This window comes from Marinomonas colpomeniae, assembly GCF_014803385.1.
In the GTDB taxonomy this organism is placed as follows: domain Bacteria; phylum Pseudomonadota; class Gammaproteobacteria; order Pseudomonadales; family Marinomonadaceae; genus Marinomonas; species Marinomonas colpomeniae.
This window is the reverse complement of sequence record NZ_JACYFC010000005.1, coordinates 1-57,671: the sequence shown is the minus strand read 5'-3', so window position 1 is coordinate 57,671 and position 57,671 is coordinate 1. Positions and strand designations below refer to the sequence as shown.

The window sequence follows — 57,671 nt, the reverse complement described above, 5'->3', positions numbered from 1 at the left end:
ATGGCTTGTGATGAAATGGGAAACTTCTGTTTGTATTCCGGCAGCCACAAACGTCGTAAATTTTCTACTAGTTGTAACGTATGTGCATCTACTGTGTAAATATGAAATAAATCGTGCTGCATTTGGCCTATAATAGCGCCGAACTCAGGCAAGTATCGCCCAAGTAAACCTAAGTGCTTCATGGATCTTAATATGCTGCTGAGGTGATATCGACTGGCAATAACATCAAGAAAAAGATCTGTATTTTTTTTGTTATTTCTAAAGTCATCATCAACGAGTTCTAGGTTGTCGCGAAGCTGTCTCATTGTGTTAGCGCGAAGGCCTTTGATATTCTCTTGATCACCAAATAAAACATAAATTTCAAGCATGCAGGATGGGTTATCTTGAAAAAGCGTTGGTGATCGAGCTTCTAATTGGCCGTTAGCGATTTGAAAGTTATCGTTGATTATATCAACTGTATTAATTGCATCGAGACTCAGGAAGGACTCTTCAAAATGCTGAAGAAGTAAGTCGTTTAATTGTTGGATTGCAGCAACGCTTTGATAGTAGCCTTGCATAAAACGCTCTACATTACGTTTTAGGTCGTCATCATCGAAACCAAAGAGCTTTGTGAGTGTGCGTTGATGATCAAAAAGAAGTCTGTCTTCCTTTCTTCCCGCGACCATATGCAGTGCCCAACGGACTCGCCAAAGATGGCTGACAGCACCTTTAAGTTGTATATATTCATCTTCAGATAAAAATTGCTTATCAATCAGGGCGCTTAGTCTATTAGTGTGTAGGTGGCGTTTAGCTACCCAGTCAATAACTTGCATGTCTCGTAAGCCACCAGGGCACTCTTTGAGGTTTGGTTCTAAGTTATATGCAGTGTTTTGATATTTGGCGTGACGTTGCTTTTGCTCTGCTAGTTTTGCTTTGTAAAAAGAGTGTCCATCCCACATGTGGTCTGTGTCGACATGTAGTTTTAATGTTGCAAGCAGGTCAGGGGAGCCTATTAGTGTTCTTGATTCAATTAAGTTGGTGATGACTGTGATGTCGGTCGCCGCCATGTCAGTGCATTGATCAATGGTACGAACGCTGTGTCCGATGTCTAAACTAATGTCCCAAAGGAAGGTGATAAAAGCTTCCAGTTTGTCTTTTGGCGCAGAGGTTTCGTTTTCAATAAGAATTAAAAGGTCAATATCTGATTTAGGATGTAATTCACTACGTCCATAACCACCTACAGCGATTAAACTAACATGATTTTCAATATTTAATTCTTTGGCAATCCAAGCTGCTTGTAATACTTCATCGAAGAAAGAAGAGAGGCCTTTGACGAGTTTTTCTATCGGGTATAGAGCGTGAAATAAATCGTTGTAAGCATTGGTTTTTTCTTCAATGATAGCTTTGTAGCGTGTAATTGAGCAATTGGGTTTTGCTAGTTCTTGTTTCTCTTCCTGGGTGAGGAGTGGCGGAGCGTCTGGAAAAGCAGGAAAGTCCATACAGGAGCCTCAAAGAATGAATTAAATAGATTTAAAAGTGATCTAGTTAGCTTTATTTGTTTTCAATATTATTTGTATTAAATTTAAGAAAATACGCCTCTATGAGAAGCGTGTTTCTTCTGGTCTACGTGTTAGTACTTCAACGCCATTAGCTGTAACAAGTAAGGTGTGTTCATATTGTGCTGATAATCGGCCATCTTTGGTTTTTGCTATCCAATTATCAGGGCCTAAGTGCTTAACTTGTTTTTTACCTGCATTAATCATAGGTTCTATTGTTAGTGTCATGCCTTCTTCTAATATGACGCCTGTACCAGCTGTTCCGTAGTGTGCAACCTGAGGTTCGCCGTGGAAAGTCGTGCCAACGCCATGGCCGCAATATTCTTCAACTACTGAATAGTGATGTTTGTGAGCATGCGCTGAAATAATGGCGCCAATATCACCTAGTCGAGCGCCGGGCTTCACTAGGTCAATAGCAAGATAGAGGCATTCTTGAGTAACTTTCGCTAAACGTTCTGCATGCGGTAGGGCAGGACCTGCAAAAAACATTCGACTGGTATCACCATAATAGCCGTCTTTGATGATGGTTATGTCAATATTAACTGCATCACCTTTTTTAAGCGCTTTATCATTGGGAATGCCGTGGCAAATAACATCATTGACGGAAGTGCAGCAAGACTTTGGGAAGCCGTGGTAATTAAGAGGTGCCGGAATCGCGCCCTGCTCTTCAATAATGAAATTGTGAGCAATAATGTCTATTTGTTCTGTCGTCACGCCAGGGGCAACAAATTCCTCTAGCATGATTAATACATCGGCTGCCAATTTTCCTGCTGTTCGCATTCCTTCTATATCATTAATATCAGTGAAGCGTGTAGAGGCTGGGCGAGGTGTCCAGCTCGGCGTGTCTACGCGGCCATTTTTAGTAAGTTCTTCAACTTTTTGTAGTATTTCATTGCTCATAATGTATATGTCTTTAAATTGTTTCTAACGAGATGCAAGGTATTCTACATGACTTGAACGGTAGAATCGCCTCTCTAGGTGAAAAAAACGCGGCTTGAAGTTATGTAAAAAATACGTACAAGTCTTTTGGTTTTTTGTTAAATGTGATATAAAACGCCGGCTTGGTCGGGCATTTGCCTGAGATAAGTAAATTTACATAAATCAACGATCTTGCCGCAAATTAAATAAGAGTGTCTGGGGTGTCATAGGTTGCCTTAAACCTTGTTTGACTGATGCTTTTAGCTGGTAAGCAAAAATAACCCAAATTAAAGGATAGTAAAATGCCTACAGTTTCTATGCGCGACCTTCTTCAGGTTGGTTCACACTTTGGTCACCAAACTCGTTACTGGAACCCAAAAATGAAGCCTTTCATTTTTGGTGCTCGTAATAAGATTCATATCATTAACCTTGAGCACACTGTTCCAGCTCTTAACGAAGCTCTAGAGCTAGTTAAGAAAATGGCTGAAAACAAGAACAAGGTTTTGTTTGTTGGTACTAAGCGTGCTGCATCTAAAACGATTAAAGAGCAAGCTGCTCGCTCTGGTATGCCATACGTAAACCACCGTTGGTTAGGTGGCATGTTGACTAACTACAAAACTATCCGTGCTTCTATCAAGCGTCTTCGTGAGCTTGAAGGTCAAGTATCTGATGGTACATTCGAAAAGCTAACTAAAAAAGAAGCTTTGATGCGTACTCGTGAGCTTGAAAAACTTGAGCTTTCTATGGGTGGTATTAAAGATATGGGTGGCCTTCCTGATGTGTTGTTTGTAGTAGACGTTGATCATGAACGTATTGCTATTAAAGAAGCGAATAAATTAGGTATTCCTGTTATCGGTATCGTTGATACTAACAGTAATCCAGATGGTGTTGATTACATCATCCCAGCTAATGATGACGCTATTCGCGCTGTTCAGTTGTATGTTGGTGCTTTTGCTGATGCTGTTCTAGAAGGTCGTTCTACGACTGCTGGAAATGCTGATGAATTCGTTGAAGTAAGCGAAGCTACTACTGAAGCGTAAGCAAACTTTCTAGTTTGTTCTGGTTTCTAAAGGGAGGTTTTTGACCTCCTTTTTTAAATTTGAATTGGTATAAAGAGGATTTAACATGGCCGCAGTATCTGCAGCATTGGTAAAAGAGCTACGTGATCGTACCGGTTTAGGCATGATGGAGTGTAAAAAAGCACTCGTCGCTGCTAACGCTGACGTTGAAGTCGCTATTGAAGAGCTACGTAAATCAAGTGGCATGAAAGCAGCTAAAAAAGCAGGTCGTACTGCTGCTGAAGGAACTATCGTTATGCGCGTTGCAGACGATGCTTCTTATGGTATTTTGGTTGAAGTTAACTCAGAAACTGACTTTGCTACTCGCGATGAAGGCTTTATTTCTTTTGCAAATAAAGTAGCTGACGTTGTTTTTGCAACGAAAGAAACTGATATCGCTGTTTTGCTTGCTGGTGAAATTGGCCAAGCCCGTGAAGCATTAGTGCAAAAAATCGGTGAAAATATTTCTCCTCGTCGTGCTGTTATCGTCGAAGGTGGTTTAGTTGGTGGTTACCTCCACGGTAACGGTCAAATAGCTGTATTGACTCAATTGGAAGGTGGTTCTGCTGAACTGGCTAAAGATGTGTCTATGCATGTTGCTGCTGTTGCTCCTCGAGTGGTTCGCGGTGATGACATGCCTGCAGAAGTTTTAGCGAAAGAAGAAGAAATTGTTCGTGCTCAGCCAGACATGGCCGGTAAGCCTGCAGAAATCGTTGATAAAATGATTGTTGGTCGTATGAAGAAATTCTTGGCTGAAAACAGCTTGACTGAGCAGCCTTTCGTTAAGAATCCTGAAGTTAAAGTCGGTCAGCTTGTAAAAGATGCTGGCGCTTCTGTTACTTCTTTCACTCGCCTTGAAGTAGGTGAGGGTATTGAAGTTGCTGAGGTTGATTTTGCAGCAGAAGTGGCAGCACAGCTTAAAGGTTAATCTTTGAGTTCAGTGTCATACAAAAAAAGGGGCAGTTTGACTGCCCCTTTTTATGAGAAGCTGGTATTACTTATGTACTTCTAGTAAGTTTTTTTTATTTTTTTACAGATGACTCTGCTACTTATTTTTGTGGTATTGAGATAGATCTAGATATTATATCGAGAGTGGATGATGTTTAATTTACTTATCCATTGAAAGATTCTGATGCCTTAAAATATGATACATTGGGCTATGATGAATTTTTTGAAAAAGAATTGGGTGTCATGGACTTAGTAGTTGTTTACCAACCATGATGCATGGTTATAGCGCATCTACAGATATGCTGGACACCGATAAGCCTGGAGCCTCGATAGATATGATGGCTGGTGGCGCTGAAAATATATTTATTAAGTGAGGAAGTTATGATTAACGAAATTCTTAAAGATGCAGAAGACCGTATGAATAAAGCGGTTTCTTCTGTTGAGTCTGCATTTAAAAAAATTCGTACAGGCCGAGCGCATCCTAGTATTTTAGATTCAGTAAAAGTTAACTACTACGGATCTGAGACGCCTCTTAGTCAAGTGGCTAACGTAACGGTTGAGGATGCACGTACATTGGGTATTTCTCCTTGGGAAAATAATCTAGTGCCTGAAATTGAAAAGGCGATTATGAAATCTGATTTGGGCTTGAATCCTTCTACAACAGGTAATTTAATTCGAATCCCTATGCCTGCTTTAACTGAAGAAACGCGTAAAAATTATTTTAAACAAGCTAAAAGTGAAGCAGAAAACGGACGAATTTCTATTCGTAATATTCGCCGAGATGCAAACGGTAGTCTCAAAGACTTGGTTAAAGAAAAAGAGATATCTGAGGATGATGATCGTCGTGGTCAGGATCAAGTTCAAAAAATCACAGATAAGTATGTTTCTTTAGTTGAAGATCGTCTTGCTGCAAAAGAAAAAGACCTGATGGCAATTTAATGGGAAAGGCGAGCCTCGGCTCGCTTTTTTTATTGGCTAGGAAAAAGTTATGTCAGAATTGGTTGGCACTGATGATGAGTCAGTGATCGTGCCTGCTCATGTTGCTATTATTATGGATGGTAATAATCGCTGGGCAAAGAATAAACACCTTCCGAGTATTGCAGGTCATACTGCGGGTGCTTCTGCTGTTCGTCGTGCGGTAGAAATGGCTGCGAAATCTGGTGTTAAAGTATTAACTCTATTTGCATTTTCCAGTGAAAATTGGAAGCGTCCAAAATTGGAGGTTGATGGTTTAATGGTATTGTTTATGCGTTCTCTTAAAAAGGAGTTAAAGCGTCTAAATAAATACAGGATTCGGCTTGAAGTGATAGGTGATTTGACAGCTTTTAGTGATGGGCTTCAAAAGCAAATAGTAAGTGTTGAAAGTGCAACAAAGAATAACGACCAAATGACGTTGGTCATTGCTGCTAATTACGGTGGTCGTTGGGATATTGCTGAAGCCGCAAAAAAAATAGCTGAGCGCGTTAAGTTAGGTGAGTTGCCTCTAGAAGAAATAGATGAAATTACATTAGGTGAGCATATGCAGCTAGCAAATTCACCTGCACCTGACCTGTTGATTCGAACGTCTGGAGAACAACGAATTAGTAATTTCTTACTTTGGCAAACTGCTTACTCCGAATTTGTCTTTCTGCCGGTATTGTGGCCGGATTTTGATCAACAACATTTTGATGAGGCTATTCAAACTTATCAAAATCGTCAACGTCGTTATGGTGGTCGATAACCAATGTTACTTCCTCGTGTCTTAAGTGCCATTGTTATGGCTGTATTGTTTGTCTGTGCTGTTTTTGTATTAGATGCCTCTAGTTTTATTTTATCTATGGCAGGGGTGGTTTTATTAGCTGGTTGGGAGTGGGCTCGTCTATCTGGTGTACGTAATCAAGTTAAACGTATCCTGTTTGCTGTTTCTATAGGGATACTGTGCTTTGTTGTTTTTCATTTCAATATGCAAAAAATATCCTTGTATGCTAGTCCTTTGTTGTGGATTCTGGCGCTTTATTGGGTGATGCGTTACCCCTCAGTCTTGGTTTGGCAGCACGTATTGAGTCGCTTATTGTTTGGGGCTTTGGTGCTTGTGACAACCTGGTCTTCCTTAGTCGTACTAAAGCAATCGAATGATTTTGTTGTTTGGGTGTTACTGCTCATGGGGCTTATCTGGGGAGCTGATTCTGGCGCTTATTTTGCGGGCAGAGCATTTGGCAAAAAGAAGCTGGCTAGGTTTGTTAGTCCTGGAAAATCTTGGGAAGGTGTTGTTGGTGGTTTGTTATTGACACAAATAGGCGTGGTTGCGTTTGCTGCGCTAAGTGACTTTGTTTTTTCTCAGTGGGTCATTCTATCTCTTGTTGCATTATTAACATCTTCCGTTTCGGTTCTAGGGGATTTAACAGAAAGCTTGTTCAAGCGACATGAGAGCCTGAAGGATTCGAGTCATCTTATCCCTGGTCATGGTGGGGTTATGGATCGAGTGGATAGTTTGACTGCAGCGGCCCCTATTTATGTTTTATTACTGAGTTTGGCTGGGTGGCTTTAATGCAAGGTATTTGTCTATTAGGTGCAACAGGCTCTATTGGTCAGAGTACGTTAAATATAATTGCTCAGCATCCAGATAAATTTACATTGATAAATGCGTCGGCAAACGAAAGTGTCGAGAAAATGGCTGATATTTGCCGCCGTTTTCGTCCTCAACGTGTTGTGATGGGGTCTGAAAAAGCGCGTAATGATTTGGCTTTACAGTGCTGTAATTTGTCTACTTCCTTTGAGTGGGGTAATGACGCTTTAGAGAGTATTGCTTCTGATGCTTCAGTTGATCAGGTTATGGCTGCGATCATGGGTTTTGCTGGTCTTAAGCCAACATTGGCTGGGATTCGAGCCGGTAAACGTACTTTGCTGGCAAATAAAGAGTCATTAGTCACCGCTGGAAAGCTGTTTATGGATGAAGTGGCTCGTCATAATGTTGTGCTGTTGCCAATAGACAGTGAACATAATGCTATATATCAGAGTTTGCCTCAAACTACTTCTGGAGCCCATACGCAGGATGTATCTAAAATTCTTTTGACGGCATCTGGAGGGCCATTTAGAACTTGGTCCTTGGATGATATGGCGTCAGTGACACCTGAACAAGCATGTAAGCATCCTAATTGGTCTATGGGGCAAAAGATATCAATAGACTCGGCGTCTTTGATGAATAAGGGCTTAGAGCTTATTGAGGCTTGTTGGTTGTTTGATGTCACTCCAAATGAAATTGAAGTAGTTGTACATCCGGAGAGCATTGTTCATTCCATGGTTTCTTATCGTGATGGTTCCGTTGTTGCTCAAATGGGTAATCCGGATATGAGAATACCTATTGCTTACGGTATGACTTGGCCAAAGAGGGTTGAGACTCAAGTCCCTCCTTTAAGTCTTATTGATGTGGGCCGTTTAAATTTTGAAGCGCCAGACACCTCGCGTTTTCCTAACTTAAAACTCGCGGCAGATGCATGGTTTATGGGGGGAACTGCAATGGCTGTGCTGAATGCAGCGAATGAAGTTGCTGTTGCTGCTTTTTTGAATCGGAAAATTGGTTTTCTTGATATTGCAAAAGTGAATGAAGGGGTCTTGTCTGCAGCAAATATAGTGACAGTGAACACACTCGATAATGTATTTGAGGCGGATTTTTCTTCCCGTCAGCTGGCTCAGGATATGGTTAATCGCGGTGGTTTTTTATGATACAAAATATCCTTTCTATTGTTATTTCCTTGGGTGTTCTCATTACGTTTCATGAATTTGGACATTTTTTCGTGGCTCGACGCTGTGGTGTCAAGGTATTGCGTTTTTCTGTTGGCTTCGGCAAACCAATTTACCGCTATGTGGGCAAAACAGGAACAGAGTTTACCTTGGCGATGATTCCACTTGGTGGCTATGTTCGTATGTTGGATGAGCGTGAAGGTGACGTTCCTGACTCAATGAAAAGCCAAGCTTTTAATAATAAAAGTGTTGGGCAGCGTATTGCTATCGTTGCGGCTGGGCCGATTGCCAATTTTATACTAGCTGTTTTTATTTATGCGCTAGTGGCTTTATTAGGCGTGCAGTCAATTGCTCCGAAAGTAGGCCAAATCGAAAAAAATTCACCAATGGCTCAGACGGAAGTCCAGTCTGGTGATGAGATTGTTTCTATTGCGGGTGAGCAAGTTGCTTCTTGGGAAGATGTAAATTTAGTGTTAGCAAGCTTGATTGGTGAAACAAGAACAATTATCGTTCGTTACCAAGTTGAAGGGTTGAGCTCTCAGCAAGAAAATGCAGTGCGTTTAAGTGGCTGGCCAATGGATGCTCAGTCTAATAACCTGATTAAATCTTTTGGAGTGACTCCTTGGCGGCCTAAAGTAGTGCCTATTATCGACCGAGTAGTTGATGGTGGAGCTGCCTTTGTAGCAGGTTTTCAGGTTGGTGATGAAATTATAGAAATGCTTGGCCAACCGACAGAGGATTGGCAGCAAGTTGTTGCTTTGGTTCAGGCCAATCCAAATAAAGATTTGACTGTTAAAGTAAAACGAAATCAAGACGTTAAGGTGTTGTTGTTGCGCCCGAACTCTACTGAGCAAAACGGTAGAGTGTTAGGTTATGCGGGATTGGCTGTTGTTCCTCCTGAATGGGATGATAGTTTGGTTAGAGAGCGTAGTTATGGTTTGTTAGAATCTTTTTCTTATGGTGTTGCTCAAACATCTAAGATGGTATCTTTAACGGTTTCTTCTATTGGTAAAATGTTACAAGGATTGATTTCGGTTGATAATTTATCTGGACCGATAACAATTGCAAAAGTTGCGAGTGCGTCAGCAGAATCTGGGGTGCAATCCTTCTTGAAGTTCATGGCTTACCTTAGTGTTAGTTTAGGGGTGCTTAATTTGTTGCCTATACCAATGTTAGATGGTGGGCATTTGTTGTTTTTTGGCATTGAAGCTATTCGTCGTAAGCCCGTCTCTGAAAAAATTCAGAGTATGGCATATCGTGTTGGTGCTTCACTTTTATTTGCTTTAATGGCTATTGCCATTTTTAATGATATTGCCCGCTTGTAGAGAGGTAGATGTGAAAATCGTTCCAGCGGTATTTTTAGTTTTAATTAGTATGCAGAGTATTGCAAAAACAGTAGAAGATGTCCGTGTTGATGGTTTGGTTCAAATGCCATCCGCACGTGCATTTGATGTGATTGGATTTGACGAAGGCAAATCTTATGACTCAGATAAAGTATACCAAGCCATTAATTCTCTTTTTAATACGGGCTATTTTAGTGATATTGACGTCTATGAAGAAAACAGCATATTGGTTTTTGATGTTGTAGAGCGACCTTCAATTGGCAATTTACTTATTGAGGGCAACGATTTAATTAATACGGAAGATTTAGAGCGTGGACTAAAACTGTCAGGTTTGGAAGTAGGTGAAATTTACAAGCCAGAGACACTTAACCAAATTGCTCAAGAATTACAGCGTCAATATTATGCCCTTGGCCGCTACAGTGCCAAAATTGATATTGTTGTTGAAGATATGCCTCGAAATCGTACTGGTATTACCATTAATATTGATGAGGGCGAAACGGCTAAGATAGTACATATCAATATTGTAGGTAATAAGGATTTTGATGATGAAGTCCTTACTGAAGATTTTGAATCAAGAGAAACTGGATATTGGAACCCTTTTAGTTCAGCGGATGAATACGCTAAAGGAAAAATAGAAGGGGATATTAATACCTTAAAAAGTTTCTATTTAGATAAAGGCTATTTAGACTTTAGTGTTGTTTCGAGCCAGGTAAGTCTTTCTGCAGATAAACGCGACGTTTATATCGTTATTAATGTCGAGGAAGGCGCTCCTTATTATGTGAATGACCTTTCCTTGAGTGGTAGTCTACCTATTCCAGAAGACAATGTTTGGAAACAAATTACTCATAAAAAAGGCGATGTTTTTTCTCGTAGCGAAGTGACTCGTATTATTGAAGGTATTTCTACAGAGCTTGGTAATAATGGCTACTTGTTTACCAATGTTAATGTGATTCCTGAAAAACTAGAAAACCACACTGTTAACCTTAGTTATCAAATTACACCTGGACCTAAAGTGTATGTTCGTCGTATTACTTTTAGTGGTAATAGCGAGACTAAAGATGAGGTGTTACGTCGTGAAATGACTCAGTTTGAAGGGGCTTTAGCTGTACATTCGAAAATACAATCTTCAAAGCGTCGTATAGAACGATTAGGCTTTTTTGGAAGTGTTAATCTACAAACTCGTCCAGTTCCAGGTACGACAGACCAGGTAGATATTGATGTTGTCGTACAGGAACAGCCCTCAGGTAGTATTCAAGCCAGTATTGGTTTTTCTGATGATGATGGGCTCATTTATGGCTTTGGTATTTCTAAGTCAAACTTTATGGGTACTGGTAATCGACTGGCTTTTAATGCGTCGCAATCTGATGATTATACATCCTACTCAATTAGCTACAATAACCCTTATTTTACGGTTGATGGGGTGAGCAGAGGTGTAAGGTTTTACTATCAAGTAAGTGATTATGACGATGACGATATCGAGGATTATCAAATTGATAAAAAAGGCGTTGAGCTTAGTTATGGTTATCCGCTTTCTGACACACAAAACCTGACTTTTGCTTTAGCCGTTCAGGAAACACAAATTGATATTAGTGATGACCCATCCAATGAGACTGAATTTTTTACTAATACCTATGGTGATAATTTTGATGATCTGATTGCTTCTGTCACATGGAGTGATAATGATTTAATTGGTGGCATTTTGCCTACCAATGGTTATTCGACGAGTGTTAACTTACGAGCGTCAACACCAGGTAGTGATCAACAATATTATAAAATAGGTCTTACGTCTGAAAAATATTGGAATATTAACAATTCAAGTCTTTGGTTATTCCATGCAAAAGCTCGGTTCGGTTATGGTAATGGTTATAGTGATTCAGAATATTTGCCTTTCTATGAAAACTATTACGCAGGTGGCGTTGGTTCTGTGCGTGGTTATGGTTCGTCTTCATTAGGCCCTCAAAATTCTTATGATAGCTCTTCGGATGAGGAAAGTAGTGCTATGGGTGGTAATATACTTATGGTAGGAACCGCCGAAATAATCTTTCCTTTACCTATGGTTGATGATCATAAGTCTGTTCGTACGGCACTTTTCTTGGATGGCGGTAATGTATTTACGGACACATGTTATTCAGTTAGTACAAATTGTACTGAAGGTGTTGAGACATCGGAGTTTCGTTATAGTATAGGTTTGAGTTGGACTTGGATAACGCCAATAGCACCGCTGTCATTTAATATAGCTAAAGCGCTTAATCCAGATGACGATGACGATACTGATTTTTTCCAATTTCGTCTTGGAACGTCTTTTTAATTCAAAATACAATACAGGGTATATAGCATGAAAAACTTACTAACCGCTTTTTTTGGACTATTGTTAATAAGCAGTGTGCATGCAACAGAAGTTGCCGTTGTAGATTTTAGAGGCGCTCTATTACAAAGTAATATTGGTCAGGAAGCTGCAAAAGGTCCAAAGCAAAAAGTAGCGGAAATGGATGTTCGTTTAAAAAAAGAGCAGGCAGACCTTGAGACTGCGGCAAATAACTTAAAACGTGATGAACTTACTCTTTCTGCTGACGAATTTAAGAAGCGTCGTCAGGGATTAGCGGAGACTCAGAACAAGATACGCGCTTTAGCGGCTAGCATGCAGCGTCAAGCCAAAGAGTTGGAAAAGCAATTGATTGAATCCTTGACTCCACAGGGTGAGGCAGCTTTGAAATCTTTAATTGAAGAGCGAAAGTTAGATTTAGTATTAAATAGACAATTAAGTCTTTATGCAGATGCTGATGCAGATATTACGAATGAGCTAGTGAAACGTATTAATAAGGATAACTAATCTATGAGTTATACGTTGGAGCAATTGGCTGCTAAGGTTCAGGGTGTTGTTAAAGGCGATAGCAGTATTGTTATTCATAAATTAGGCACACTAGAAAATGCGTCAAACAACGAATTGAGCTTCTTGGCCAATCCAAAGTACCAAAATCAGCTTGCATCTACTTCTTCTGGTGCTGTGCTTGTGAAGAGTGAAGAGCTTGCCCAGTTGGTAGATAATGCCATCGTTGTATCCAATCCTTATTTAGCGTTTGCTCAGTTATCTCATTTATTTGTTCCTATTACTCAAGGTTGGAAAGGTATACATCAAAGTGTTGTTGTTTCATTGAGTGCTATTATTGCTGATAGTGTAATTATTGGTCCTAATGTTGTCATTGATGATGATGTGACAATCGCAGAAGGCTGCATGGTTGGCGCTGGTTGTGTCATCGGTCGTGGCGTGACCGTAGGAAAAGGTACTCGTTTATATCCGAACACTACTATTTATCATGATGTGATCATTGGTGAAAATTGTATTTTTCATAGTGGTTCGGTAATTGGTGCTGATGGTTTTGGTTTTGCACCAAACAATGGTAGTTGGGAGAAAATTGATCAGTTAGGGTCTGTTGTCATCGGTGATCGTGTTGAAGTTGGTGCGAGTACAACCATTGACCGCGGAGCAATAGAGAATACGCGAATAGGTCATGGCGTTAAGATAGATAATCAAGTTCAAATTGCTCATAACGTAGTAATTGGCGATAATACAGCGATTGCGGCTAGCACCGCTATTGCTGGTAGTACAAAAATTGGTGATTTTTGTACTATTTCAGGTGGTGTTTGTATAGCTGGACATCTATTGATTACAGATAGAGTACATATCACAGGTATGAGCATGATAAGTAATTCCATTGATCAGGAGGGATCTTACTCTTCTGGTATGGGCATGGAGCCAACAACCAAATGGCGACGAACGGTTGCTAGAGTCAGACGAATTGACGAAATGGCGAAGCAGTTTTCACAATTAAAAAAACAAGTTAATAAGTTTTTAGAGAAGGTTGATAATAAATGATGGACGTAAAAGAAATTCGCCGATACCTACCGCATAGGTATCCTTTTTTATTGGTGGATCGTGTAGTTGAAATAAATTTAAATGAGTCCATTGTTGCCTATAAAAATGTTACGGTGAACGAGCCTTTTTTTAACGGTCATTTTCCTGATGATCCAGTAATGCCTGGTGTGTTAATTATTGAGGCAATGGCTCAAGCCGCTGGTGTCCTAGGTTTTAAAACCATGGATAAAACACCAGAAGATGGTTCGATGTATTACTTTGTCGGCTCCGATAAGACACGTTTTAAACGTCCTGTTGTGCCGGGTGACCGTTTACAGTTAGAAGCCAAAATCATTGCGGTAAAACGTGGGATTTGGAAATTTGAATGCAAAGCATCCGTTGATGGTGAGTTAGTGTGTTCATCTACAATTATGTGTGCAGACAGGTAAGGTTATAGTGGCTATACATCCAACGACATTAATTGATTCAAATGCAGAAATTGACTCCAGCGTGGAGATCGGTCCTTTTTGTGTGATCGGTCCACATGTGAAAATTGGTTCTGGTAGTGTTATTAAGTCGCATGTCGTGATTAATGGTCATACGACAATTGGATGTCATAATGAAATTTATCAGTTTGCGTCTGTCGGAGAAGCAAACCAAGACAAAAAATATAAAGGTGAGCCTACTCAGTTAATTATTGGTGACAGTAACATTATTCGTGAAAGTGCGACGATTCATCGTGGTACAGTGCAAGATAATGGTATTACTGAAATTGGTAATCATAATTTGTTTATGGCAAGTACCCATGTTGGCCATGACTGCGAAATTGGCGATTATAATATAATGGCCAATTTCGCAGCATTGGCCGGACATGTGAAGGTTGGTGACCATGCTATTTTGGGTGGCTACACTGGTGTTCATCAATTTTGTCAGGTGAGCTCGTACAGTATGTGCGGAATGGGCTCTATGGTTGTGAAAGATGTGCCTAGGTACGTTATGGTTTCTGGTGATCCTGCAAAAGCACATGGTATGAACTTCGAAGGGATGCGAAGAAGAGGTATGCCAACTGAGGTTATAAGGTCTTTACGTACTGCTTATAAAACCATTTATCTTAAAGGTTTTACCTTAGACGTTGCGTTAAAAGAACTTGAGCAAGGGGATCTTTTCCATGTTCCTGAGGTGGCCGAGTTTATTTTATCGATTCGACAGTCAAAGCGTGGAATAGTCAGATAAGCAGCATGTTTTAAAAAAACCCCGACTGTTTCGGGGTTTTTTATTATTAGGGGTTATGTAAATGGAAATGACGTCTATAACGCGCTACGTGTTAGTAGCTGGTGAAGCGTCGGGTGATATTTTGGGTGCTAATCTGATTGCTCATTTAAAACTCTTGCAGCCAGATGCTGTATTTGAGGGAATTGGTGGTCCTCTAATGCAAGCACAAGGCTTCAAAAGTGTTGTTCCAATGGATAGGCTGTCTGTAATGGGGCTTATTGAAGTACTTGGCCGTTTAAGAGAGTTATTAGGCATCCGTAAACGTTTATATCAGTCATGCTTGAATAATCCGCCGACTGCCTTTATTGGTATTGATTCCCCTGATTTTAATATGCCACTTGCTAAGAAATTAAAGCATGCTGGCATTCCTACTGTCCATTATGTCAGTCCTTCTGTTTGGGCGTGGCGTCAAAAACGTATTTTCAATATTAAAAAATCAGTTGATTTGATGTTGGCGCTTTTTCCATTCGAGCTGCCTATTTACCGTGAACATAATATTCCTGTAGTTTGTGTTGGTCATACTTTGGCGGATGAAATCCCACTTAAAAATGATGTATATGAAGCAAGAGCTCTTCTTAATTTAGGCCCAGTTAGTGGTCCGGTGTTTGGTATTTTGCCTGGATCACGAGAAGGCGAAGTATCTCGCCTTACTCCTCTTTTTGTTGAAACCATTAAGTTAATTAAACAGCAAGAGCCGAATGCAGTCTTTCTAATGCCAGCGGCCAACGAGCAAAGGCGTGTCCAAATAGCTAATATATTACAAGAGGCAAATGTTGATGCAGTTCTAATTGATGGACAGTCACGTACTGTTATGGCCGCGTCTGATGCCATCTTGCTGGCGTCTGGGACAGCTGCGCTTGAGGCTATGTTAGTAAAGCGCCCTATGGTGGTCTCTTATCGAGTCAATAAATTTACCTACGCCATCATGTCTAGAATGCTGAAGGTACCGTATGTGTCTTTACCGAATTTATTAGCTAATGAGCCGCTTGTGCCTGAATTATTACAAGACGCTGCAACGCCGGAGAATTTGGCTAAAAATCTATTACAAACGTGGCATTCTTTTAATGCAGACAAATCAATCCAAGAGAAATATTTTAATTTACATAAAATGCTCAGTAAAAATGCAGGTGCTCAAGCCGCTCAAGCAATCTTGTCAATGCTAGAATCAAAGGGGAAATAATGGAGCCTTTTGTTAGTGAGGTTTACTTTGGCGATTTGATTGCAGGAACTGACGAAGCTGGTCGCGGACCTTTAGCGGGTGAGGTCGTTGCTGCTGCGGTGATCTTAGATCCTAAAAAGCCAATAGAAGGGCTTGCAGACTCCAAAAAACTGAGTGAAAAAAAACGTGAAGCTCTTTTTGTTGAAATAAAAGAGAAATCACTGGCATATGCTATCGCCAGTGCGACGATAGAAGAGATTGACGAGATAAACATTCTTCATGCCAGTATGCTGGCGATGTCTCGTGCCGTTGCGTTATTGCCTGTAGTGCCTGAACATGTTTTAGTGGATGGTAATCGACTTCCGCTTGATTTGCCTTGTTCTGCTGAAGCTGTAATCAAGGGTGATGATAGGCAGGCTGCCATCTCGGCTGCGTCTATTTTAGCGAAAGTGACGCGAGACAGAGATATAGTTAAAGCTGCAAAAATTTACCCAGAATACGGTTTTGAAAAACACAAAGGTTACCCTACTGCTTTACACCTTGAGGCGATACGTCTACATGGTATAACGCCAATTCATCGGCGCAGTTTTGGTCCAGTTAAAAGAATTTTAGAGGGATAGTATTTTGTCCGCATCGTTCATACATCTAAAAGTGCACACCGAATTTTCCTTGGTGGATGGTTTGGTTAAAGTTAAAGGTTTGCTTGGTACGACAGAGTTAATGTCTATGCCAGCCGTGGCAATGACAGATGAAAATAACCTCTGTGGTTTTGTTCGCTTTTATAAAGGCGCTATGGATAAGGGCATCAAGCCTATCTGTGGTACAGATGTCGTTATTGCAGAAGATGATGAAGTTGGTGCTCGTTACCGACTTACCTTGTTGGCGACATCTAACAAGGGTTATAAGAATATTATAGAGATCATTTCTAAAGGTTATCAGTTAGGTCAAGTTGAGGGCCGTCCGATTATCCAAAGAGAATGGATCGAGTCATCTAGTGAAGATGTTATTGCTCTGTCTGGTGCGGGCTTTGGCGATATAGGTATTTTACTAAATAAAGGTCGAGATGAAGAAGCAAAAAATCGTTTAGCCTATTGGATGTCGATATTCCCTGATCGTTTTTATATTGAATTGCAGCGTACGAGTCGAGCAGGCGAAGAAAGTTATATTCATGCTGTTGTGCCGTTAGCGACACAGTTAGATTGTCCTGTTGTTGCAACAAATGACGTGCGTTTTTTGAAACGAGAGAACTTTGAAGCCCATGAAGCGCGAGTGTGTATTCATGATGGAGTCACTATTGATGACCCTAGACGAAAGCGTCGTTATACCGAAGAGCAATACTTTAAAACGCCAGAAGAAATGGCTGCTCTTTTTGAGGATATTCCTGAAGCGCTTGAAAATACAGTGGAAATCGCTAAACGTTGTAGTGTAGATGTGTTGTTAGGAGAATACTTCCTACCTGATTACCCTGTGCCAGAAGGTATGACAATGGAGGAGTTCTTTAACAAACTCTCTCTAGATGGTTTGATAGAGCGGTTTGATTTCCTTACGAAAAAATATGGTGAGCGCGTTGAGAAGCGCAGACAAGAATACTGGGATCGCCTTGAGTTTGAGCTAAATATTATTAATCAAATGGGATTTCCTGGTTATTTTTTAATCGTAATGGACTTTATTAAATGGTCGAAAGATAACGGCATTCCTGTTGGGCCTGGGCGTGGTTCTGGTGCGGGTTCATTGGTTGCCTATGCACTTAAAATCACAGATCTTGATCCTCTAGAATACGATCTTCTGTTCGAACGCTTCTTGAACCCTGAGCGGGTATCTATGCCGGATTTCGATATCGATTTTTGTATGGAAAACCGTGACCGAGTTATTGATTATGTATCGCGTACTTATGGCCGAGATGCGGTATCTCAGATCATTACATTTGGTGCAATGGCCGCAAAAGCGGTGGTGCGGGATGTCGCCCGAGTTCAAGGTAAGCCTTATAGTTTAGGCGACAAATTATCTAAATTGATTCCTTTCGAAATTGGCATGACGCTGAAAAAAGCGCTGGAAGAAGAACCTGCATTGCCTGAATTTTTAGCCGGTGATGAAGATGCCGCAGAAGTCATGGAAATGGCTATATCTTTAGAAGGTGTAGTGCGTAACTTTGGTAAGCATGCTGGCGGTGTTGTAATAGCACCAACGAAGCTTATTGATTTTGCCCCTTTGTATTGTGAGGAAGACGGCTCAGGTCTCGTTACTCAATATGATAAAAATGATGTAGAAGAAGCTGGTCTGGTTAAGTTTGACTTTCTGGGTTTGAAAACATTAACCGTGGTTGACTGGGCGGTTAAAAATATCGATGCGATCAATGCATTAGAAGGTAAGCCGCCATTAGACATTGCGCTTATCGACCTTGAGGATAGATCAACCTATGACTTATTGAAACGAGCAGAAACTACTGCGGTATTCCAGCTGGAATCACGTGGTATGAAAGAGTTGATTAAAAAGCTACTGCCATCTCGATTTGAAGATATTATCGCCTTGGTGGCCTTATATCGTCCTGGTCCATTAGGTTCAGGGATGGTAGACGACTTTATAAACCGTAAGCATGGTCGTGCTGAATTGGCTTTTCCTCATTCAGATTACCAGCATGATGACCTTATCCCTGTATTAGAACCAACATACGGCATTATCTTGTATCAAGAGCAAGTAATGCAGATAGCTCAGGTGTTGGCTAAGTTTTCTCTTGGTGGCGCCGATTTACTACGCCGAGCCATGGGTAAAAAGAAAGCAGAAGTAATGGCAGAACAACGCCTTATTTTTATGGAAGGTGCACTTAAAAATAATGTTGATAAAGACTTATCCGGTAACATTTTCGATTTGATGGAGAAGTTTGCGGGTTATGGTTTCAATAAATCCCATTCCGCTGCTTATGCCCTTGTTTCATACCAAACTGCTTGGCTAAAAAATCATTATCCAGCCCCTTTCATGGCCGCCGTACTGTCTGCGGATATGCAGAATACCGATAAAATAGTTATTTTTATTGAAGAATGTCGCTCCATGAAGTTAGGTTTGGAACTACCAAATGTTAACGAGTCCGTCTTTAAATTTACGGTAAACACAAAAGGCGCCATTGTTTATGGCTTGGGTGCAATTAAAGGCGTTGGTGAAGGCCCTATCGAGGCGATTGTTGAAGCAAGAAAAGATGGCCCGTTTGAACATATTTTCGATTTTTGCCAGCGTGTTGGGCGTAAAGTAAATAAGCGAGTGATGGAAGCCTTAGTTCGTTCGGGAGCTTTTGATACAATTGGGCCAAACCGAGCAACGCTCTTCGCTAGCATTGATAATGCATTAAAAAGAGCTGCTCAGGATGCTAAAAGTCAAGATGAAGGTATGATGGATATGTTCGGCATCGCGGTAGAGGAGAGTGCCGAGGATGCTTATAAAGAAATTGGTGTGCAACATGAGTGGCCTCCGCGTCAGCGCCTCGATGGTGAAAAAGATACATTGGGATTGTATGTTACTGGACACCCAATTGATGAATATGAAAAAGAAATACGCCGCTTCGTCCGTTCAAAAATTGTCGACCTTCAGCCTAAACGTGGTGACACGCAGATTATGGCAGGGCTGATCGTAGACTTGCGGATTACCAAGAGTAAAAAAGGTGGTAATATTGCCTTTGTAACTTTAGATGATCGTTCTGCGCGTATTGAAGTCACTGTGTTCCCTGATAACTATGACAACTTCAAAGATGTTATTGTAAAAGATGAAGTTGTCGTAGTTGAAGGTGAAATAACGGTTGATGAGTTTCGTGGTGGGCAAAAAGTTATTGCTCGAAATATGCTTGATATAGCTCAAGCTAGAATACGTTATGTGGAAGCATTACGAATTACTTGGACTTCAGAAACAGTGACACCAATAGACATACAAACACTAGCGAACTACATGACCTCATTTCGAGGTGATGGCTGTGATGTCGTTATAGGGTTTGATACTCCGGAAGCATGTGGCGACATTCGTTTAGGAAATGATTGGAAAGTTCGGCCAGACGACGAATTAATTCATAAACTTCAGAAACAATACGGTAAACAAAACGTTCAGTTAGTGTATACTTAGCACCAATTTAAGAATTGGTACAATGGATTTGTGGCGTAGTAGCGACGCATTTATAGAACTATAGAGTAAATAGTGATTCGCCTTTTACTTTGAATTTTATGACAACCAAACAGCAGTGTAATTAAACATGAATTTAGATTATCTCCCTTTCGAGCAGCCGATTGCTGAGCTTGAACAAAAAATTGAAGAGTTGCGTTTAGTCGGTAACGATAATGAGCTAAATATCAGTGATGAAATTAGCCGACTAGAAAGTAAAAAAATAGCGCTTACTAAAAGCCTATTTAGTAATTTAGGCGCTTGGGAAGTTTCTCAATTAGCACGTCATCCAAAGCGCCCTTATACACTTGATTACATCAATCACGCATTTACTGACTTTGAAGAAATGCATGGCGACCGTCATTATGCTGATGATCGTGCAATTGTTGGTGGCATAGCCCGTTTGGATGGTCGTTCTGTGATGGTTATAGGTCATCAAAAAGGGCGTGATGTTAAAGAAAAAGTATTGCGTAACTTTGGTATGCCAGCTCCAGAAGGTTATCGTAAGGCGTTGCGTCTTATGGAAACGGCGGAGCGTTTTGGCTTACCAATTGTTACTTTAATCGACACACCTGGAGCTTATCCTGGTATCGGTGCTGAAGAGCGCGGACAAAGTGAAGCAATTGCTTATAACTTAGCAGTAATGTCTCGTCTTAAAACACCTATTATCTCTACCGTAATTGGTGAGGGCGGTTCTGGTGGTGCTTTGGCTATCGGCGTTTGTGATGAGCTAATGATGTTGCAATACGGTACTTACTCTGTAATTTCACCTGAAGGTTGCGCTTCTATTTTGTGGAAGAGCGCGGATCGTGCATCTGACGCAGCGAAAGCGATGGGTATTACTGCTCAACGTCTTCAGGAACTAGGGTTGGTTGACACTATTGTTCCTGAGCCATTAGGTGGCGCTCATATTGCCCACGAGCAAATTGCACAAAGCCTAAAAGAAAATATTCTGGCTTCATTGGATAGAATGGAAACCCTAACGACAGAAGAGCTATTGGCTCGTCGTTATAATCGTTTGATGTCATACGGTTTATAATTTCTTGAAATTCTAAAAAAGCCTCCTATTAAGGGGGCTTTTTTGTTTTTATTTTATTGAGTGTTGAATGAATGGTCGCTTATTTAGATATTATGATGAAGCATACGCAATTAAAGCCAATACATTGCTTATCACCACTTTCTTTTAATCAAGAGTGGGTGAATTGTTTATTCTCTGAGGTCGAAACTGTGTGGGTTGGTTTTAGTGGAGGCGTGGATTCTCATGTTCTGCTTAATGCTATCGTAAGTCAGCTTTCTTTTCAGCAGAAGAAAAATATCGCAGTGATTCATGTTCATCATGGGCTTAGTGATCATGCCGATAGCTGGCTAAACCACTGCAAACAAGTTTGTCAAAAGCTAGGTGTACGTTTTGAGGCTCAGTACGTTCAATTGGAAATACAAGCCTCCGTCGAGGATGCTGCGCGTAATGCTCGATATCAAGCTTTTGAGAGCGTTATGTCGACGAAAGACGTCTTGCTATTGGCACATCATGGTGACGATCAAGTTGAAACTGTGTTATTCCGCCTGTTGCGTGGAACCGGCGGGAAAGGGCTTTCGGGTATGCCTCGTACACGGACAATTGGTAAAAAAGGGGCTTGTCTAGTTCGTCCTTTGCTTGGTGTGTCGAAAGCTAGCATTGAGAACTATGCCTATCAAGAGAAGTTGGAGTGGATCCAGGACGAATCTAATCTTGATGAACGGTTTACACGAAACTTTTTACGTCATCGAGTTGTTCCTATTCTGAAAGAACGCTTTCCGACAATGGAGCAAAATATTGTTGTTAGCGCGCAACGAATCGAAACTGATTATCGTATACTTTCCCAGTTCGCTTATCGTCAGTTGGAGGAATGGTGCAACGAATTTGGCGGTTTGAATCTATCCTTCATTACGAAGAAAGCAGTCGGTGAAAGGCTGTTCTGGCTTCGACACTTTTTACAATCTAAAGGGTTGTCTTTGCCGCATGCTCAACTAGAAAGTATCGAAAAAATGTTGTCTGGTGGCCAAGATAGACATCCAGAATTTCAACTTAGCAATGGTCGTATCATGCGTCATAAAAATACGATTTACCTTCTTCCGTTAGACAAGCCAGCTAAGTTTTCTCCCTTAAATGCGGGTGCTGTGTTGGTACGCCCGTTTGATCAAGTTCGAGTTGATGGATGTGAAAGCTGTGTTTTACGTGAGCGTCCACATGGGGCCGTATTGACCCTTAAAAATGGAAAAAGCCGTAAGCTGAAAAAGTGGCTAAATGATCTTCAGGTACCTAGTTGGTGGCGGGATCATCTCCCCTACCTTTTTGTCGGCGATGAGTTAATTGCAGTGGGTTCGTTATGGCTTCATCCAGATTATCAGCATGTACAAATTGAATGGCGCTTATCTGGTGAACTCCCTTTACTTATGATTACTGAAAAACATTAGTCTTTCAACAGCCAATCTGCTTGATCTTTTGTCGATAAAACCAGTTCCGCATTAAATCCATCACTTTGGTTTATTCTCTCCATGGCTTGTTCATGGCTAAACCCCCAAGCCTTCATGTGGCGTTGTGCTAATCGCTCAAAGGATGTATTAATCGGAGTATCTAGGAACCAATGTTCATCAAATAATGCAGCTGCATCTTGCCAACCATCCTGTTGATGTAACAAATATAAGCCTTCAATTAAAACGACTTTTGTTTCTTTTTTTATACAAATATCGTTTTCAATTGAGTCGCCTAGGCTATGGTCAAAACTAGGCCATAAAATATCTTGTTGTTGGTAGTTTTGATGAATGTCCTTAACTCTCTCAATAAACGAGGCGCTGTCAAATGTCCAAGGTGCTCCTCTTCTTGCAAAAGCTTCTTCTGAATTTTGTAAAGTGCTGAGTTGGGCTTTAGAAAGATGAAAGCCATCCATCGAAAGACATATTACTTGTTCTGGGTATTTCTCAGTAAATTGGTTGGCCAAATAGTTAGCCAAAGTGCTTTTACCTGATCCGGGACCACCTGTTAAACCAATCAATGTACGGCGTGGTTTATTGATTTCATCTTGCATTTTTTTGAGGGCAAGGTCGGCGTCAGCCGAATTTTTGTAGAAATCATAAAACTGAGAAGATTCCATTTATTTTCCTAAACCTTATTTTTATCAATAAGTTAACATTTATTATGGGTTGATATTCAGACTGATGTATATCTATAAGATAACTCAATTGATGGTTAAGACGAAGTTCGTCCTATGTGGCTTTTAAGTTAATAGTTAAATATCAAAGACTTAGACAGTCTGACAGCGTTGCTTTGAAATAGATGTGGATACACTTTGATGGTAATAGGAGGCGTTTTTATTCTATACAAAACAACTGTGTTTTACGTTGAGTGGAAAGGCTTCCGATGTTACTATTTCCCCCCGTCTGAAGGCGTGTTTTTATACCTCTTCAAATCTCATTATTTCTACTTTAAGGCGGGTTAAACACTCATGGCGACACGATATATTTTCGTTACAGGCGGTGTAGTTTCATCTCTTGGTAAAGGCTTGGCAGCGGCATCTTTGGCGGCTATCCTTGAATCTCGTGGACTAAAAGTCACCATGTTGAAATTGGATCCGTACATTAACGTTGATCCAGGTACCATGAGTCCCTTCCAGCACGGTGAAGTGTACGTTACAGAAGATGGTGCTGAAACCGATCTAGATCTTGGCCATTATGAGCGTTTCATTTCTACTAAAATGGGCAAGCGTAACAACTTTACCAGCGGTCGTGTTTACCAGCATGTTCTGAGAAAAGAACGTCGTGGTGAATATCTCGGTGGTACTGTTCAGGTTATTCCTCATATTACTGATGAAATCAAACGACGTATTATTTCTGGTGCCGAAGGTTCTGATGTTGCTTTGGTTGAAATTGGCGGTACAGTTGGTGACATCGAGTCACAACCTTTCTTAGAAGCTATTCGTCAGCTAAAAGTCGAGTTGGGTGCACGTCGTGCTTTATTCATGCATTTGACCTTGGTTCCTTACATTCGTACCGCCGGTGAAACCAAAACCAAACCCACTCAGCACTCTGTAAAAGAGCTTCGTTCAATTGGTATCCAGCCAGATATTCTTATTTGTCGTTCTGAGGTGTCTATTGAAGCACCAGAACGTAAGAAAATCGCCTTGTTTACTAGTGTTGAAGAGCGCGCTGTAATTTCTCTCCCAGATGCAGATACTATTTATCGTATTCCTCAAATGCTGAATGACCAAGGCTTAGATAGCTTGATCGTCGAATACTTTAATTTAGATTGTGATATGCCAAATCTGGATATTTGGAATAAAGTGACACAAGCGAAACTGAATCCAGAGAAGCAAGTTAATATCGCCATGGTTGGTAAATACATGGAGTTGTTGGATGCTTATAAATCTTTGATCGAAGCAATGGATCATGCTGGAATTCATGCTCGTACTAAAGTGAAGCTTCATTACATTGATTCAGAAAGTATTGAAGAAAATGGAACTGAGTGTCTGAAAGGCATGGACGCTATTTTGGTTCCTGGCGGTTTCGGTGAGCGAGGTGTTGAAGGTAAAATCTTAACGGCTCAATATGCTCGTGAGAACAAAGTGCCTTACTTAGGTATCTGTTTGGGTATGCAAGTAGCTGTGATTGAATTTGCACGAAATGTAGCAAACTTATCTGGTGCTCACAGTACAGAGTTTAATTTCAAAGCAGAAAACCCAGTTGTTGGATTGATTACCGAATGGACGAACACCGAAGGTTCTAAGGAAATTCGTTCAGAGCAATCTGACCTAGGTGGCACAATGCGCCTTGGCGCGCAGAACTGTAATCTTACGGAGGGAACTAAAGCCTTTGAAGCTTACGGTGAAACCGTCATTAAAGAGCGTCATCGTCATCGTTATGAAGTAAATAATTTCTATGTTGCTGGATTGGAAGAGGCAGGTTTGACGATTTCTGGTCGTTCAGAAGATAATACCTTGGTTGAAATGGTAGAAATTGCAGATCATCCTTGGTTTGTTGCTTGTCAGTTCCATCCAGAGTTCACTTCAACTCCTAGGCATGGACATGGCTTATTTAGTGCTTTCGTTCATGCAGCATTGCAATATGCAGGAAAAGAAAAATAGGTTAAACAAACAAACTGTTTGTGAATCTTCATATATTTAAAGAGGTTTAGTATGAGTAAGATTGTTCAAGTTAAAGGCCGTGAAATCATGGATTCACGTGGTAACCCAACGGTAGAAGCTGAAGTTCATCTTGCTGATGGTTCTATCGGTATGGCTGCAGCACCTTCTGGTGCATCTACTGGTTCTCGTGAAGCTCTTGAATTACGTGATGGAGACAAAGCGCGTTATTTAGGTAAAGGTGTTCTTAAAGCGGTTGCTGCTGTAAATGGCCCAATTGCTGAAGCCCTAACTGGTAAAGATGCATTGGCGCAAGCTGAGCTTGATCAGATCATGATCGACCTAGACGGTACTGAAAACAAAGCTAAATTTGGTGCAAATGCTATTTTGGCGGTTTCTTTAGCTGCAGCTAAAGCGGCTGCAATTTCTAAGAAAGTGCCTCTTTACGTTCATATTGCTGACTTAAACGGTACACCTGGTGTTTACTCTATGCCTCTTCCAATGATGAACATCATCAATGGCGGCGAGCATGCTGATAACTCTGTAGATATCCAAGAATTCATGATCCAACCTGTTGGCGCTGCTAACTTCCGTGAAGGTCTACGCATGGGGGCTGAAGTATTCCATAGCCTAGCTAAAGTACTTAAAGCTGACGGTCACTCAACGGCTGTTGGTGATGAAGGTGGTTTTGCTCCTAATCTTGAGTCTAACGAAGCTGCACTTGCTGCAATCGAAAAAGCAGTTGCAAATGCGGGTTACGTATTAGGTAAAGACATCACTTTAGCGATGGATTGTGCTGCATCTGAGTTCTACGACAAAGAAGCAAATATCTACGATCTTAAAGGTGAAGGTAAAAAATTCACTTCAGAAGAATTCAACTTCTTCTTACAAGATCTTACTAACAAATACCCAATCGTTTCTATCGAAGATGGTCTTGACGAGTCTGACTGGGATGGTTTCGCACACCAAACTAAACTAATGGGTGATAAAATCCAATTAGTGGGTGACGATCTATTCGTAACAAACACTAAGATTCTTAAACGTGGTATCGACAACGGTATTGCTAACTCAATCTTAATCAAGTTTAACCAAATCGGTTCTTTAACTGAAACGTTAGCTGCAATCAAAATGGCTAAAGACGCTGGTTTCACGGTTGTTATTTCTCATCGTTCTGGTGAAACTGAAGATTCAACAATTGCTGACTTAGCTGTTGGTACCGCTGCTGGCCAAATCAAAACTGGTTCATTAAGTCGTTCTGATCGTGTTGCTAAGTACAACCAACTTCTACGTATCGAAGAAGCGTTAGGTTCAAAAGCACCTTATAACGGTCTTAAAGAAGTGAAAGGTCAAGCGTAATATTAGCTTGATTTGAAAAAGGGAGAACTTGGTTCTCCCTTTTTTTATATTTTTTTAACCTGATTTCTTTAATAATAGATAATCTTTTTTTAGGTCATTGAGGATCTTATGGCGCGTTTGTTATTAGCCTTTTTTGTTTGTGTTATTGGTTATCAGGCCTATCACTTGTACTTCGGTGATCAGGGGATAAAACGACAAGAAGAATTAGCGAAGCAAATTGCCTATCAAGAACGAATTAATCAGCGTTTGAGACATCGCAATGATGCTCTTAGAGCCCAGGTTGAAGACCTTAGACTTGGAAAAGAAGCTGTGGAAGAGCATGTTCGCACCGAACTTCAATATGTAAAAGAAGGCGAAGTCTTTTATCGTATGGTGAATAAGCAATGACTCGGCCTTTGTGGGTAATTATTCCTGCGGCGGGAGTTGGTCAGCGTATGCAAGCTGATTGTCCTAAACAATATTTATCGCTTGCTGGGCAAAGTATTTTAGATCGAACCATTGCTATTTTTATAACTCACCCATTAATTGCTGGCGTGGCAATTGGTATTAGTAAAGAAGATTCTTATTGGCCAGAGTCAAAATGGCACCAGCATGATTCTATTCACACTTTTTCTGGTGGCAAAGAGCGCAGTGATACCGTTCAAAAAGGGCTACAGTGGTTGCTTGAGAAGACAGGTGTTAAAGAGCAAGATGTACTGGTGCATGATGCTGCTAGACCTTTACTTACTCAGGGTGCATTAGATCAAATTATTCTCCATAACTCTCCCCAAGGTGCGCTTTTAGCTATGCCGGCGAGAGATACTGTTAAACTTCAACGGTCAGGGTATCAGACTGTCGAAAAAACGTTAGACAGAAATTTAATATGGTTAGCTCAAACGCCACAAAAGTTTTCTTTAGGTAAGCTTTTAGCCGCTTTAGAACAGACTAAAATAGATAATGTCACTATTACGGATGAGTGTTCAGCCATGGAGTATATTGGCTGTCATCCTGATTTTTTAATGGGTGAAAGTAGTAATATTAAAGTGACTTTGCCAGAAGACCTGCTTATTGCTGAAGCTCTTTTTTCTTATCTGTTTCATTCTGATCTGAATATAGGCATAAATTCAGATAAATAAGCGCAATTGATCGCACAGGAGTAGTTATGATGATGCCATTTCGAATCGGCCATGGTTTTGATGTTCACAAGTTTGGTGAGGGCGATCATATAGTCTTAGGTGGTGTTTCTATCCCTTATACACAAGGTTTGATTGCTCACTCTGATGGTGATGTCGTATTACATGCGTTAACTGATGCTTTGCTAGGTGCTGCTGCTTTAGGTGATATTGGAAAACACTTTCCGGATACTGATGCTTCGTTTTCAGGGGCAGATAGTCGAATTTTATTGAAACTTGCTTATACAGAAGTGGCTTCGTTAGGTTTTATTGTTGGCAACGTAGATGTCACTATTATCGCCGAAGCACCTAAGATGCGTCTGTATATTGACTCTATGCGAGCTAACATAGCCGAAGACTTGAAGGTCGATATTAGTGCAATTAATGTCAAAGCAACGACAACAGAGAAGCTTGGTTTTATAGGTCGTAAGGAAGGTATTGCTGTTGAGGCTGTCGCGCTGATTTTTAAACCGGATAACTTTAATGAAGCTCCCTTGAATCAGGGGCTCTTTAGCCAAGGTGAAGTATGAATACTGAATGGCGATACGCTTGGTCTAAGCCTGCTATCACAGGGGACCTGAAAACCTACGTACAAGACTTTTATGTAGAAGAGCAATTAGGTTTTGAGCCTGATGGAAAAGGTGAGTTTTGCTTTGTATTTGTTGAAAAAGCGGGTGTGAATACAGACTTTCTAGCAAAGCGATTAGCGCAAGTAGCAGGTATACCTCCTGAAAAGGTAACCTATAGTGGTGTTAAAGATCGCCACGCCTGCACTCGTCAATGGTTCTGTTTACATGTTTTGAATAAAGAACCTGATTTTTCAAATCTTGAAGAAGCGTTTAGAGAGCCTGAAAGTGTTCGAATTGTTATGCAAGTACGACATTCTAAAAAACTTCGTATGGGTACGCACTTTGCCAATCGTTTTTTAATTCGGTTACGAGAAATTGAAGGGGATATAAATGAGCTTGAAGCTCGTTTGCATCTTATTAAAGAGGGTGGGGTGCCAAATTATTATGGTCCACAGCGCTTTGGCATTAATGGAAATAACTTACACCACGGTGAAGCTTTTGTACTGAAGGGTCGCCAGAGCCGACGTAAATTATCTAAAACAGAATCATTCTGGTTGTCAGCCATACGTTCTTGGTGTTTTAACCAATCTTTAAGTGACCAAGTTGAAAACGGTATGTGGGCACGTTTATGTGATGGTGATATTGCACAATTTCAGCGCAAAGATGAGCAGTTTCGCGCCAAAAATATAGAGGCTTTAATTCATCTTAGTGTAATACGTGGAGAGATTAGCCCTGTGCTGCCATTAATGAGTGCAGGCTGGGAAGCGGGAACGGGTCCGCAGCGTGAAGCGGCAATTAAAAATACGTTATTGGAGAGCGCAGGGTTACTAGAAGGGTTAAATAGTTTCGATCTTTCCAGAGATAGCCGATTGGCTCGCCTAGTACCAATGAATATGGCGTGGGAATTGCTAAACGATACAGAAGAGAAAGCTCAGTTAGTTGTTGAGTTTTCTTTAACAAAAGGCTGTTTTGCGACCAGTATACTACGCGAAATGATCAACTTTACGGACAAAGCAGCAGAGAAACATCATGAGAGTTTTGATCGCCAATGATGACGGTTTAGATGCCCTTGGTATCCAAACATTAGCGAAGCACTTACAAGGAATATACGATGTATTGGTTGTAGCTCCAGACCGTAATCGTAGTGGAGCTAGTAACTCTTTAACACTCACTCGTCCTCTGCAACCTATTGAAGTTGCTGAGCATCATTATCGTGTTGATGGAACGCCAACGGATTGTGTGAATTTGGCCTTGTCTGGAATGATTGACGGGCACGTAGATTTGGTCGTGTCTGGCATTAATCATGGAGCAAACCTAGGTGACGATGTTATTTATTCTGGTACTGTCGCGGCAGCAATGGAGGCTCGACATTTAGGTCGTCCTGCTTTAGCTGTTTCTTTAGTCGGCAATCAACATTTTGATACGGCTGCCAAAGTTGTTATACAGTTGCTAAAAGACTCAAATACACTGGCTTTGCCTACTGGTATTTTATTGAATGTGAATGTGCCTGATGTACCTTACGATGAGTTAAAGGGAATACAGGTAACTCGTCTAGGTTATCGCCATAAAGCGCAAGCGCCTATTTCTGCTCAGCATCCTAAAGGCTTGGCAAGTTTTTGGATTGGAGCCTTGTCAGAACCACATGATGTCTCTGATGGTACGGATTTTTGTGCAATTGAAAATGGTTATGTATCTATTACACCTATACATACGGATATGACGTGTTATGACGCACAATTACCTCTTGAGCAATGGGCCGAAACTGTAAAATTATGAGCCAATACGATCTTAATGGATTAGTCACAAATACCGAACCTAAAGCGTCTAGAATGATTGATCAGCTCAAGGCGCAGGGAGTGACTCATCCTGAACTGCTGGAATTAATGGCAAACCTTCCTCGTCATGAATTTGTTGAATCGGCATTTTCACATTTGGCTTATTCTGCAACGCCACTCCCTATCGGCCGTAATCAAACTATTAGTCAACCGCTTACTGTTGCAAGAATGACTGAGTGGCTCTTAACCTATGCTCGGCTTGGCCGAGTCTTAGAGGTGGGAACTGGCTCTGGTTATCAAACTCGAATTTTAGCGCATTTTTTTAATAAAGTTCATACGGTTGAACGACAAGAGTGGCTTCATGAATTAGCTAAAAAGCGTCTGTTATCAATGGGCGTTAATAATGTTGAGTATTTATTTGGTGATGGGCAAGCCGGATGGCCTCATAAAGTTGAGATGGATGCCGTTATCATTACAGCAATGGCAAGTAAAATTCCATTAGCTTTGACTAGCTGCCTTAAAGAACAGGGCATTTTGATTATGCCTATTGATCACCCTAGTCCGCAGATTGGTTGTTGGCGTAAAGAGGGGGATCGTTGGAAATGTTTGGGAACTGAGTCTGCACACTTTGTTCCTTTGTTGGAAGGAATAGAAAATGTCTAAATGGCTTAAAATATATTTGAGTGGCTTATTAATGGGGGCTGCGGATGTTGTTCCCGGTGTATCTGGTGGAACCATTGCTTTCATTTTAGGTGTCTATGATCGATTAATTTCTGCTTTAAGTGGCGTGAACAAAAACAGTTTGAAAATGTTATTTAAAGGTGATGTAAAAGGATTATGGCACCATTTCGATGGTACTTTTTTACTGTTTTTAGGTGGTGGGATTTTAACTAGTATATTCCTGTTCGCAGGTCTGATAAGCCATTTATTAGTAACTTACCCTATTTATTTATGGAGCTTTTTCTTTGGACTTATTTTGGCTTCGGCGTATTTTTTAATTAATCAAATAGAAGGCTTTACTTGGCGTCACCTTTGTATTCTCAGTATTGGTGTGTTGATTGGTGCGGCCCTTTCCTTGTTGATACCTGTTCATCTGAATACGTCACTCACAATGGTTTTTTTCTCTGGTATGGTCGCTATCTGTGCAATGATTTTACCTGGTGTTTCGGGTAGTTTTTTGCTGCTTATGATGGGGATGTATGGAGTCATAATATCAGCGATTAAGAATTTAGATTTCTTGGTAATGATTGTTTTTGCAATTGGGGCTTTAATTGGATTATTGAGTTTCTCTAAAATACTTAACTATTTATTACGTCATGTAAGGTCAATGACATTATCTTTTCTTACAGGTGTTATGTTGGGTGCTTTAGTAAAGGTCTGGCCATGGAAAATAACGGATGTTTGGGGAGTGGTAGGAGATAAAAAAATACCATTACAGGAGCATTTAGTACTTCCTTGGGATATGCCTAACTTCTATTTTCTGACAGATTTCATTTATCCCATCGTATGTATTTTTATTGGGCTATTAAGCGTTTTACTTGTTTCTTACATATTTTTACGAAATGAAGACAAATAAAAATAATTTACAGTTAACTGATTATTAGGGTAGAAAACTATCTTGTACAGATTCTTTAAATATCATGATTTAACAAGGCTAACTTGGCCAATAAGTCGGTTTGTTTTTTTATGCTTTTTATTAACTGGATGTTCTTATGATGTACTCCATTATTCAACCAAAAGTAACCGAACTTATGACTCCAGTAGTGCCAAAGTTTCTTCGGTTCCTGCTTCTGGATACCATAGAGTTCAGAGTGGTGAGACCTTGTTTTCTATCGCTTTTCGTTATGGTCTAGATTATAGAGAGTTAGCTCAGTCGAATCGTATTCCTGCGCCTTATGTTATTTATCCTAAGCAAAAAATTCGTTTATTAGGTACGAAAAAATCTATTTCTAATGCGTCAAATAACTCAACAAAAACAACTAGATCAACCTCACCTGTAGTCACTAGTACACCTACTACGACTAAGTTGCCAAGCAGAACTAAACAGCCAATAAAAGTAGCTGAAAAAGATACAAAAGATGACAAACCTGTGGGGAATTGGTCTTGGCCTGTTGACGGTGGTGTCACTAGGGGGTTTTCAAATGCTGGTGTTAGTAGTAAAGGTATAGATATCAGAGCCGCTGAAGGCGCTTTGGTGAAGGCAGCAGCAGACGGAACTGTCGTATATGCAGGTAATGGTCTTATTGGATACGGTAACCTTGTTATTGTGAAGCACAACGATGTTTATCTAAGTGCTTATGCATATAACGAACGAATATTAGTCAAAGAAAAACAAAATGTGAAAGCAGGTGATTCTCTTGCTGTGATTGGCGGTAAAGGTGAGGATAGACCTTTACTTCATTTTGAGGTTCGTCGAGACGGACAACCAATAGACCCATTAAATGTGTTGCCCAAAAAATAATTAAGCGATATGAGCGTTTTAAGGAGGGGACATGAAATTAGCCAACATGGAAAAAGAAATAACTAAAGTACCCACTGCAGGAGATTTTAATCTCGACACACGGATTGGCGCTTATGATGAAGAAGGCGTTGATGAAGAGTTTGAATCGGCGGTTAGCGCAAGATATGCAGAAGAAGATGTAGGAAGAAACCTTGATGTGACTCAACTTTATTTGAGTGAAATCGGTTTTTCGCCATTATTGACTGCTGAAGAAGAAGTGTATTTTTCTCGCCTTTCTCTTAAGGGTGACGAGAAAGCTCGTAAACGTATGATAGAAAGCAATTTACGTTTGGTTGTCAAAATATCACGTCGTTATTTGAATCGAGGCTTGTCTTTATTGGACCTTATTGAAGAGGGCAATTTAGGACTTATTCGTGGCGTAGAGAAGTTTGACCCAGAGCGCGGATTCCGCTTTTCAACCTATGCTACTTGGTGGATTCGACAAACCATTGAGCGCGCCATCATGAATCAAACTAGAACGATTCGTTTGCCTATCCATGTAGTGAAAGAGCTCAATGTATATTTAAGGGCCGCACGAGAATTAACTCAAAAATTGGATCACGAGCCAAGCCCTGAAGAAATTGCAGATATGCTTGACTGCCCAGTTGAAGACGTTCAAAAGATGCTTCGACTGAATGAGCGTGTCAGCTCTATAGATGCTACGTTCGGTGGGGAAAACAACGATAAGAGCCTTGTAGAGGTCTTAGCAGACGATATTCATCAAGGCCCAGAAGCAGATCGACAAGACGGTGATGTACTTCAAGGTATAGAACATTGGCTTGATGAGTTGAGTGATAAGCAACGTGATGTTATTACTCGTCGATTTGGCTTACGAGGACACGAAGCTAGTACTCTCGAACATGTCGGTGCAGAGATTGGATTAACGAGAGAGCGTGTACGTCAAATTCAAGTGGAAGCACTGCGCAAGCTGCGTTTGATAATGGACAAAGAAGGCCTTTCACTAGATGATGTCATTAGTTTAGATAGCTAATGAATTGTTATTGATTAGTTATAAAAAAACCCGTCCGACGGGTTTTTTTATAACTAGTCTTTATTCTTCAGAACCTACAATTTGACTGATATGTTGTTGAATTTGTTTCTTATATTTGTCCGACATACCTTTGACTTCATAAGCCAAAATCTCTTTATCTTCCACTTCTATTATTTCAGGAAGACCAGAAAAAACGCGATTTTGTATATGTGGTAATGTAAAAATGTCATTACTAATAACTAGTTTGTTGATACTTTCTGACTGGCTCATTTGAACTATATTCTGTATTAGCGTTTCTATTTTTTCAGGTTCAAAAGTATCTTCTTTTACCATATGAGTAACATTGGTATTGCCTTGGTGAAGTCCTAAATGGAAGTTTAGTTTTGGCGTATCCGCGTAAAGCTCATTCTCTAATAACTTGTCTATTAATCCTAAAAATAATTGAGCAGTGCTGACGGCATCTATATAAAGGTTATCTTCACTATTGATGGCGCTGAATAAGATGATGGCGGAATCATTTTTATATTGATGTACTTGTCCTAGGTAGGCTTCACTCGCTTGGAATATAGCTCTATATATAGGCGTTAATAAGTTAGAGACTTGCAGAGGTGTCATACCCTCATGCCATTTTTCTAGATTAAGGATATCAAAATAAAGAATACAGCTGCGTTGTTTTGACTCTTCAAAAATAGCATCAAAGTTAATTTCAAATTGCGCTTCTGTTGGAGTTTTTGTCTCTGTTAGATCGTTTGTACCTAATTGCTCTGTACTTAATAAATCGGTTTTAAGTGATGCTTCAACAGGCTTAGTTAATGCCTTTTTCGGTCGTTTTATATGTTGGATCTTAGACACAGCATCACATACCTCTCTGCCTTCTTTATACATAGGTGCTGTAATAGAAGAAATTTCATGACCTAAAGTATAAGAGACTAAAGCGTTCGCTGCTTGGCTGATTGGGTTAAATAGCCATTTTGTGACTAAGGTGATAACCAGCAAGGCAATCGCACAGATGAAAATGGCGACACCAATAAGTAAATGGTTTAGATGCTGTAAGGTTGCTTGAGCAGGTGTTTTATCTAGCGTGATAAGTACATGCCCGACAATCTCATCTCTGAATTTTATGCTAGAGCTGTATACTCGACGTTTATCGTTTAAACGAAAGTCTTGTTCTGATTGAGTTCCTGCGGAACCACTGTCTGCTTCAGCGAGTAGCTCATCCTTCTTGTTGTAGACCCGAGCGCTTAAGATGTTGTCGTCCACAACTAAACGATTGAGCAGTACATTTAGGCTTAATAAGTCATTAGTTAGGATTGATTGTGTCGCGTTAAACGCAGCCTGAGTAGCTAGGCTACTGCCTAAAACCTCAGTTTGTTGAGATAAGTAATTGCCTAATGCATTGGTCATTGTGTACCAAAAAATGCATACGGTAAGAATCATCAATGAGACAAAAGTAGTAATCATGATTACTGAAGCGCTTAACCTTTTGCGTATAAAAGGACTAAGGGTCTTCGTTTTTGGTTGGGTGTCCATTCACTTCCTTTGGGATAAGACGTCGAACAATTACTGAAGTATACACATCATAACGGCTGTTTTCTGAATTCTTTAAAGTAGAACAGGTGCTTAGCGAAAAGAAAACGATTTGCTATAGTAGGCGTCTTATTGAATTAGGAGTGTTTATGTCTGCCAGTATTACCCTTATTGGTTCTTTGAACCCTGAATACTTAGAGCAATTTAATGTGTGGCTAGACAAACGCGGATTAAGAGGATCGACTTGTTTGTTAACAGACAATAAAGATCCTATTACCGTTTCACAAGTAACACTAGACAATGTTGCTGATGACAGCTTAATAAAAACAGAATTACTAGCTTTGGCTGATGAAACTGGGATTGATCATATTTATCAATCCAGCATGTTAGATATTCGTACAGCTGGTGTTGCTGTGTTTGATATGGACTCAACTCTTATTAAAGCAGAAGTAATGGATGAGCTTGCTGTGGAAGCTGGCATTGGTGAGCAAATTTCTGCGGTGACGGCCAATGCTATGCGTGGAGAAATTGATTTTGTTGAAAGCTTTGTTCAACGCCTCGCGCTACTTGAAGGTCTGAGTAGTGAAGTGATGGATGGTGTTTATAATAGAATCCAGCATATGGATGGCATTTCTACTCTAATGGCTGTCTTACATCATTATGGATGGCATACGGCTGTTCTATCTGGTGGTTTTACGTATTTTGCAGATCGTGTACAGGCAGAATATGGCATGTCGGAAGTTCATGCGAATGTACTGGAAATTAACAATGGCGCATTAACCGGCAAGCATCTAGGTCCAATTGTCGATGGTGAGCGTAAGAAAGTGCTATTGACGAAAATTGTAGAGCAGCAACAAGTCGACTGGAAACAGACGATTGCTTGTGGTGATGGAGCCAATGACCTTCTAATGTTGAATCATGCCGCTTTAGGTGTGGCTTTGCATGCTAAACCTTTAGTCAGAAAGCAAGCGCCATGCCCGATGAATAATTTAGGGCTAGAAGGTATTTTGTATTTGTTAGGAATGACGTCTGCCGAGATTCGAGAGTTAGTCGCTTAAGTGTTTTGTCTGCTTCATATCTCTTCGTTTTCTCACCTTTTTCGACGTCTGATGAGACTATAAATAGCGTACATTTTATTTAGTGCACTATTTATAGTCCAAAAGAGTAATGGGAAAAGAATGAAATTAAAATCCAGAGAAAGGATAGAAAGAATAAGAACAACCGTATTCAATTGGCGTGTTTGCTTTGATGTGTAGGTAGCCTTGGCTCTCACAGGCTGCAAGCAAGGCACCTGAGCTTTGTTGCGGGTGAGCGTATGCCAATCCATCCTCTCCAATAGAAACACGTAAAAACTCATCACGCTGAATGGTTTTACTACGGTTAAAACCGACGTCTACAAGATAAGATTGAGGCAGCTCGGCTTTTTGGCCCGAACAAATAGACAATAAAAGTCTAGCGAACCAATGGTAAGTAACGAGTGTCGAGCTTGGATTTCCCGGTAAGCCAAGGAAAGGCACGCCTTCTAATGTTGCATGAACAAGTGGCTTGCCTGGCTTAATCGCAATTTTCCATAAATGCACAGTGCCAAGCTTCTCTAACACACCTTTCACATGATCTTCTTCACCGACTGAAACACCACCTGATGAAAGGACTACATCACAAGATAGCATTAATGTTCTTAAAGCTGTTTCTGTCTCCTCAAGTGTGTCCTTTGCGTGTAAACACCGAGTGACTTCATGGCCAGCTTGAGTCACTAGTGCACTCAACATTGGGCCGTTAGAATTAAAAATTTGACCTGCTTGTAGTTGTTCTCCAGCTGGAATCAGTTCGTCACCTGTGGTCAATATGCCAACACGTAATGGTGCATAAACACTGATGTCAGTAATGCCAAGACTAGACAATAAGCCAATGTGCATAGAGGTGATTTTGTCCCCAGCTTTTATCACCGTTTGGCCAGCTTTTATATCTTGGCCTTTAGGGCGAATGTTATTGCCTTGTTTGGGTTGTTCATCAAATATTGCTTTACCGTTAATAAGCTGAACATTCTCTTGCATGACAACGGTATTGGCACCAGCGGGAATACTTGCACCAGTGAAAATACGCGCGCATGTTCCAGATGTTAGTGGTTGAGTTACCTGACCTGCTGCAATGCGTTGACTAACAGTGAATTGCTTCCCCGCTTGCCAATCTTCAATGGTTAAAGCATAACCATCCATCGCACTGTTATCGTGAGGAGGTACAAAAATCTCTGCAACAATATCTTGTGACAGAACTCTTCCAATCGAATTTGATAATCCAATTGAATGATCGGCAACACGAACGCTGGCCTTCTGCTTTATTTCCTCTAAAGCATCGTCAAAAGAAAGTAATGTAGACATTCGGTTTAAGCCTCGTGTTGATTTGATTCATAAGGACCTATGAGCATGCTGACAAAGTTACAAGGACGATGTGATGCGTTGAGTTGCTCCTCTAAGATGCCGTTCCATGCGGTTTTACATGCACCTGTTGAACCCGGTAAGCAAAAAACAAGCGTTTGATTGGCTAATCCCGCTACGGCACGAGATTGAATGGTTGAAGTACCAATTTCTAGGTATGAAATATGTCTAAACAATTCACCAAAGCCTTCGATGGTTTTATCGAATAAAGGCATCATGGCTTCTGGTGTACTGTCTCTTGAATAGAAACCTGTGCCACCGGTAATTAAAACAACATGAGTGTCCTTGTCTGCAATCCATTGTGAAACAACGGCACGCATTTGATACACATCGTCTTTAACTAAGGTTCTTTCTTGTAGTGTATGTCCAGCGGCCTCTAGCAGCTCAATTAATGCATTACCAGACGTGTCTTCAGCAATGGTTCGAGTGTCAGAAACCGTTAAAACGCTGATGTTTAATGGACGAAATGGAGTAGGTGTTTTAGCCATGGGGTTCCTTATTTAGCCTCCTGTTGCGCTCATAAAGCGTAAAATTTGAGGGGCTTCATCTAGATTAAAGTGATGTTGTTGAGGTTTAAGTGCAAGCGCTTCAATTATGGCGCTTTCTAATGCGCCTGAGTTTGGTGATGTATTGCGAATAACACTTTTTAAATCTTTAGAGTGTTCGTTGCCTAAGCAGAGTAATAATCGGCCTTCAACAGTGAGCCGAATTCTATTACAAGTATCACAAAAATTATGACTATGAGGTGAAATGACGCCAATTTTGTGACTTGACCCATCAACATGGTAATAGCGTGTTGGGCCACCAGTCTTAATATCGCTTGGGGTTAGTGAGTAATGCTGACTAAGTTGATCAATGACATCATCACTGGATAAATAGGTTTCTGCTCGATTATGGTCACTAATGGCGCCTAAGGGCATTTCTTCAATAAAGCTGATGTCCATGTTTCGGTCGAGTGAAAATTTGGCTAGATCATATAGCTCATCGTCATTATGATTTTTTAACATAACAGCGTTAATTTTTACCCGTTTAAATGGAAGCTGGCTAGCGACTTCAATGCCATCAATCACTTGTTGAAATTTGTCTTTTCGTGTCAACGCTAAGAAACGATCTCGTTTTAAAGTATCGAGGCTGATATTGATTCGTGATACGCCAGCATTGAGCAAGTCTTTTGCCATTTTAGAAAGTTGAGAGCCATTAGTGGTTATGGTTAGCTCTTCTAAACCTTCTGTATTGGCTATTTGTTCCAGAGCCCATAATACATTTTTACGGACTAATGGCTCTCCGCCTGTGATACGAATATGCTTGGTGCCCATAGCGATAAAGGTTTTTGCTACATGGACTATTTCTTCTAAAGATAAGATGTGTTCTCTTGATAAAAAAGAAGCATCTTCGTCCATGCAATAGGTACAGCGGAAATCACACCTATCGGTAACCGAAATGCGTAAATAGTCTATTTTTCGACCAAATGGGTCGATTAGAGCGTCCGTTATCAAAAAATCACCTCGCAAGATAGGTGACTATCAAAGCAAAAAACGCTCTATTTAGCAAAGTAGTAAAAAGATTTAAATAATATTTATTAATGCTATTTTCAATCTAGGTGAATTTCTTATTAAAGCACTCGTAAAAAAGGCGCCATAATACAGATGTTTTTATTTAACATAGGAGAAACATGTTGAATCAAGTTGTAGGTAATCTGATAGATTTGTTGAAATTGGAACGTGTCTCAGAAAACCAATTTATTGGTCGGAGTCAGGACATTGGTTATCCAAAATTATTTGGCGGTCAAGTTGTGGGACAAGGCCTTAGTGCAGCGGCTCAAACTGTAGAAGGGCGGTTTCCCCATTCCCTACATTGCTATTTTCTTAGACCTGGAGACACGATTCACCCTATTGAATATGATGTGGAAATAGTTCGTGATGGTGGAAGCTTTAGCGTAAGACGTGTAACAGCATCACAAGCAGGCAAAAGCATTCTTGTGATGACGGTATCCTTTCACATAGTAGAAGTTGGGTTAGATCATCATGAAACTATGCCTAATGTGCCTGGACCTGAATCATTTCAATCTGAATTATCGCTTTATAGAAAACATGCCGATGAAATTCCAGACAAGGTTAGGGCGCTGTTTACAGCAGAAAGGCCAATCGAATATCGAATCGTTGAAAATCATAACCCTTTTCGACCACGGCCAGGTATTGCGAAACGTCATATGTGGATTCGCAGCGTAGCGGCACTACCAGATGACGAATTAGTGCATCAATCTATGTTGGCTTATACAACCGATTATGGGTTTATTGAAACGGCACTAACACCTCACGGAATTTCAATTGGCAATCCTCATCTTAATATTGCGAGCTTAGATCATTCTATTTGGTTTCATCGACCTTTTCGTTTAGATGATTGGCTGCTCTATGTGGCAGAATCTCCTTCGACGAGCGCATCTCGTGGTTTTGTACGTGGGCAAATATTTAATAGAAAAGGGGAGCTGGTCGCGTCTACCGCTCAAGAAGGGTTACTAAGGTATCTTCCTGAATAGGATTGGTTAATCTTAGTTGTTAGTTCTCTTGCTAAGAATGATGCTGTGCAAGCGCCCAGACTATATGTTCCTTTACCAAATCGGATGCATGGGGGAGGGCGTTTTCTAGTGTCTTAATGGTTGCGTTATTGGTTGGTGCATTACCTAAGGCAACCGCGATATTCCTTTGCCAGTTCTCGTAACCCGTTCGTCTAATCGGAGAACCTTCGGTGTTTTTTAGAAAAGTTGCTTCGTCCCATTCAAATAATTCAATCAAATCAGCAGAATCTAAATTATGTCTTGGTTGAAAATCGTCTTCTTCCGTGTGTTTCGCAAATTTAGTCCATGGGCAAACTAACTGACAATCGTCACAGCCAAAAATACGATTTCCCATTTTGCTACGCAAAGGTTCTGGGATAGCGCCTTTGTGTTCAATGGTTAAGTAAGAAATACATTTACCAGCATCCAGCACCCAAGGTTCAACAAATGCATCTGTTGGGCATTGTGTGAGACAAGCTGTGCAACTTCCGCAATGTCGAGTTTCAGTTGGTTTATCAACAGGAAGAGGGAGGTTAGTGAATATTTCTCCCAGTAAAAACCAGCTACCCGCTTTCGGAGTAAGTAATAACGTATTTTTCCCAATCCAGCCCATGCCAGCTTGCTCGGCAATTTGGCGTTCTAATATTGGTGCACTGTCTACAAACGCACGATAACCGTGATCACCCACTTCTTGCTCGATTTTCTTAGCTAATTGAGTAAGGCGCTTACGAATAAGTTTGTGATAGTCTCGGCCTAAGGCATAACGAGCAATGTAAGCTTTTTCTTTGGTTTTTAAGCGCTCAACTGTTTCTACTGACTGAGGTAAATAATGCATACGTAGGGAAATAACGCGACGGGTGCCAGGGTGAAGTTGTTCTGGGTAAAACCGCATATCACCATGATTAGCTAGGTAATCCATTCCTGCGTGATATTGTTTATCAATCCAGTTATTAAACTCATCCTTATATTGGGCTAAATCAGGCTCAACAATACGCGCTTCGGCAAAGCCAAATTCGACAGCCCATGATTTTATGTCATCGGTGAGTGTTTGAAGATCATTTGGATTAGATAAGTGCGTAGGAAGCAAGTGAATACCGAAATAGTCCTCACTAGGTTGGTGTTATCAACCAAGTGAGGAGGATCGTGAATTAGTAAAGCTGAGAGTCGCCTTTTACCACATCCATCAACAGTTTGATGAACATGCGATCAGCGTCTGTATGATCTTCTTGAATTTTCAATGTCGTTTGGCTCGACACTTCTTCAGCGATGCGTTCGTAAGCATTAGGTTCATTGATATTTTCTTTCGCAATGCGAGTCAATTCACCAGCAAGTTCAGGGTCCATAAGCATTTTACGGAAGCAGCGTAAAAATTCGTCAATAACGCGTTGTTTGTTGAGCTCATTAGCCATGTTAAAACTCCTTATCAAATTATTTGGCTATGACACCATGAAGTGTGGGTTAGAGCAAGTATTTATCGTTGTTCTAGGTGCTTTGTGTTGACAAAGACAAGGTGCAAAGCGAGAATGTAAGCCTATATAAATCGACGCCACCCTGTCGATGCATCCTTTTTATGAGCCACTAGCTCATCTCAATCAGATTCATTCTGATTAAGCACAAGTATCAGATGACGCAATACTGTTGTCTCATGCTTATCCTCGCGAAAAGACGCGGGCAGTGTAAAAACTGCGATTTATTGCGTTTGAGTGCTCCTATTTTAGTATCTTATTTAGTAGTTTCCTCAGTTAGTTTTGCAAACATCGTTCTATCAACTTTAATCTGCTTGTCTTATGCGGTTACAATAGCCACATTAAAAATAAAAGACAGACGAATACTATAGAGGGTAAACAAGGTGGAGTTATTATCTGGTGGTGAAATGATCGCCCGCTTTCTCAAAGATGAGGGAGTTGAATACATTTACGGTTACCCAGGTGGTGCCGCACTTCATATTTACGATGCATTGCATCGACAGACTGCGGTAAAACATATTCTGGTTAGGCACGAACAAGCGGCAACGCACATGGCAGATGGTTATGCGCGTGCGACGGGTAAAACCGGTACGGTACTTGTAACGTCTGGACCAGGTGCAACTAATACGGTAACAGGTATCGCAACTGCCTACATGGATTCCATTCCAATGGTGATTATTTGCGGTCAGGTTATGAGTTACCTGATTGGTGAGGATGCTTTCCAAGAAACTGACATGATTGGTGTTTCTCGTCCTATAGTCAAACACAGCTTCACCGTTAAGCACCCTTCAGAAATTCCGATGATCATGAAAAAGGCTTACTACATTGCCAATTCAGGTCGACCGGGTCCTGTCGTTATCGATATTCCAAAAGATATGGCTGTACCGAGTGAAAAATTCGAGTACGTCTATCCTGAAACGGTCTCTTTGCGTTCTTACACGCCACCAACAAAAGGCCACAGCGGACAAATTAAAAAAGCGGTTGATTTATTGCTAGCAGCCAAACGCCCGATTATTTATGCTGGCGGTGGTGTGATTATGGGTGGCGCATCTGAGCTACTTATAAACCTTGCAAAATCTCTTAATGTTCCAGTAACAAATACTCTAATGGGTTTAGGTGGCTATCCTGGAACCGATAAGCAATTTGTTGGTATGTTGGGAATGCACGGTAGTTACGAAGCAAACATGACCATGCATCACAGTGATGTGATTCTAGCCGTTGGTGCTCGTTTCGATGACCGTGTAACGAACGATCCAGACAAATTCTGCCCTAGCGCTAAAATCATCCATATAGACATTGATCCAGCGGCTATTTCTAAAACGATTCGAGCAGACGTTCCAATTGTTGGCCCTATTACTCAAGTATTAGAAGAAATGTTGTCGTTAACGAAGGGCGAAAGTTCTAATACGGAAGCATTGGTTAGCTGGTGGAAGCAAATTGAAGAATGGCGTGCTGTTCATGGTGGCCGCTACGATACGAGCAGTGACAAGATTAAACCACAAGCGGCAGTTGAAGCTTGCTGGCGAGCAACTAAAGGCGATGCTTTTGTTGCGTCTGATGTAGGTCAGCATCAAATGTTTGCTGCTCAGTATTACAAGTTCGATAAACCTAATCGTTGGATTAACTCTGGCGGTTTAGGAACAATGGGCTTTGGTCTTCCTGCTGCAATGGGCGTGAAGTTAAACTTTCCAAAAGAAACCGTTGTATGTGTAACAGGCGAAGGCAGTATTCAAATGAATATTCAAGAGCTTTCAACCTGCTTACAATACGGTTTGCCTGTTAAAATATTATGTTTGAATAATGGTTATTTAGGCATGGTTCGCCAATGGCAAGACATGAATTATGAAGGTCGTTACTCGAACTCATTCATGGACTCTTTGCCAGATTTCAAAATTCTTATGGATGCGTATCGTCATAAGTATGTTGAGATCCGAACAAAAGACGAGCTTGATAGCAAAATGGAAGAAGCGTTTGCAATGACAGACAACCTAGTCTTCATTAACTGTTACGTAGATCCAGATGAACATGTGTATCCAATGCAAGTGCCTCGTGGTGCAATGCGCGATATGTTCTTGAGCAAAACGGAGCGTACTTAATATGAGACACATTATATCTGTATTAATGGAAAACGAGCCGGGTGCTTTGTCGCGTGTTGTAGGTTTGTTTTCTCAGCGTAACTTTAACATCGAATCATTGAACGTAGCCGCGACGGATGATCCAACCTTGTCACGCTTAACGCTAACCACTTATGGTTCCGACCAAGTGGTTGAGCAAATCACCAAGCAGCTTAATAAGCTTATTGATGTGATTAAGTTGGTCGATCTAACAGAAGGCGCGCACATTGAACGTGAGCTAATGTTGGTGAAAGTGCGTGCAACGGGCGCACAGCGTGCCGAAGTGAAACGTACTGTCGATATCTTCCGTGGTAGCATTGTGGATATGACACCGTCTATCTACACCGTTCAACTTGCGGGCGAGTCAGATAAATTAGATGGTTTCCTTCAAGCATTGGGTGGCGCTCATTTGCTAGAAGTGGTTCGTACTGGTGTATCTGGTGTGGCACGTGGTGAGAAAATTTTAACGATTTAATTCCTTTTTAAATCAATAAATTAAAAAACCGCTAGGATGTGAATCGTAGCGGTTTTTTTGTGCCTGTACTTTGGGTTCCATCCAAACGCTTTGTATTCATAAGCATCTTTCCGTCCTACTAGCGAGGACCTAGTTGCTTCCTCTTTTACTTCAAGGGGAAGACTAAGGATGGGGTTCTTAGGGTACTAGCCCATGGGGTAATTGAACAAAGCAAATTTCACTGTGTTATATTGCCGTTTGACCTCACTCGTTCAATTCACTTTATCTTATCTGTAGGCGATATAGTGGGGCAAACTGTGTTTGATTCCGGTTGATTATCATAATAGTTTAATTGTATTAACCAGCTGACTATTTTTTAATTAACCTATTCATTGCTCGTTTTTCCATATTTAATAATTCGATTATGCGCGTTTACACTGGTAGGAAATAAAAAAGTCTACTAATATCAATGATTAAGAATTCTACGCGTAGAGATAACGCGCTGTGGATAAAAGTGATAACGCGCACGCTCGTTTATCCATTTTTGAATTTTGTGAATAATTTTATAAAATACTGAAAATTCAGTTAGTTATAGGGATATTTAGAGGGTTTTGAAAATGTGTAAACGCGCATGCGCACTATTAAAATGTTAGGCGTTTCAAGCGTAAAGCAAGAATTTAGAGTGAGAATAGATGGATAGATTTAAACCTGATGAGCTAGAGCGTAGAGTTGATGAAGTTCTGTATTATAAATGGGACCCAATTGGTATAAATCATTACGTCTCTGCGCGAGCAGAATATCGACCTTATGTATCTTCTATACTGCAAATCCTGAAACTTGGCGATTCGGTCAAGCTCATCGAAAAAATGCAAGATATCGAAAGAAATAGTATGGGTCTAGAGGGTGAAGAAAGTAATGCTAGAGAAATTTCAGAGTTACTTCTAAGCCATAAAGAGGCAATAGAAAATGGCCATGCCTAACAATACGTGTCAGTCGGACAGTTTGTTCCGTGGCTCCTTTTGCGCGGGACGCTACGCTTGCACAAAAAGCCACTCCACAAACTGCCGCTGCACTCGGCGTTAGACGGCAAGGAGCATCGATGTATCCCAAAGATAAATATGAGTGGAAAGTTTTTCTTGCTGGTCTTGCGTGTATTTTATTTGGCTTTGCCTTGTCATTTATTAAATCAGATTGGCAATGGTTGGAAAGATCAGGCTCTCTCATAGTTATTGTTGCTTTATGCTTTTTCTGGCGCGACAGGGTTGATAGAGATGAAGAGTTCATCCAAAAGATGGCAGATTATGAGAGAAAGTGTAAAGAAACCTTGGAGCCAATAACCTCTGAAACAGATTTCTCAAAAGTAAAGTTAGTACTTTATTACAACGTGGACGAAGAGAAAGCTAAAAATCGTATACAAGCACAGCGGAAAAGGTATACACATATTGAAGTAGGGCTTGCCGTGATTGGTACGTTCATTTGGGGTTATGGTAACCCTTTAGCAAGTATATTTTACAGCTTTTGCAATGGCGTCTAACAAAGCCATCAATTTGACCGCTTTACGCTGCGCTTCAAGCGGCAAATTATGGCGGCGTTATATTTTAAGTGGCTCAAGGAATATATCTTATGGCTACGAGCTATAAATTTGAAAGATTAAATATTGGTAGGGATTATATTGCTAATAATTATCAAGCACCGCTCAGCTTATCAGGCATAGCAAAGTGTTCTTATATGTCACCTTATCATTTTTTGCGTGTTTTTAAGGATACTTATGGAGAAACGCCTAACGAATTTTTGATTCGGCTTAGAGTCGAACAAGCTAAAAAAATGCTTATTACGGGGAATTTTAGTGTCTCAGAAATTTGCGAGGAAGTGGGTTACACAAGTCTTGGTAGCTTTTCTTCATTATTTTTAAAACAAGTTGGTGTTGCACCTACTTTATATCGTCGTAAGCTTTGGGCTTTGTCTTCTGAAGCGTACCGTTTTCCCTCGCAAGCTATACCGGCATGTTATGCATATAATTTTTTAGGTAAATTGTCTAATTGAGCAATATTGGAGAAATACCATTTTGATTATTTCTATATGATAAAGATTAATTAACAACAGGGAATATATAGATGATCACATCCATAGCACATACAACAATATACGTACTTGATCAGGAAGAAGCGCTCGATTTTTATAAAAATAAGCTCGGTTTCGAGGTCGGTGATGATATGAAAATTGAAGGAGATTTTCGGTGGCTAACGGTATACCCAAAATCTAAACCACAAACTCAGCTAGTATTGGCAGAGCCAAAAGAAGGGCCGATGTTCACCAAAGACGCGGCCGAAAAAATACGAAGTTTAATCGAAGAAGGTGCATTTGGAGCTGGTGTTTTCGAGACTGGAAATTGCCAAAAAACGTACGAAGAGCTTGTGGCTAAAGGTGTGGAGTTTATCCAGCCTCCTACAGAGCAGCTATATGGCGTTGAAGCTATGGGCATAGACAACTCTGGAAACTGGTTTAGTTTGGTTCAACGATAAAAATAAAATATAAAAAATCGTTAAAGCAGGGCAAATAATAGTTGGCTTTTGTTCCCGCGTCGCTTATTTTAGCCAACATATTGTTTGCCTTTTAACGAGGCATTGAGGCTGTAGAATTTCTTCTAAAAGAACATTTCCATGTTCTTTTGTGGTGGTGATTGGGTCAAAGTAAAATTGAGTTAATTATCTAGAGGATGGTTAGTGCCAATTACCGTTTCAAGGATATGTTTAATGTTTAAGTCGCCAGAGACTGTCTTTAAAAATGCATTTGGCAGTTTGAGGTGAAATTTATAGTCGATGTGTTTTTGAAGACATTGGTTTCAATGCATATTACTTGAGCGATCAAGTAAGTTTTTTATCATACATTAAGCTGTCTGCTTGGTTTAATAGTTTTTCAAGGTTCAAATCCTTTTCATAATCAATCGCCACAATGCCTTCACTGAATGAAATCTCGTATTCAGAATGAGAGTTTTGATTATGTGTTTGTAGAGAGTTTCTCAATCTTGAAATGGTTTGTTCCGCTGTTTCCTGTGATGTATCCGTTAAGAACATAGCAAATTCATCGCCACCTAAGCGACCTACCACATCTGATTTACGCACATTTTCTTGTAAAATTTTAGAAAAAGCATTCAATGCTTTATCGCCTTCAGCGTGTCCAAAAATATCGTTAATGGCTTTGAACTTGTTTAAGTCTAGAAAAACCAATGCAGAAGATATGTCATGACGTACACAAATATCTAAACTATTTTGTGCGAGTTTAATGAAGCCTCTTCGGTTTGACAGTTTGGTAAGTTCGTCTTGAGTCGCTAATTGAACAGCCATGAGTTCATGCTCTGTTAATTCTGCTAAGTCCTTTAAGACAGCCAAGTCATCAGTATTAAACGTTCTTGGTTTTGTGTCCATAATGCATAACGTACCGAGCATTGTGCCATCAGCATAACGTAATGGGCACCCAGCATAGAAGCGGCAATAAGGTGAATTTAGTACGAAAGGGTTGTCTGAAAAGCGTTCGTCTTGCAATGTGTCAGTAATGATAAATATTTCATCACCAAGAATAGCATGGCCGCAAAATGACATGTCTCTTGATGCTTCACTTATATCTATACCGACACACGATTTAAACCATTGGCGGTCTTCATCGACGAGGCTAACAAGAGCCATAGGAACATCAAACATTCGCTTTGCTAACCGTGTAAGTCTATCAAAACGTTCTTCTGGTAGTGTATCCAATACATTTAAAGAACGTAGTGCATTAAGGCGCTTTTCTTCATTGTTAGGAGTAGTAGGTTTCTTCATGCGTTATCTCTTGATATATATTATTTTTTTAAGATAAATCTATATAAATACCACTATGCTTATGTCGTAACATTGCAGTAAATAGTGGGCAGTAAAGATAATGATAGTCCAAATATCTGAGAGAATGAATGATTGGTATTTAGAGTGCAGTTAATTAGTTTATTGGAATTTTAAATTGTATAAAAAATAAGCTGACAAGCCTTTTTTTTATCTGTAAAGTTGCGCTCCTTTTGTGGCTTTCTGGCCACTTTAATTTTTTTGTTTTCGAGATTTAACTGTTATGACTTTCAGTGTTTGGTTAACCATTGCGCCGCTTTTAATGTTGCTGTCTTTAGGGCCGGGTCCTAATAATTTTACGGCGATGCATAATGGTATTCAGGTCGGTGCAAGAAAGGCGTTAATTGCTGTGATTGGTCGGAACTTTGCCTTTAGCTTGTTGATGTTGGTGTCTGCATTAGGGTTAGGGGCGATTATCGTTTCTTCTGCGTTTTGGTTTAGTGTGGTGAAATGGTGTGGTGTGGCGTATTTGTTTTACGTTGGCATCAAAACATGGCGCAGTGCAGCGGTGGTTCTGGAAGAGCATGAAAGTGAAGAAGGAACGAAAGCAAAGCGAGGCAATTTTGCTCGTATGCGTCAGGAATTTTTAGTGGCTATTGGCAACCCCAAAGCAGTGTTGTTGTTTACGGCGATTTTCCCTCAGATGTTGGATCTTAGTCAGCCAGTTTCTATGCAGTTTTTCTGGATGGGGTTAACCTTTTGTATTACTGAGTTTATCGCGGCTTATGTTTATGCTATGAGCGGTAAGCAAATTCGCCGTTTGATTCGTAGCCCGAAAGGCATGCGTAATTTGAATCGTAGTATGGGCAGTGTATTTGTTATGGCGAGTGGCTTCTTGGCGACGGCAACTCGGGCTTAGCCGAATGTATTATTTATTCTAATTTGTACAAACAAAAAAAAGGGTGGCTAAAAAGCCACCCTTTTTTATACACAATAAAAGCTTAGCTATGTTCCTTAAGGAATTCTTCGCTTAGGTAAAGCTCTTCATTGCTGTTTACTTTTACGTCACGGTCTAGAATCATTTGTGCGATTTTCTTCGCTTCTTCTAGGGAGTGCATTTCGTATGTACCGCACTGGTATTCGTTAAGCTCTGGAATGTCTTCTTTCGCTTTTACAGCAAGCACATCAGTCATGGCTGCTTTCCATGACGCTGCCACTGTGTCTTCTGTTGGTGTTCCAACTAAACTCATGTAGAAACCTGTACGACAGCCCATTGGAGAGATATCGATAATTTCTACACTGTCGCTGTTTAGGTGGTTGCGCATGAAACCAGCGAATAAATGTTCTAGCGTATGAATACCGCGCTCTGAAAGAATTTCTTCATTTGGTACGCAAAAACGTAAATCAAATACGGTGATGTCGTCACCTTTTGGTGTCGCCATGGATTTTGCTACGCGAACGGCGGGTGCATCCATACGTGTATGGTCTACACGAAAACTGTCTAATAATGGCATAAAAAACTCTCCTACTTGTACATTCTAGATAACATGAATTTTGATAACGACTCATAACAATTGTGGCTATTGTACATGAAGTTTTGAATCTTTGATGGGAGTTTTTGGTGCTCTGGTGAATTCGTAACAAAGCGCCAAGCAAAACATGATAACGGCAAATAACATGCTCTGGCCTATGAAAAACACCATAAAACCACAGCTGATCAAGGCAACCACGGCCAAAACTTGAGCAATGCGATTTACTAATTTGATGGCGGCGATGCAGGTTAATGTGTAAATCAGTAAAAAGCTTCCGTTGGTCATCTCAATAAACCACGCCATTTTCCAGCCTGACAGTTCAGAAAATACAATTGAGAAAAGCGTAATACACCCGACTAGTAAGACGGCTTTTTCTGGTGCACCATTTTTATTAAGGCTTGCAAACGTGGTTGGTAAAGCACCTTGCTTAGCCATGGATTGAATCATTCGGGAAAACCCTAAGATGTAAATTCCCACGTTAGCAAAGGCGATAATGTAAGCGCCAACGGCGAAAATTCGGCTGCTGGTTTCTCCCATGAGTTTGCTGACGAGCAGAGCCAATGATTGGCTGTTAGTAACTTCGTCGCCATAGGTATGATGCCAAGCGATGAGCAGCACCAAACTCAGATACGCTAAAATAACGAGGGTCATTCCTCCGAGTAAGGCGATAGGGAAGTCACGGGCTGGATTTTTAAATTCTGCGCCCATGTGCGCCATCACTTCTATGCCGAGAAAACACCAGAATATAACGCCTGTTGCATAAAACGCTTGTTGCCAATGATCTGGTGTTGTTGGTGTCTTAATCACTTGCAGGCTGGATTGAATGTCGCCGATAAAACACAGCCATAAAATAGTGATGATCATGCTGATCACAACGCCTGTTTGAAAGCGTGCAGAGGTTTGCATTCCGACAATGGAAAACGCCAACATACCTATCAATGTTATTAGGCTAAAAACCAGAATCCATTGATCCGATGTTTTAAACACAATGGTGAGGTAGGCCGCTGCGACTTTAATAGCAACGGCTGGACCGACTAATAAGATGCTGAGAAATAACCAGCCAACGGCTTTTTCATAACGAGCTCCAAAGGCACGGCCAATATAATGGGAGGCGCCGCCAGCAGAGGGGTACTTTGAACCGAGTAGTGCAAAGATGAAAGCAATCGGAATGACCATGGCAGCGGTGATTAGCCAAGCGTAAAATGCAAATGAACCGGCTTCTGCGACGGACATGGCGGGTAAAATCATTAGGCCAGTACCAATGAAAGTGGTGACTGTCATGGCGATACCTTGTATCGGGCCGAGGGTTCTTTGATATTGAGACATGGGGTTGCCTTTGTGTCATTGTGCTAATAGTGGAATAAAGCGGTGGCGTTCAATAATTGAATTCAACAGCTGTTTTTTATTGTGGCTAAGGATAAAATAGCGGCTTATATAAAGCGCTATACAAGCTGTCTCTATTCGCACGCAAATTGTCGGAATTTCCGTCAATTTGAATGACACATATGATAAATACAATAAAGAGAGGAATCGGGTGGCAGATCATTACGATCAAAAAATATTAGCCTTACTTGTGGATGATGCGCGACTTTCTGTTTCAGATATTAGCCGCCAAGTGAATTTATCTCGCTCGGCGGTGACTGAGCGTATTAAGCGTATGGAAGATAATCGCACTATCACTGGCTATCACGCACACACTTCGGTTTCAAAGGAAGAAGGTGTGACAGCGTATTTGGCGCTCACTTTTAGACCTTTGTCTTGTGATCTTGTGCAGCCGCTTATTGATGCGATTCCTGAAGTGAAGTTGGCGCATTCTATTAGTGGTGATTTGGATTTATTGCTTCTGATTCAAGCAAACTCGATGACTCGTTTGAATGTGATTCGAAGTGAAATGGACAGCTGGCCAAATCTAGATAAGGTCGTGACGCATATGTGTTTGGCGAATCGATTGGACAGATGGTAATGAATTGAACGTAAAGTGGTTAATGATTGAATGAACATAAAAAAAATGGGCCTCTTAAATTGACATTAAGAGGCCCGTTTTTTATGTGAGAATCTTGTGCTGTTAAATTAAGCGTTAAGGCATCATACCTAAAGCCGTTAATCCCATGTTTTCAGGAAGATCTAAAACAATGTTCATGTTTTGGATGGCTTGTCCTGCCGCACCTTTTACTAGGTTATCGATCACAGAAAGGATAACGACTTTGTCACCACCTTGTGGGCGGTAAACAGCGATACGACAGAAGTTCGCACCTTTCGTGCTGCGAGTTTCTGGCAGACTACCGGCTGGCATCACATCAACAAAAAACTCATCTTTGTAGCGCTCTTCAAATAACGCCTGAAGATCAACCGACGTATCCGTCAATGTCGCGTACATAGTGGAATGTATACCACGGATCATAGGGACTAAATGAGGTACAAACGTTAAGCCAACGGGAGAATCGCTTACTGCTTGTAAACCTTGTTTGATTTCTGGCAAATGGCGATGTCCATTTACGCCGTAAGCTTTAAAACTTTCACTTGCTTCGCATAATAATGAACCAACGTTGGCACCTCGTCCTGCGCCACTTACACCTGATTTCGCATCAACTATAAGGTGTGCAGTGTCAATGATTCCAGCTTCTAGTAAAGGGATTAAGCCTAGTTGTGTTGCTGTAGGGTAGCAGCCTGGATTAGCAACAAGTTGAGCGTCTTTGATGGCTGCGCGATTTATTTCAGGTAAACCATAAACGGCTTTTGCTACGTAATCTGGTGTGCGATGTTCCATTCCGTACCATTTAGACCATTCAACCGTATCTTTAATACGGAAGTCTGCGCCTAGGTCAACGACTTTTACACCACGGTCAATGAGCTCAGGAACTTGATCCATTGCAACGCCATGAGGTGTGGCAAAAAACACTAAATCGCATTTTGCTAATTCGTCTACACTAGGATTTGTAAAACGCAGGTCATAATGACCGCGTAGGCTTGGATAGATATCGGAGATCAATTTACCTTCTTCACTTCGAGAAGTGATGGTTGTTACTTCTGCTTGTGGGTGGTTTGCGAGAAGTCTTAATAGCTCAGCTCCGGTGTAACCCGTGCCGCCAACGATACCTATTTTATACACTGTCTTTTCCTATTATTTATGCCTAAAGAAAGGCAATTGCGAATTTGTCTTATAACTGATTGAATAGTGCACGAAATTTGCTCGCGTTGAAAGTGAGGTAAGGGTCTGAAAGGGTTAAATTTAAAGGAAAAATGGTCTCGTAAAGCAAGGTCTTATAATGATTTGTCCCTGTTAGCGGTTTTGGGTGCGTTATGTGGGCTGTTTTGCGGTCTTATCATGGTGTTGTTTTATGCCGTTATTTATTTGCCTGCACGATATTTTATTGGTGTAGATGTAGATGCCTTTGAAACATTGCCTGTTGAATGGCGTGTGGGTTTATCGTTTTCCGCTTGTCTTTTTTTAGCGTTGATTTTTACTGGTTTACCAGAGCGTCTTCATAAAGTCGGTGTGCCTTATGTGGTTGAAAGGCTGAATTACTATAATGGTAACTTGCCTATTTGGAATGCAGTTGTGCAATTTTTTACGGCGGCGATTGGTTTAATTGGCGGACTTTCGATTGGTAAAGAGGGACCGGCGGTTCATTTGGGCGCAACGCTTGGTGGTTATTTGGCGAGAAAAGCCAAACTACCTCAATACGGTGTTGAGGTATTGTTGGCTTGCGGTGTTGCTGGTTCTATCTCTGCTATTTTCCAAACTCCGTTGGCAGGCGTTTTGTTTGCCTTTGAGGTGATTTTTCTTGAATATCGCCAACGTTATGTCTTGCCTGTTCTGTTATCTTCGGTGATTGCGACTCTCGTTAGTCATTATCTTATAGGTCCTTTGCATATTTTTAGTATCGACAGCATTTCGTCTGTGGTGCTTTCATTAGATCTGTTTCTTGCCTGCTTTGCCCTAGTTGTTTTTATTGTACTTTTGTCTGCGCTTTTTTTGCATACACAAAAACTATTGTGGCGTTTCAGTGATGTGTCCGTTTGGATTCGGTTTTCCGTTATTGCTGTAGTAACGGCTTTGGCCGCAATTTATTTGCCCCAAACACTTGGTAGTGGTTATGGCCCTCTGACGGATGTGCTGTCTGGCGAGTTTGTTGTTTATTCTTTATTTTTATTGGTGATTGTAAAAACACTATTAACCTCTTTGACTGTTGGCTTAGGCGTTCCGGGTGGGATGATCGGCCCTACTTTTATCATTGGAGGTTTGGCTGGTGCTCAAGTAGCGCAAATATTTGAAAGTGAATTTATCAATGTGGCTTTATTTGCTTTGCTTGGTATGGCTGCAATGATGGCTGCCAGTTTTCAAGCACCTTTAACGGCATTGGTGGCGATTGTCGAAATGACTCATTCTTCTGAGGCGATAGTTCCTGCTTTGTTTGTTATTGTTTTGGCCTGTTTACTCACAAGAGTCTTTTTCCATCAAGAATCTGTGTTTGCTGAAAGGCTCAGTTATATCGGAATGGTGTCTTCGATAAACCCTTTTCAGCGTTATCTTCGACAACATACAGTGAAGCCTGTTGCAGAAGATGTGTTGTTGCTTTCTGCTCAATTACCTCTTGAGCAAGTAAAGGGTTTAGCCTTAAGTGTGGTAGACTACGCAGTATTTAAACACGTAGAAAAATGGTATTTAGTTCGTCGTAGTGCACTGCTAGATACCTTGCAGACGCTAGAGTTTGGGCCTCAACCTTGGCTTGTTATTGAGGGCGAAAGAGTATTGATGGATTTAACGACAGCGCTCGAATCCACTCCTATTCAATTAATAGATGAACCTGATTCATTAGAAGCTGTTTTGAGTTGGTTCCAGACTACTGGATTGCCGGAGGTTTTGGTGTCGTTGCCGGATGATTGTTTTTGCCTTGTTTCTCGACAGCGTTTAGATCAGTTTTTATTAGAAGATAGTTGAGCTGCTTTGTTCACTAATTTGAAGTTGTTGTTTTAAGTACACTACATTTATTTGTTATAGGATTTTAGAAAAATGAGTCGATCAGAAGATTTATATGCACGAGCACAACACCGTATTCCTGGTGGAGTAAACTCCCCAGTACGAGCTTTTAATGGTGTAGGTGGCACGCCTGTTTTTTTCCAAAAAGGAGAGGGTGCTTATATTTATGATGAAGATAAAAATCGTTATATCGATTATGTCGGATCGTGGGGGCCAATGATTCTAGGTCATTCTCATCCTGATGTTTTGGATGCAGTGAGGCAGCAACTTGATTTCGGCTTGAGCTTTGGTGCGCCAACGGAAGTTGAAATTACCATGGCTGAAAAAGTCTGTGAACTTGTGCCTTCTATGGACATGGTTCGCATGGTGAACTCGGGTACCGAAGCGACTATGAGCGCGATTCGCCTTGCTCGTGGTTATACCGGACGCGATAAAATCGTCAAGTTTGAGGGGTGTTATCATGGTCACTCTGACTCTTTATTGGTTAAAGCGGGATCTGGTGCTCTAACCTTGGGTGTACCGAACTCTCCTGGTGTCCCTGCTGATTTGGCGAAGCACACAATTACATTGCAATATAATGATATTGAAGAGGTGAAACGTTGTTTCGCTGAGATTGGTGATCAAGTGGCTTGTATTATTGTTGAGCCGGTTGCTGGCAATATGAATTGTATTCTGCCTGTGGATGGATTTCTTCAAGCACTTCGTGATGTGTGTGATGAGTCTGGTGCGGTTTTGATTTTTGACGAAGTAATGACAGGATTCCGTGTTGCACTTGGTGGTGCTCAGGAGCATTTTGGTATTGTTCCGGATCTGACAACACTTGGTAAAGTTATTGGTGCCGGAATGCCAGTTGGCGCATTTGGTGGCAAGCGCGAAATTATGGAATGTATTTCACCGCTTGGGCCTGTTTATCAAGCTGGCACTCTATCGGGTAATCCTGTTGCTATGGTGGCCGGTTTAGCTGTGCTGAATAAGATTAGCGAGCCAGACTTCCATAAAGTATTGGGTGCGAAATCAGCTCGTCTTGTTGCTGGTTTGAAGCAGGCAGCAGAAGACTGTGGTGTGCCGCTTTGCGTTGTTAGTGTTGGTGGTATGTTCGGCTTCTTTTTTTCTGATGCTGAGGTTGTAAGCAGTTTTGCAGAAGTGCAGTTGTGTAATTTAGAGCGATTTAAAGCATTTTTTCATCACATGCTAGAAGAGGGTGTTTATCTTGCGCCTGCCGCTTTTGAGGCTGGATTTATTTCACAAGCCCATACCGATGAAGACATTGATTATACAATAGAAGCTGCCAAGCGTTCTTTCACCAAAATGGTGTAGGTGATTGAATCAACAAAGTGATGGGTGTGAGTGTCTGCTTTTTGAATTTAAGAGCTGAATGACAGTGCCGAATGCAGGCGCTAAAATAGAATAGGAAAATTGCCTGGCAATTTTCCTATTTTTTTGTGTAAAGATAAGATGCTTTTATATTGAACTAGCGAGGCAAACCTTTGTCTATTTCATTAACTAGAAGAGGGTAGTGCTATGCTTATTCGTACTAAGAAAGTATCAGATTGTTTAGAATCGGAAGTGACTGATGAGTCTGTTTATCTAAATCGTCGCCAATTTATGAAAGCAACTGGCGGTATCGCATTAGGGGTTGGTGGTATTGGTAATGTTGCGGCGGCGTTGCAAGAAGGTAATTCTCTTACTCCACCTCCATCACTTGCCTCTTCCTTTCAAAATATCATAGAAACACCTTATGGATTAGATGAAAAAGTAGCGCCTTTTGATGTTGCTACATCTTACAATAATTTCTATGAATTTGGTTATGGGAAGAATGATCCTAAAGATAAGTCTTCAGAGTTTAAAACCACCCCTTGGGCTATTACTGTAGAAGGTGAAGCTGATAATACAGGTATATTTGATCTTGATGACATTATCAAAGCATCAATGTTAGAGGAACGTATTTATCGTCTGCGTTGTGTTGAAGCGTGGTCAATGGTTATTCCTTGGGTTGGTGTGTCTTTGGGTGATGTTCTTAAAAGATTTAAACCAACATCAAAAGCAAAGTATGTTTACTTTGAAACCTTGTATGATCCTCAGCAAATGCCTGGTCAAAAAGGTGGTGGTTTAGATTGGCCTTATCGAGAAGGTTTGCGTATCGATGAGGCGATGAATCCATTGGCATTACTTGCTGTCGGCATGTATGGAAGTGTTCTTCCTAATCAAAATGGCGCACCTGTCAGGTTGGTTTTACCGTGGAAATACGGTTTTAAAAGTATAAAGTCGATTGTAAAAATACGCTTTGTTGAAACCATGCCCGAAACCACTTGGGGTACGTTGGCACCTAGTGAATATGGTTTTTACGCAAATGTTAATCCTAATGTAGACCATCCTCGCTGGACTCAAAAACAAGAGCGACGCTTACCAGGTGGGGTTCTATTTCCAAACGTAGTTGAAACGAAAATGTTTAACGGCTATGAAGATGAAGTTGGTTCTTTATATTCAGGTATGGATTTGAAAAGGTTTTATTAAGATGTCCTCATCCACATATTGGGATAGAAAAGAGAAACCTTATGTCATGCTTTTGTTTATGGGGCCTTTTCTTTGGATGATTGCATCGCTCTTCATGGGGCGATACTTTCCAGATCCTGGAAAGGCATTAATGAATATCAGTGGTGTTTGGGCGAGTGTTTTTATTATCGCCGTATTATCTATAAGTCCTTTCGTTAAATATACTTCTTTTAAAGTACTGTCTCGTTATCGACGTTTTATTGGTTTGGCAGCTTTCTTTTATGCATTGTTTCATCTCTTAGTGTATTTGGTGTTGTTTGCAGGCCTGAGTTTGTCTTGGATTGTTTCTGATTTAATTGATAAGCCTTATATATATGCAGGAGCTTTAGCGGTTGTTCTTTTGACTATGCTTGCAGTGACCAGTACGAAAAAAATGATGCGCCGAATGGGAAGGAATTGGAAGAAGATGCATAAGGCTGTCTATATTGTAGGTGTTTGTGTCGTTGCCCATCTTTGGTGGCAAGTGAAAAGTGATATTACCTATGCCGCCTGGATAACGGCATTTATTGTGCCTTTGCTCTGGCTTCGTATTCGTCAAAATCCTATCTATCAAAAATATTTAAATAAAACTTCATAAAACACTTGCACTAAATCTATAGATCTTTAATATACGCACCTCGCTGACACGGACAGTGCTTCACTCTTTAATGAGTTAAGCAGCTTAAGTGAATAGGTAACGCTCTTTAAAATAGATAATCAGATAATTTGTGTGGACGTTCGCTGGAGACTTCAGAAGATCTACATTTACAGACTTTTGTTTGTGGGTGAGAGATCAAAAAAATTGAAGTCTTACGAAACGTCTACATATTAATTCGCTTTATGTTGGTTTGTTTTCTCCCAA

Annotated in this window: 55 protein-coding genes (1 of these 55 running past the window's edge); 42 read left to right on the top strand and 13 right to left on the bottom strand. The window is 40.7% G+C overall.

The genetic code is table 11. The features are described from left to right. Window positions 1-1,478, bottom strand: the 5' portion of a protein-coding gene (gene glnD / locus IF202_RS14570; RefSeq protein WP_191595644.1) for a [protein-PII] uridylyltransferase. It extends 1,216 nt beyond the left edge of the window; 1,478 of the gene's 2,694 nt are visible here — the first part of the coding sequence; the start codon lies at window positions 1,476-1,478; the stop codon falls past the left edge of the window. Between the two features lie 99 nt (window positions 1,479-1,577). Further along, window positions 1,578-2,435: a type I methionyl aminopeptidase gene (gene map, locus IF202_RS14565; RefSeq protein ID WP_191595643.1), complete on the bottom strand. Its 858-nt coding sequence runs from the start codon at window positions 2,433-2,435 to the stop codon at window positions 1,578-1,580. Window positions 2,436-2,755: 320 nt separating this feature from the next. On the opposite strand from map, the gene rpsB reads away from it, so the two are divergent. The 17 genes from rpsB to tilS all read left to right on the top strand — a co-directional run bounded on the left by rpsB (window position 2,756) and on the right by tilS (window position 22,397). After that, window positions 2,756-3,493, top strand: coding sequence for a 30S ribosomal protein S2 (rpsB, locus tag IF202_RS14560; protein WP_191595642.1), 738 nt, complete (start codon window positions 2,756-2,758; stop codon window positions 3,491-3,493). Window positions 3,494-3,578: 85 nt separating this feature from the next. Beyond that, a complete protein-coding gene (gene tsf, locus IF202_RS14555) occupies window positions 3,579-4,439 on the top strand; it encodes a translation elongation factor Ts (RefSeq protein WP_191595641.1) in 861 nt (286 codons plus the stop codon). A gap of 401 nt (window positions 4,440-4,840) precedes the next feature. Then, the gene (gene frr, locus IF202_RS14550; RefSeq protein WP_191595640.1) at window positions 4,841-5,398 is read left to right on the top strand and encodes a ribosome recycling factor; all 558 of its coding nucleotides are present in this window, start codon (window positions 4,841-4,843) and stop codon (window positions 5,396-5,398) included. A 49-nt stretch (window positions 5,399-5,447) separates the two neighbouring features. Then, window positions 5,448-6,179 carry a polyprenyl diphosphate synthase gene (gene uppS, locus IF202_RS14545; RefSeq protein WP_191595639.1) on the top strand — a complete coding sequence of 244 codons (732 nt, stop codon included), beginning with the start codon at window positions 5,448-5,450 and terminating at the stop codon, window positions 6,177-6,179. Window positions 6,180-6,182: 3 nt separating this feature from the next. Beyond that, window positions 6,183-6,986: a phosphatidate cytidylyltransferase gene (locus IF202_RS14540; RefSeq protein WP_191595638.1), complete on the top strand. Its 804-nt coding sequence runs from the start codon at window positions 6,183-6,185 to the stop codon at window positions 6,984-6,986. Then, on the top strand, window positions 6,986-8,161 hold the full coding sequence (gene ispC, locus IF202_RS14535) for a 1-deoxy-D-xylulose-5-phosphate reductoisomerase (protein WP_191595637.1): 1,176 nt from the start codon (window positions 6,986-6,988) through the stop codon (window positions 8,159-8,161). Before IF202_RS14540 ends, ispC begins: the two co-directional genes overlap by 1 nt. Continuing rightward, window positions 8,158-9,504, top strand: a complete 1,347-nt coding sequence (gene rseP, locus IF202_RS14530) for an RIP metalloprotease RseP (RefSeq protein WP_191595636.1) — start codon at window positions 8,158-8,160, stop codon at window positions 9,502-9,504. The genes ispC and rseP overlap by 4 nt, the downstream gene beginning before the upstream one ends. Before the next feature lie 10 nt (window positions 9,505-9,514). Then, complete coding sequence (gene bamA / locus IF202_RS14525; protein ID WP_328797235.1) at window positions 9,515-11,830, top strand: outer membrane protein assembly factor BamA; 2,316 nt, start codon at window positions 9,515-9,517, stop codon at window positions 11,828-11,830. Window positions 11,831-11,857: 27 nt separating this feature from the next. Continuing rightward, window positions 11,858-12,352 carry an OmpH family outer membrane protein gene (locus IF202_RS14520; protein ID WP_191595634.1) on the top strand — a complete coding sequence of 165 codons (495 nt, stop codon included), beginning with the start codon at window positions 11,858-11,860 and terminating at the stop codon, window positions 12,350-12,352. Between the two features lie 3 nt (window positions 12,353-12,355). Beyond that, window positions 12,356-13,396 (top strand): UDP-3-O-(3-hydroxymyristoyl)glucosamine N-acyltransferase, encoded by a 1,041-nt coding sequence (gene lpxD / locus IF202_RS14515; protein ID WP_191595633.1) that lies wholly within the window; start codon window positions 12,356-12,358, stop codon window positions 13,394-13,396. Continuing rightward, the gene (fabZ, locus tag IF202_RS14510; RefSeq protein WP_036161839.1) at window positions 13,393-13,824 is read left to right on the top strand and encodes a 3-hydroxyacyl-ACP dehydratase FabZ; all 432 of its coding nucleotides are present in this window, start codon (window positions 13,393-13,395) and stop codon (window positions 13,822-13,824) included. Before lpxD ends, fabZ begins: the two co-directional genes overlap by 4 nt. A 7-nt stretch (window positions 13,825-13,831) precedes the next feature. Further along, window positions 13,832-14,608, top strand: a complete 777-nt coding sequence (gene lpxA / locus IF202_RS14505; RefSeq protein ID WP_191595632.1) for an acyl-ACP--UDP-N-acetylglucosamine O-acyltransferase — start codon at window positions 13,832-13,834, stop codon at window positions 14,606-14,608. A gap of 61 nt (window positions 14,609-14,669) precedes the next feature. Further along, window positions 14,670-15,827, top strand: a complete 1,158-nt coding sequence (gene lpxB / locus IF202_RS14500; RefSeq protein WP_191595631.1) for a lipid-A-disaccharide synthase — start codon at window positions 14,670-14,672, stop codon at window positions 15,825-15,827. Then, a complete protein-coding gene (gene rnhB / locus IF202_RS14495) occupies window positions 15,827-16,426 on the top strand; it encodes a ribonuclease HII (RefSeq protein ID WP_191595630.1) in 600 nt (199 codons plus the stop codon). Before lpxB ends, rnhB begins: the two co-directional genes overlap by 1 nt. Window positions 16,427-16,430: 4 nt before the next feature. Then, window positions 16,431-19,907 carry a DNA polymerase III subunit alpha gene (gene dnaE, locus IF202_RS14490; protein ID WP_191595629.1) on the top strand — a complete coding sequence of 1,159 codons (3,477 nt, stop codon included), beginning with the start codon at window positions 16,431-16,433 and terminating at the stop codon, window positions 19,905-19,907. A gap of 127 nt (window positions 19,908-20,034) precedes the next feature. Continuing rightward, window positions 20,035-20,982: an acetyl-CoA carboxylase carboxyl transferase subunit alpha gene (gene accA / locus IF202_RS14485; protein WP_191595628.1), complete on the top strand. Its 948-nt coding sequence runs from the start codon at window positions 20,035-20,037 to the stop codon at window positions 20,980-20,982. Between the two features lie 71 nt (window positions 20,983-21,053). Further along, complete coding sequence (gene tilS / locus IF202_RS14480; RefSeq protein ID WP_235963564.1) at window positions 21,054-22,397, top strand: tRNA lysidine(34) synthetase TilS; 1,344 nt, start codon at window positions 21,054-21,056, stop codon at window positions 22,395-22,397. Here tilS and IF202_RS14475 read toward each other — a convergent pair. Continuing rightward, window positions 22,394-23,074 (bottom strand): AAA family ATPase, encoded by a 681-nt coding sequence (locus IF202_RS14475; RefSeq protein WP_191595627.1) that lies wholly within the window; start codon window positions 23,072-23,074, stop codon window positions 22,394-22,396. The two genes, tilS and IF202_RS14475, sit on opposite strands and share 4 nt — an antisense overlap. Window positions 23,075-23,425: 351 nt before the next feature. On the opposite strand from IF202_RS14475, the gene IF202_RS14470 reads away from it, so the two are divergent. The 11 genes from IF202_RS14470 to rpoS all read left to right on the top strand — a co-directional run bounded on the left by IF202_RS14470 (window position 23,426) and on the right by rpoS (window position 33,399). Beyond that, on the top strand, window positions 23,426-25,060 hold the full coding sequence (locus IF202_RS14470) for a CTP synthase (RefSeq protein WP_191595626.1): 1,635 nt from the start codon (window positions 23,426-23,428) through the stop codon (window positions 25,058-25,060). 51 nt (window positions 25,061-25,111) lie between these two features. Beyond that, complete coding sequence (gene eno, locus IF202_RS14465) at window positions 25,112-26,413, top strand: phosphopyruvate hydratase (RefSeq protein ID WP_191595625.1); 1,302 nt, start codon at window positions 25,112-25,114, stop codon at window positions 26,411-26,413. 108 nt (window positions 26,414-26,521) lie between these two features. Next, window positions 26,522-26,800 carry an FtsB family cell division protein gene (locus IF202_RS14460; protein WP_191595624.1) on the top strand — a complete coding sequence of 93 codons (279 nt, stop codon included), beginning with the start codon at window positions 26,522-26,524 and terminating at the stop codon, window positions 26,798-26,800. Then, window positions 26,797-27,528, top strand: a complete 732-nt coding sequence (gene ispD / locus IF202_RS14455) for a 2-C-methyl-D-erythritol 4-phosphate cytidylyltransferase (RefSeq protein ID WP_191595623.1) — start codon at window positions 26,797-26,799, stop codon at window positions 27,526-27,528. The genes IF202_RS14460 and ispD overlap by 4 nt, the downstream gene beginning before the upstream one ends. A 29-nt stretch (window positions 27,529-27,557) precedes the next feature. Beyond that, window positions 27,558-28,094, top strand: a complete 537-nt coding sequence (gene ispF, locus IF202_RS14450; RefSeq protein WP_191595791.1) for a 2-C-methyl-D-erythritol 2,4-cyclodiphosphate synthase — start codon at window positions 27,558-27,560, stop codon at window positions 28,092-28,094. Further along, complete coding sequence (gene truD, locus IF202_RS14445) at window positions 28,091-29,185, top strand: tRNA pseudouridine(13) synthase TruD (protein WP_191595622.1); 1,095 nt, start codon at window positions 28,091-28,093, stop codon at window positions 29,183-29,185. The genes ispF and truD overlap by 4 nt, the downstream gene beginning before the upstream one ends. Continuing rightward, window positions 29,163-29,909 carry a 5'/3'-nucleotidase SurE gene (surE, locus tag IF202_RS14440; RefSeq protein ID WP_191595621.1) on the top strand — a complete coding sequence of 249 codons (747 nt, stop codon included), beginning with the start codon at window positions 29,163-29,165 and terminating at the stop codon, window positions 29,907-29,909. Before truD ends, surE begins: the two co-directional genes overlap by 23 nt. Then, a complete protein-coding gene (locus IF202_RS14435) occupies window positions 29,906-30,571 on the top strand; it encodes a protein-L-isoaspartate(D-aspartate) O-methyltransferase (RefSeq protein WP_191595620.1) in 666 nt (221 codons plus the stop codon). The genes surE and IF202_RS14435 overlap by 4 nt, the downstream gene beginning before the upstream one ends. Then, window positions 30,564-31,484: a DUF368 domain-containing protein gene (locus IF202_RS14430; protein WP_191595619.1), complete on the top strand. Its 921-nt coding sequence runs from the start codon at window positions 30,564-30,566 to the stop codon at window positions 31,482-31,484. Before IF202_RS14435 ends, IF202_RS14430 begins: the two co-directional genes overlap by 8 nt. Window positions 31,485-31,526: 42 nt before the next feature. Beyond that, window positions 31,527-32,369: a peptidoglycan DD-metalloendopeptidase family protein gene (locus IF202_RS14425; protein ID WP_206705513.1), complete on the top strand. Its 843-nt coding sequence runs from the start codon at window positions 31,527-31,529 to the stop codon at window positions 32,367-32,369. A gap of 31 nt (window positions 32,370-32,400) precedes the next feature. Next, complete coding sequence (gene rpoS, locus IF202_RS14420; RefSeq protein ID WP_191595618.1) at window positions 32,401-33,399, top strand: RNA polymerase sigma factor RpoS; 999 nt, start codon at window positions 32,401-32,403, stop codon at window positions 33,397-33,399. A gap of 60 nt (window positions 33,400-33,459) precedes the next feature. On the opposite strand, the gene IF202_RS14415 is transcribed toward rpoS, so the two are convergent. After that, window positions 33,460-34,929 carry an AhpA/YtjB family protein gene (locus IF202_RS14415; RefSeq protein WP_191595617.1) on the bottom strand — a complete coding sequence of 490 codons (1,470 nt, stop codon included), beginning with the start codon at window positions 34,927-34,929 and terminating at the stop codon, window positions 33,460-33,462. Between the two features lie 146 nt (window positions 34,930-35,075). Between IF202_RS14415 and serB the strand changes: the two genes are divergently transcribed. Next, on the top strand, window positions 35,076-35,984 hold the full coding sequence (gene serB, locus IF202_RS14410) for a phosphoserine phosphatase SerB (RefSeq protein ID WP_191595616.1): 909 nt from the start codon (window positions 35,076-35,078) through the stop codon (window positions 35,982-35,984). Window positions 35,985-36,110: 126 nt separating this feature from the next. On the opposite strand, the gene IF202_RS14405 is transcribed toward serB, so the two are convergent. The 3 genes from IF202_RS14405 to moaA are packed head-to-tail and all read right to left on the bottom strand — an operon-like array spanning window position 36,111 to window position 38,857. After that, window positions 36,111-37,304 (bottom strand): molybdopterin molybdotransferase MoeA, encoded by a 1,194-nt coding sequence (locus tag IF202_RS14405; RefSeq protein WP_191595615.1) that lies wholly within the window; start codon window positions 37,302-37,304, stop codon window positions 36,111-36,113. A gap of 5 nt (window positions 37,305-37,309) precedes the next feature. Continuing rightward, a complete protein-coding gene (moaB, locus tag IF202_RS14400) occupies window positions 37,310-37,849 on the bottom strand; it encodes a molybdenum cofactor biosynthesis protein B (RefSeq protein WP_191595614.1) in 540 nt (179 codons plus the stop codon). A gap of 12 nt (window positions 37,850-37,861) precedes the next feature. Next, on the bottom strand, window positions 37,862-38,857 hold the full coding sequence (gene moaA, locus IF202_RS14395; protein WP_191595613.1) for a GTP 3',8-cyclase MoaA: 996 nt from the start codon (window positions 38,855-38,857) through the stop codon (window positions 37,862-37,864). A gap of 176 nt (window positions 38,858-39,033) precedes the next feature. Between moaA and IF202_RS14390 the strand changes: the two genes are divergently transcribed. After that, window positions 39,034-39,897 (top strand): acyl-CoA thioesterase domain-containing protein, encoded by an 864-nt coding sequence (locus IF202_RS14390; RefSeq protein WP_456238049.1) that lies wholly within the window; start codon window positions 39,034-39,036, stop codon window positions 39,895-39,897. A gap of 31 nt (window positions 39,898-39,928) precedes the next feature. On the opposite strand, the gene queG is transcribed toward IF202_RS14390, so the two are convergent. Both queG and IF202_RS14380 read right to left on the bottom strand, forming a co-directional pair. Further along, window positions 39,929-41,002 (bottom strand): tRNA epoxyqueuosine(34) reductase QueG, encoded by a 1,074-nt coding sequence (gene queG / locus IF202_RS14385; protein WP_191595612.1) that lies wholly within the window; start codon window positions 41,000-41,002, stop codon window positions 39,929-39,931. 61 nt (window positions 41,003-41,063) lie between these two features. Continuing rightward, window positions 41,064-41,324, bottom strand: a complete 261-nt coding sequence (locus IF202_RS14380) for a hypothetical protein (protein WP_191595611.1) — start codon at window positions 41,322-41,324, stop codon at window positions 41,064-41,066. A gap of 440 nt (window positions 41,325-41,764) precedes the next feature. Here IF202_RS14380 and IF202_RS14375 point away from each other — a divergent pair, with 440 nt between their 5' ends. The 6 genes from IF202_RS14375 to IF202_RS14350 all read left to right on the top strand — a co-directional run bounded on the left by IF202_RS14375 (window position 41,765) and on the right by IF202_RS14350 (window position 46,471). After that, window positions 41,765-43,477 carry an acetolactate synthase 3 large subunit gene (locus IF202_RS14375; RefSeq protein WP_191595610.1) on the top strand — a complete coding sequence of 571 codons (1,713 nt, stop codon included), beginning with the start codon at window positions 41,765-41,767 and terminating at the stop codon, window positions 43,475-43,477. 1 nt (window position 43,478) lies between these two features. Continuing rightward, on the top strand, window positions 43,479-43,970 hold the full coding sequence (gene ilvN, locus IF202_RS14370; RefSeq protein WP_191595609.1) for an acetolactate synthase small subunit: 492 nt from the start codon (window positions 43,479-43,481) through the stop codon (window positions 43,968-43,970). Between the two features lie 671 nt (window positions 43,971-44,641). Continuing rightward, window positions 44,642-44,929, top strand: a complete 288-nt coding sequence (locus tag IF202_RS14365; protein WP_191595608.1) for a hypothetical protein — start codon at window positions 44,642-44,644, stop codon at window positions 44,927-44,929. A gap of 29 nt (window positions 44,930-44,958) precedes the next feature. Beyond that, a complete protein-coding gene (locus IF202_RS14360) occupies window positions 44,959-45,483 on the top strand; it encodes a hypothetical protein (protein ID WP_191595607.1) in 525 nt (174 codons plus the stop codon). 89 nt (window positions 45,484-45,572) lie between these two features. Next, a complete protein-coding gene (locus IF202_RS14355) occupies window positions 45,573-45,992 on the top strand; it encodes a helix-turn-helix domain-containing protein (protein ID WP_191595606.1) in 420 nt (139 codons plus the stop codon). Between the two features lie 71 nt (window positions 45,993-46,063). Continuing rightward, window positions 46,064-46,471, top strand: a complete 408-nt coding sequence (locus IF202_RS14350) for a VOC family protein (RefSeq protein ID WP_191595605.1) — start codon at window positions 46,064-46,066, stop codon at window positions 46,469-46,471. 342 nt (window positions 46,472-46,813) lie between these two features. On the opposite strand, the gene IF202_RS14345 is transcribed toward IF202_RS14350, so the two are convergent. After that, window positions 46,814-47,767 carry a sensor domain-containing diguanylate cyclase gene (locus IF202_RS14345; protein ID WP_191595604.1) on the bottom strand — a complete coding sequence of 318 codons (954 nt, stop codon included), beginning with the start codon at window positions 47,765-47,767 and terminating at the stop codon, window positions 46,814-46,816. Between the two features lie 280 nt (window positions 47,768-48,047). Here IF202_RS14345 and IF202_RS14340 point away from each other — a divergent pair, with 280 nt between their 5' ends. Beyond that, on the top strand, window positions 48,048-48,683 hold the full coding sequence (locus IF202_RS14340) for a LysE family translocator (protein ID WP_191595603.1): 636 nt from the start codon (window positions 48,048-48,050) through the stop codon (window positions 48,681-48,683). A gap of 82 nt (window positions 48,684-48,765) precedes the next feature. Here IF202_RS14340 and luxS read toward each other — a convergent pair whose 3' ends face one another. Beyond that, window positions 48,766-49,278 carry an S-ribosylhomocysteine lyase gene (gene luxS, locus IF202_RS14335; RefSeq protein ID WP_191595602.1) on the bottom strand — a complete coding sequence of 171 codons (513 nt, stop codon included), beginning with the start codon at window positions 49,276-49,278 and terminating at the stop codon, window positions 48,766-48,768. A 66-nt stretch (window positions 49,279-49,344) separates the two neighbouring features. Next, window positions 49,345-50,622 carry an L-methionine/branched-chain amino acid transporter gene (yjeH, locus tag IF202_RS14330; protein WP_191595601.1) on the bottom strand — a complete coding sequence of 426 codons (1,278 nt, stop codon included), beginning with the start codon at window positions 50,620-50,622 and terminating at the stop codon, window positions 49,345-49,347. Between the two features lie 208 nt (window positions 50,623-50,830). On the opposite strand from yjeH, the gene IF202_RS14325 reads away from it, so the two are divergent. Further along, complete coding sequence (locus IF202_RS14325) at window positions 50,831-51,259, top strand: Lrp/AsnC family transcriptional regulator (RefSeq protein WP_191595600.1); 429 nt, start codon at window positions 50,831-50,833, stop codon at window positions 51,257-51,259. 114 nt (window positions 51,260-51,373) lie between these two features. Here IF202_RS14325 and argC read toward each other — a convergent pair whose 3' ends face one another. Beyond that, window positions 51,374-52,405: an N-acetyl-gamma-glutamyl-phosphate reductase gene (gene argC, locus IF202_RS14320; RefSeq protein ID WP_191595599.1), complete on the bottom strand. Its 1,032-nt coding sequence runs from the start codon at window positions 52,403-52,405 to the stop codon at window positions 51,374-51,376. A 162-nt stretch (window positions 52,406-52,567) separates the two neighbouring features. Here argC and IF202_RS14315 point away from each other — a divergent pair, with 162 nt between their 5' ends. The 4 genes from IF202_RS14315 to IF202_RS14300 all read left to right on the top strand — a co-directional run bounded on the left by IF202_RS14315 (window position 52,568) and on the right by IF202_RS14300 (window position 57,407). Next, window positions 52,568-54,238: a chloride channel protein gene (locus tag IF202_RS14315; RefSeq protein ID WP_235963562.1), complete on the top strand. Its 1,671-nt coding sequence runs from the start codon at window positions 52,568-52,570 to the stop codon at window positions 54,236-54,238. Between the two features lie 72 nt (window positions 54,239-54,310). Next, the gene (gene hemL / locus IF202_RS14310) at window positions 54,311-55,594 is read left to right on the top strand and encodes a glutamate-1-semialdehyde 2,1-aminomutase (RefSeq protein ID WP_191595598.1); all 1,284 of its coding nucleotides are present in this window, start codon (window positions 54,311-54,313) and stop codon (window positions 55,592-55,594) included. 204 nt (window positions 55,595-55,798) lie between these two features. Beyond that, entirely contained in the window at window positions 55,799-56,791 is a 993-nt protein-coding gene (gene msrP, locus IF202_RS14305) for a protein-methionine-sulfoxide reductase catalytic subunit MsrP (protein ID WP_191595597.1), read from the top strand. Window position 56,792: 1 nt separating this feature from the next. Further along, window positions 56,793-57,407 carry a protein-methionine-sulfoxide reductase heme-binding subunit MsrQ gene (locus IF202_RS14300; RefSeq protein ID WP_235963561.1) on the top strand — a complete coding sequence of 205 codons (615 nt, stop codon included), beginning with the start codon at window positions 56,793-56,795 and terminating at the stop codon, window positions 57,405-57,407. The last annotated feature ends 264 nt before the right edge of the window (window positions 57,408-57,671 follow it).

Excerpts from the sequence above, each read along its gene's own strand:
- IF202_RS14470 (WP_191595626.1), top strand. The coding sequence starts at position 23,426 with ATGGCGACACGATATATTTTCGTTACAGGCGGTGTAGTTTCATCTCTT.
- ispF (WP_191595791.1), top strand. The coding sequence starts at position 27,558 with ATGATGCCATTTCGAATCGGCCATGGTTTTGATGTTCACAAGTTTGGT.
- ispD (WP_191595623.1), top strand. The coding sequence starts at position 26,797 with ATGACTCGGCCTTTGTGGGTAATTATTCCTGCGGCGGGAGTTGGTCAG.
- ilvN (WP_191595609.1), top strand. The coding sequence starts at position 43,479 with ATGAGACACATTATATCTGTATTAATGGAAAACGAGCCGGGTGCTTTG.
- frr (WP_191595640.1), top strand. The coding sequence starts at position 4,841 with ATGATTAACGAAATTCTTAAAGATGCAGAAGACCGTATGAATAAAGCG.
- accA (WP_191595628.1), top strand. The coding sequence starts at position 20,035 with ATGAATTTAGATTATCTCCCTTTCGAGCAGCCGATTGCTGAGCTTGAA.
- IF202_RS14355 (WP_191595606.1), top strand. The coding sequence starts at position 45,573 with ATGGCTACGAGCTATAAATTTGAAAGATTAAATATTGGTAGGGATTAT.
- IF202_RS14365 (WP_191595608.1), top strand. The coding sequence starts at position 44,642 with ATGGATAGATTTAAACCTGATGAGCTAGAGCGTAGAGTTGATGAAGTT.
- ispC (WP_191595637.1), top strand. The coding sequence starts at position 6,986 with ATGCAAGGTATTTGTCTATTAGGTGCAACAGGCTCTATTGGTCAGAGT.
- luxS (WP_191595602.1), bottom strand. The coding sequence starts at position 49,278 with ATGCCATTATTAGACAGTTTTCGTGTAGACCATACACGTATGGATGCA.
- IF202_RS14520 (WP_191595634.1), top strand. The coding sequence starts at position 11,858 with ATGAAAAACTTACTAACCGCTTTTTTTGGACTATTGTTAATAAGCAGT.
- uppS (WP_191595639.1), top strand. The coding sequence starts at position 5,448 with ATGTCAGAATTGGTTGGCACTGATGATGAGTCAGTGATCGTGCCTGCT.
- IF202_RS14350 (WP_191595605.1), top strand. The coding sequence starts at position 46,064 with ATGATCACATCCATAGCACATACAACAATATACGTACTTGATCAGGAA.
- IF202_RS14390 (WP_456238049.1), top strand. The coding sequence starts at position 39,034 with ATGTTGAATCAAGTTGTAGGTAATCTGATAGATTTGTTGAAATTGGAA.
- IF202_RS14435 (WP_191595620.1), top strand. The coding sequence starts at position 29,906 with ATGAGCCAATACGATCTTAATGGATTAGTCACAAATACCGAACCTAAA.
- msrP (WP_191595597.1), top strand. The coding sequence starts at position 55,799 with ATGCTTATTCGTACTAAGAAAGTATCAGATTGTTTAGAATCGGAAGTG.
- map (WP_191595643.1), bottom strand. The coding sequence starts at position 2,435 with ATGAGCAATGAAATACTACAAAAAGTTGAAGAACTTACTAAAAATGGC.
- fabZ (WP_036161839.1), top strand. The coding sequence starts at position 13,393 with ATGATGGACGTAAAAGAAATTCGCCGATACCTACCGCATAGGTATCCT.
- lpxB (WP_191595631.1), top strand. The coding sequence starts at position 14,670 with ATGGAAATGACGTCTATAACGCGCTACGTGTTAGTAGCTGGTGAAGCG.
- serB (WP_191595616.1), top strand. The coding sequence starts at position 35,076 with ATGTCTGCCAGTATTACCCTTATTGGTTCTTTGAACCCTGAATACTTA.
- tsf (WP_191595641.1), top strand. The coding sequence starts at position 3,579 with ATGGCCGCAGTATCTGCAGCATTGGTAAAAGAGCTACGTGATCGTACC.
- tilS (WP_235963564.1), top strand. The coding sequence starts at position 21,054 with ATGGTCGCTTATTTAGATATTATGATGAAGCATACGCAATTAAAGCCA.
- IF202_RS14345 (WP_191595604.1), bottom strand. The coding sequence starts at position 47,767 with ATGAAGAAACCTACTACTCCTAACAATGAAGAAAAGCGCCTTAATGCA.
- IF202_RS14430 (WP_191595619.1), top strand. The coding sequence starts at position 30,564 with ATGTCTAAATGGCTTAAAATATATTTGAGTGGCTTATTAATGGGGGCT.
- truD (WP_191595622.1), top strand. The coding sequence starts at position 28,091 with ATGAATACTGAATGGCGATACGCTTGGTCTAAGCCTGCTATCACAGGG.
- rpsB (WP_191595642.1), top strand. The coding sequence starts at position 2,756 with ATGCCTACAGTTTCTATGCGCGACCTTCTTCAGGTTGGTTCACACTTT.
- rseP (WP_191595636.1), top strand. The coding sequence starts at position 8,158 with ATGATACAAAATATCCTTTCTATTGTTATTTCCTTGGGTGTTCTCATT.
- moaB (WP_191595614.1), bottom strand. The coding sequence starts at position 37,849 with ATGGCTAAAACACCTACTCCATTTCGTCCATTAAACATCAGCGTTTTA.
- IF202_RS14460 (WP_191595624.1), top strand. The coding sequence starts at position 26,522 with ATGGCGCGTTTGTTATTAGCCTTTTTTGTTTGTGTTATTGGTTATCAG.
- surE (WP_191595621.1), top strand. The coding sequence starts at position 29,163 with ATGAGAGTTTTGATCGCCAATGATGACGGTTTAGATGCCCTTGGTATC.
- IF202_RS14540 (WP_191595638.1), top strand. The coding sequence starts at position 6,183 with ATGTTACTTCCTCGTGTCTTAAGTGCCATTGTTATGGCTGTATTGTTT.
- IF202_RS14340 (WP_191595603.1), top strand. The coding sequence starts at position 48,048 with ATGACTTTCAGTGTTTGGTTAACCATTGCGCCGCTTTTAATGTTGCTG.
- IF202_RS14300 (WP_235963561.1), top strand. The coding sequence starts at position 56,793 with ATGTCCTCATCCACATATTGGGATAGAAAAGAGAAACCTTATGTCATG.
- yjeH (WP_191595601.1), bottom strand. The coding sequence starts at position 50,622 with ATGTCTCAATATCAAAGAACCCTCGGCCCGATACAAGGTATCGCCATG.
- eno (WP_191595625.1), top strand. The coding sequence starts at position 25,112 with ATGAGTAAGATTGTTCAAGTTAAAGGCCGTGAAATCATGGATTCACGT.
- IF202_RS14415 (WP_191595617.1), bottom strand. The coding sequence starts at position 34,929 with ATGGACACCCAACCAAAAACGAAGACCCTTAGTCCTTTTATACGCAAA.
- rpoS (WP_191595618.1), top strand. The coding sequence starts at position 32,401 with ATGAAATTAGCCAACATGGAAAAAGAAATAACTAAAGTACCCACTGCA.
- IF202_RS14475 (WP_191595627.1), bottom strand. The coding sequence starts at position 23,074 with ATGGAATCTTCTCAGTTTTATGATTTCTACAAAAATTCGGCTGACGCC.
- hemL (WP_191595598.1), top strand. The coding sequence starts at position 54,311 with ATGAGTCGATCAGAAGATTTATATGCACGAGCACAACACCGTATTCCT.
- IF202_RS14380 (WP_191595611.1), bottom strand. The coding sequence starts at position 41,324 with ATGGCTAATGAGCTCAACAAACAACGCGTTATTGACGAATTTTTACGC.
- rnhB (WP_191595630.1), top strand. The coding sequence starts at position 15,827 with ATGGAGCCTTTTGTTAGTGAGGTTTACTTTGGCGATTTGATTGCAGGA.
- IF202_RS14405 (WP_191595615.1), bottom strand. The coding sequence starts at position 37,304 with ATGTCTACATTACTTTCTTTTGACGATGCTTTAGAGGAAATAAAGCAG.
- lpxD (WP_191595633.1), top strand. The coding sequence starts at position 12,356 with ATGAGTTATACGTTGGAGCAATTGGCTGCTAAGGTTCAGGGTGTTGTT.